The organism is Stenotrophomonas sepilia (assembly GCF_003244875.1).
Classification (GTDB): Bacteria; Pseudomonadota; Gammaproteobacteria; order Xanthomonadales; family Xanthomonadaceae; genus Stenotrophomonas; species Stenotrophomonas sepilia.
Genome location: NZ_LXXZ01000072.1, coordinates 1 through 53,346 on the forward strand (window position 1 = coordinate 1; position 53,346 = coordinate 53,346).

The window sequence follows — 53,346 nt, forward strand, 5'->3', positions numbered from 1 at the left end:
CCCCACTATTGTGGCCGAGCCGGCGCCGGGGCGCAAAGAAGTCTGTACAAAACGCCAGACCCGGCCAGATTTCCGCCGTCATTCAGGCAGTTGCGCCCGGGGGCCGGCTGGCCAGCGGTATCCATCCCAGGCCAAATGCGCGATCCGGGCCGCACCGGCGGGCGCCCGCCGGCGGCCCTATACTGGTCAGCCAGGGTGTGTAGCGTCGGGGGTGCTCGACGGCTTCCACCGCAAGCCACATCGAAGCGACGTACCGCCCGGCCTCAGGGGACGCCGGGCAGGCCCGCCGCAGATTCCAGACCCAGGCAGCCAGAAGGGGAGTTCCGGCGTGTCACCCAGTGCTTCATTGATCGACCGCATCGAATCGATTCCGCGGCGTGAGCTGTATTTCTTCGCGCTGTACCGGGTGCTGATCGCCTCGGTCATCGCCGCCCTGCTCTACAGCCCCCTGTCGGCCCTGGTCGGCGAAGCCCATCACCCGCGGCTGGCCGACACCGTCGCCGCCATCTACCTGGTGCTGTCGCTGCTGGCGCTGGTGATCGGCCGCAACGAACGCTGGCTGCGCCCGATCGTGGTCAGCGGCGTGCTGGTGGACATCGTCGCCGCCACCCTGTTGTCGCATGCCCTGCCCGGTGCCAGCGCCGGCATTTCGATGTCGCTGCTGTTCAACATCGCCGCTGCCGCCACCCTGCTGCCGCTCAGCCTGGGCCTAGGCCTGGCCCTGGCCGCCAGCCTCGCCACCGGCGTGGAATACACTTGGAAGCTGCTGGAAGGTGGCGACCCCACCCGTACCCTGGCCGAACTGGCGATGTTCGCCACCAGCTACCTGGCGCTGGCCTTCATCAGTTACCAGGTCGGCAGCCGCGCGCGCCGCAACCAGCAGCTGGCCAACCAGCGCGGCGATGAAGTGGCCAACCTGTTCCAGATCAACGAGCTGATCATCCGCCGCATGCGTACCGGCGTGCTGGTGGTCGACGCCGACAACCGCGTCACCCTGGCCAACGAGGCCGCCTCGATGCTGCTCGGTGACAGCGACGGCAGCGGCGAAAGCGGCCGCCTGGACCTGGCCAGCGCCGCCCCGGAACTCGCCCGTCGCCTGCAGCGCTGGCGCAACGGCTGGGCCCAGGACGAACTGCCGCTGCAGCTCAACCCCGACCAGCCCGAAGTGCAGCCCCGCTTTGCGCGCCTGCTGGCCGGCAGCGAGCTGGCCCTGGTGTTCCTGGACGACTCCAGCGTGGTCTCGCGCCGTGCCGAATCGCTCACCCTGTCAGCAATGGGGCGCTTCTCGGCCAGCCTCGCCCACGAGATCCGCAACCCGCTGGCCGCGATCAACTACGCGGTGCAGCTGCTGGAGGAAGGCACCGGCTTCAACGAAAGCGATCGCCGCCTGCTGCAGATCATCCGCCAGCAGTGCCAGCGCACCAACGGCATCGTCGAAAGCGTGCTGGGCCTGGCCCGGCGCGAGCGCGCCACGCCCGAAAACGTCGACCTGGCCGCCTTCGTGCGCCGCTTCGTGCTGGAGTACAAGCAGGGGCAGACGCTGGAAACCGACAGCATCGAGCCGATCATCAACGACACCTCGGTGCTGGCCCAGGTCGACAGCAAGCACCTCTACCAGGTGCTGACCGTGCTGGTGCACAACGCGCTCAAGTATGGCCGCATCGGCCAGCAACCGGCGCGGGTGCGCCTGCGCGTGGCGCAGCACGAGCGCAGTGCGGTCATCGACGTGATGGATCGTGGCCCCGGCATTCCCGAGAGCGTGGCCGCGCAGTTGTTCCGGCCGTTCTTCACCACGTCCGAGCACGGCACCGGGCTGGGTCTGTACATCGCCCGCGAGCTGTGCCGGGCCAACCAGGCACGGCTGGACTACATCCCGGTACCCGCCGGCGGCTCCTGCTTCCGCCTGGTGTTGCCCGGCCCGCATACGCTGTTGCCCACCTGATCTCGATTCTGTGCGTCAAACATTTGTCGCTTCCAGCCCCCTCGTTTATCTTTCACGCCCATGAACGAAACCCGCAGCGCCCTCGTCGTCGACGACGAACGCGACATCCGCGAACTGCTGGTACTGACGCTCGGCCGCATGGGGCTGCGCATCAGTACCGCAGCCAACCTTGCCGAAGCGCGCGAACTGCTGGCCAGCAATCCGTACGACCTGTGCATCACCGACATGCGCCTGCCGGACGGCAACGGCATCGAGCTGGTCAGCGAGATCGCCCAGCACTACCCGCGCACGCCGGTGGCGATGATCACTGCCTTTGGCAGCATGGACCTGGCGGTGGAAGCGCTGAAGGCCGGCGCCTTCGATTTCGTCAGCAAGCCGGTGGACATCGCCGTGCTGCGTGGCCTGGTCAAGCACGCGCTGGAACTCAACAACACCGAGCGGCCCGTGCCCGGCCCTGCCGCCGAACAAGGGGCGCGACTGCTCGGCGACTCGCCGGCCATGGACGTGCTGCGCACCACCATCGGCAAGGTCGCGCGCAGCCAGGCGCCGGTGTACATCCTCGGTGAATCCGGCGTGGGCAAGGAACTGGTCGCACGCACCATCCACGCCCAGGGCGCCCGCGCGGCCGGCCCGTTCGTACCGGTCAACTGCGGTGCCATTCCCGGCGAGCTGATGGAGAGCGAATTCTTCGGCCACCGCAAGGGCAGCTTCAGCGGCGCCCACGCCGACAAGCCCGGGCTGTTCCAGGCCGCGCATGGCGGCACCCTGTTCCTGGACGAAGTGGCCGAGCTGCCCCTGCAGATGCAGGTGAAGCTGCTGCGCGCGATCCAGGAAAAGTCGGTGCGCGCGGTCGGCGCCGCCAACGAAGAGCCGGTGGACGTGCGCATCCTCTCGGCCACCCACAAGGACCTGGCCGAGCTGGTCGAGGACGGGCGCTTCCGCCACGACCTCTACTACCGCATCAACGTGATTGAGCTGAGGGTGCCGCCGCTGCGCGAGCGTCGCCAGGACCTGCCGGAACTGGCCGCGTCGGTGCTGGCACGGCTGGCCCGCAGCCACGGCCGCCCGACGCCGTTGCTGGCGCCGTCGGCATTGGATGCACTGGCCCAGTACGCCTTCCCCGGCAACGTGCGCGAACTGGAGAACATCCTGGAACGCGCGCTGGCCCTGGCCGAAGAAGACCGCATCGGCGCCGACGACCTGCGCCTGCCGCAGCATGCCCCGCGCACGCCCGGCAGCGCAGCGCACGCCGAGGCCGTGGTGGACCTGCAGCCCGGCAGCGCCGCCCTGCCCTCGTACATCGAACAGCTCGAGCGCAGCGCCATCCAGCGCGCGCTGGAAGAAAACCGCTGGAACAAGACCCGCACCGCCGCGCAGCTCGGCATTACCTTCCGCGCGCTGCGTTACAAGCTGAAGAAGCTGGGGATGGAGTAAGCACAGGGCCCGACGCGGGCCCACCAACCTGGTAGTGCCGGCCGCTGGCCGGCAACCTCATGCATCGCGGCATCCACGCATGGCGTGGATCGACCTCAATCCTTGGTAACGCGGTTGATCTCGGCCAGGCTGGTGATGCCCGCAGCAGCCTTCTTCAACGCCGACTGGCGCAGATCGTTCACCCCGATCTGCTGTGCGGCCTCGGCAATCTGCAACGCATTGCCGCCAGCCAGCACGATCGTGGCGATCTCGTCGGTCATCGGCATCACCTGGTAGATACCGGTACGGCCCTTGTAGCCCTCGGTGCACTCATCACAGCCGACCGCTTCGTACAGTTCGATACCCGCGTCCAGCTGCGCCTGGGTGAAGCCTTCGGCCAGCAGCGCATGCTCGGGCAGATTGGCCGGGCGCTTGCAGTTGTTGCACAGCCGGCGCGCCAGGCGCTGGGCGATCACCAGCGTCACCGAGCTGGTGATGTTGTACGGCGCGATGCCCATGTTCATCAGGCGCGCGATGGTCTGCGGCGCATCGTTGGTGTGCAGCGTGGACAGCACCATGTGGCCGGTCTGCGCCGCCTTGATCGCGATCTCGGCCGTTTCCAGGTCGCGGATTTCGCCGACCATGATGATGTCCGGATCCTGTCGCAGGAACGAGCGCAGGGCCGCGGCGAAGGTCATGCCGCGCTTGTTGTTCTGCTGCACCTGGTTGACGCCGGGCAGGCGGATTTCCACCGGGTCTTCGGCGGTGGAGATGTTGCGCGTCTCGTCGTTGAGGATACCCAGCGCGGTGTACAGCGACACCGTCTTGCCCGAACCGGTTGGGCCGGTCACCAGCACCATGCCGTACGGCTTGTGGATGGCTTCCAGGAACAGCTTCTGCTGGTCCGGCTCGTAACCCAGCTTGTCGATGCCCAGCTTGGCAGCGCTGCCGTCCAGGATACGCAGCACCACCTTCTCGCCGAACAGGGTCGGCAGCGTACTCACGCGGAAGTCGATCTGCTTGGTCTTGGACAGATTGAGCTTGATGCGTCCGTCCTGCGGTACGCGCTTCTCGGCGATGTCCAGCTGCGCCATCACCTTCAGGCGTGCGGCGATGCGCTGGTTCAGCTTCACCGGCGCGCGCGCGACCATCTTCAGCAGGCCATCGATGCGCAAGCGCACGCGGTAGTCGTCTTCATAGGGCTCGAAGTGGATGTCCGAGGCGCCCTTGCGGATCGCGTCCACCAGCACCTTGTTGACGAACTTCACCACCGGGGTGTCATCGCCCTTGGCATCGATGCCGGCGTCGCCGCCCCCGGAAATGTCCTCGTCACCGCCGGACACATCCAGGTTACCAATGCCATCGTCGTCACCGCCCAGCGCGTCGCCCAGCGTGTCATGGCTGGCATGCCACTGCTCGAGCGTGCGGCGGATCTGGTCCTCATCCACCAGGATCGGTTCCACCACCAGGTTGGTGTGGAACTTGATCTCGTCCAGCGAATGGGTCGGGTTGCTGGTACCCACGAACAGCTTGCCGCCGCGCTTGAACAGCGGCAGCACGTTGTGCTTGCGCAGCAGCTCTTCGCTGACCAGGCTCATCGCGTTCTGGCTGGCGTCGAACGTGGACACGTCGAACAGCGGCATGCCGAACTCGACCGAATTCGCGGCGGCAAGCTGCGCAGCGCTAACCAGCTTGTTCTGAGCGAACCAGGTCGGCAGCGGCTGGCGAGCGGCTGCGGCCTTGGCCATGGCGTCGCGGGCGGCGGCCTCATCCAGGGCGCTGTCCTGGACGAGGCGGCGGGCCAGGCCGGTGATGCCGACGAGGTTGGCGGTGGTTACGGCATTCATGTATGTAGCTCCTACTCCCCCGCGCAGGTTACCGAAGGCGCGTTGCGCGGGGAAGCGCCAGCGCGGTCAACCGTATTCAGCGGACATCTGTCCGCTTGTGCGCCCATGCCAACAGCGCCCCCCCCCCGATCGCACACCGTCAACCAATTCACTACGTGCGGCAAACCGCTGGCACGTGCCGGCGGCTGCCCGCCTTGACCCTGCAGATCCAGACCAGCAATCCGTCTCCGTTGACGGACGGCACCAGATCGAGGGAAACGCCGCCTGCTGCTTCTGTCGTCCGAATACTCAGAACGCCGTCCCCCTCGCACTGAAGAGCAGCGACATTCCCGGTAGCCACATCCAAGGGCCGGACGTCTGCGCAAGCACGTGCGTCGAGTCTTCCATGGTCCACAATATTCTCCTCGACCGCGATCTTGAAGGGTGCCGTTAACAGGATGCCTTCAGATACCCGTGCCCTCACGGTGTAGTCGCGATAGGAGACCAGTGCAACAGCCGCCAGGATGGCAATGATCGATATCACAACCATGAGCTCGATCAACGAAAATCCGGTTTCCCGTTTCATCACTCCTCCTAGGCCCCCATTTCCTGAGAAGTAGTCCGAATCACACGCCTGCATAAAAAAGGCCCCGCGCAAGCGGGGCCTCATCAGCACTGCTCAGCCGGTGAAATTACGGCTTCTTAGCGGCCGTACGGCAGCTGGCCGGCACGTGCTTGGCTTCACCAGCCGACAGGTTGCAGGTCCAGGTGATCGGCGAATCCAGATCGGCCTGCGCCGGGGTCAGGGTCAAGATCGGCTGGACCTTCGCACCCGTAGCCTGGGTGGTCACAGTGATGACGCCATTGGCGATGCCAATGCTGGCAACATTCGTGGTCGCCTTGCTCACGTAACCGGCTGCAGCAGCATCGGCAACGGCCGTGGCGAGGATACCCTGGGACTGGGCGGTCTCAGCGACAGCCAGCTTGGCTGCGTCAGCCTGGACCAGGCCTTCCGACACCTTGGCGCGAATGGTGTAGTCCTGGTAGGCAGGCAGAGCGATGGCAGCCAGGATGGCAATGATCGCGACGACGATCATCAGTTCGATAAGGGTGAAGCCCTTCTGGTTCTTCATTTTGGTACATCCCCAAGATAGTGATGGTTGATTCAGCGGACAGGTTCGGTCCGGCCAGCGGTCGGTTGAGCGGTCCCTGTCCCCTGCGGGTGGATCAACGCAGGTTGCGTGCCAACCCCGGCACGCCTCCCCCTGGATTTCCCCGCGCCCATGATGGCAGCTATTTCACGGATGGGAACCCCCTGAATGCGAATCTGCGATGGACGCGGCAATGTGACGCAGTGCGTCACCTTTGGCCGGCGTCCGGCACGAAATCGCACATCCGGCCGCGCGCCAACTGCCCAGATGGCCCTGAACCGGCTACCATCGACGACTAGTTGCCCGCCTGGGGATGGCGGGTCTTGGGGAGCCAACATGTCCGTCAGTCGCAGTGCGATCAAGAAAGAACCCGTGGCGCGTAGCACCATGGAACTGCAGCCGTTTGTCTGGGAGGGGACCGACAAGCGGGGAGTGAAGATGAAAGGTGAGCAGTTGGCGAAGAACGCCAATCTCCTCAGGGCGGAACTACGCCGTCAAGGTATCAATCCCAGCCAGGTCAAGACCAAGCCCAAACCCTTGTTTGGTGCCGCAGGCAGCGCAGTAAAGCCCAAGGACATTGCCTTCTTCAGCCGTCAGATGGCCACCATGATGAAGTCCGGTGTGCCGATCGTCTCGGCGCTGGAAATCATCGGCAGCGGCCACAAGAATCCGCGCATGAAAAAGATGGTGGACACCATCCGGACGGACATCGAGGGAGGCTCTTCGCTGTACGAGTCCATCGGCAAGCATCCTGTGCAGTTCGACGAGCTGTACCGCAATCTGGTCCGCGCCGGCGAAGGCGCCGGCGTACTGGAAACAGTCCTTGATACGGTAGCGACGTACAAGGAGAACATGGAAGCCTTGAAGGGCAAGATCAAGAAGGCGATGTTCTACCCTGCCATGATCATCCTGGTGGCGTTTGTCGTTTCGGCCATTCTGCTGATGTTCGTGGTCCCCCAGTTCGAGGAGGTCTTCAAGAGCTTTGGCGCGGACCTGCCTGCATTCACGCAAATGATCGTCGCCGCATCGCGCTTCATGCTGTCTTGGTGGTGGGCGATCCTGATCATCCTCGTCGGCGGTGGAGTCGGCCTGTTCATGGCCTACAAGCGCTCGCCCGGCATGCAGCACACGTTTGACAGGCTGATCCTGAAAGTGCCGGTGATCGGGCAGATCATCAACAATAGCGCCATCGCACGTTTCGCTCGCACCACTGCGGTTACCTTCAGGGCGGGCGTGCCGCTGGTGGAGGCCCTGGGTATCGTGGCTGGCGCTACTGGCAACAAGGTCTACGAAGAGGCCGTACTGCGCATGCGCGACGACGTCTCGGTGGGCTACCCGGTCAATATGGCCATGAAGCAACGCAATCTGTTCCCGCACATGGTCATCCAGATGACCGGCATCGGCGAAGAGGCCGGCGCTCTCGACACCATGCTGTTCAAGGTTGCCGAGTATTATGAGCAGGAGGTCAACAATGCCGTGGATGCCTTGAGCAGCCTGCTCGAACCGATGATCATGGTCTTCATCGGTACCATCGTTGGCGGCATCGTCATCGGCATGTACCTTCCCATCTTCAAACTCGGCGCCGTCGTCGGATAACACATACATGGCATTTCTCGACCAGCATCCCGGCCTCGGCTACCCCGCCGCGGCCGCCCTGGGGCTGCTGCTGGGCAGTTTCCTCAACGTCGTCATCCTGCGCCTGCCCAAGCGGCTGGAGTGGCAGTGGAAGCGCGATGCGCGCGAGGTCCTGGAAGAACCGGACTTCTACGAGCCCCCGCCACCGGGGATCGTGGTCGAGCCCTCGCACTGCCCGCACTGCAAGCACAAGCTGAGCTGGTACGAGAACATCCCGCTGTTCAGCTGGATCATCCAGGGCGGCAAGTGCCGCCACTGCAAGGCGCCAATCTCGCTGCAGTACCCGCTGGTCGAGGCCCTGACTTCAGTGCTGGTTCTGGCCTGCGTCTGGCAGTTCGGCTTCGGCTGGCAGGGCTTCGGCGCCATCGTGCTGACCTGCTTCCTGATCGCCCTGTCCGGCATCGACCTGCGCACCCAGCTGCTGCCCGACCAGTTGACCCTGCCACTGATGTGGCTGGGCCTGATAGGCAACATCGACAACCTGTATATGCCGGCCAAGCCTGCCTTGGTCGGCGCGGCGGTGGGCTATCTGTCGCTGTGGATGGTCTGGTGGCTATTCAAGCAGCTGACCGGCAAGGAAGGCATGGGCCACGGCGATTTCAAGCTGCTGGCCGCCCTCGGCGCCTGGTGCGGGCTGAAGGGCATCCTGCCGATCATCCTGCTGTCGTCGGTGCTGGGCGCCATCATCGGTTCGATCTGGCTGTACACCCGGGGCCGTGACCGCGCCACGCCCATTCCGTTCGGCCCCTACCTGGCCATCGCAGGCTGGCTGTACTTCATGTGGGGCGCGCCCGTGGTCGAGCAGTACCTGGTGTTGAGCGGACTGCGCTGAGGGGAATCCCCATGAGCCGGTACGTGGTGGGCCTGACCGGCGGCATTGCCGCCGGCAAGAGCGAGGTGACCCGGCGCTTCGAGGCGCTGGGCATCGTGGTGGCCGACGCCGATCTGGCCGCCCGCGCGGTGGTTGCTGCCGGCAGCCCTGCCCTGGGCCGCATCGCCGAGCGCTTCGGCGCCCACATGCTGCAGGCGGATGGCAGCCTTGACCGGGCGCGCTTGCGTGCCCACGTATTCGCCGATCCGGCCGAACGGGCCGCACTGGAAGCGATCACCCACCCGGCCATCCGCCTGCTGATGCAACAGCAGTGCGCGCAGGCCGCCAGCCCCTATGCGATTGCCGCCATTCCGCTGCTGACCGAGGTCGGCGGGCGGCAGGCCTACCCGTGGCTGGACCGGGTATTGCTCGTGGATGCACCCGAAGCGGTGCAGCACGCCCGGCTGATGCAGCGCGACGGCATCGACGCCGCGCTGGCCGACAAGATGATCGCCGCCCAGGCCAGCCGCGCGCAGCGGTTGGCACTGGCCGATGATGTGGTGGTCAACGATGGCCACCCGGAAGACCTGCAGGCGCAGGTGGAAGCGCTGCATGAGCGGTATCTGGGGTTGGCTGGGAGTTGAGGCCGGGTTGCCGGCCAGCGGCCGGCACTACCAAAGCGAATCCACGCGTGGCGTGGATCTACTGGACGGCTCGATTGCCGGCCAGCGGCCGGCACTACCGAAGCGACTCCACGCACGGCGGTGATCTACCGGGCGCCAGCGTGGAACTGCTGTGGAGCCGAGCCCATGCTCGGCTGCGATCATCAAGCCGAGCATGGGCTCGGCTCTACAAAGTGTTCTGCATCCACGCATGGCGTGGGCCTACTCCAGCTGCAGGCGGGCATAACGGGCCAGTTCTCGTGCGCCAAGCAGCAATCCATCTACGACATCCGGGCTGAGCTGCTGATGGGCACCGCCCTGCTCGCGGGCGGCTTCGGCGGCGTGCAGCACCTGCATGAGTGCATTCAAGCCGGCCAGGGTGCGGCTGAGGCCGGCCATGGTGGCCGCCTGTGCCGGGCTCAGTCCCTCCGCTTCCAGCCGTCGACCGTCGGCTGCATCGCGCCCGTCCATGCGGGCCAGCAGCGCGGGCAGCAGATCCTTGGGATCATCGAGCAGGGTTTCGATGCGCTCGGCGACGTCGGCGGGCAGCAGGTCAGCGGCTTCGCCGATCAGGGCGTGCAGCTGGGGGAACAAGGGGCGTGCGGACATGGTGAATCTCCTCGCAGACGACGAGCCACCTGCGGATGCAAGGTGGCGGACGGTGCGGGTTGGCGTACCGGAGGTCCGACATTCAGCAAAAAGACTCCAGCGGATTCTGATGAATCCCCACGCACCGCCCGCCGAAGCAAGGCACGCGGTGCATTTTCGACGACTGACCGAGAGTCAGTTGAAGATTGCTGAATGTTGGATTTTTTTCAGGACGCCAATCCCGGCCAGGGCACCTGCCCCGGCCGACCCATCTGGCCATCACGCAGCGCTGTGATCTGTAAGGAAATTCTCAAGCCGCAGTTGAGGGTACGAATGCGTGCATGCGGACACGCACGCGGCGTGGCGGCGATCACGGTGATGTCGTGTTGGGCTTCTGGCGCATCACGACTGCGAAGTTAATTTGATGGCACAAGCGACACAGGGCGCAACACGAACCCGGTGTAGAGCCGAGCCAATGCTCGGCTCCGGGAAGCCACCGCAGCCGAGCGCGGGCTCGGCTCAGTGGAGCACCCACCAAAGTAAAGCTCCTTACAACGGCTTCGGCGAGAATGTCAGGGTGGCGATCACGCCGCGCTCGCCACCGGGGCGCACGCTCACCTGCCAGCCATACAGATCGCACAGGCGGCTGACGATCGACAGGCCGATGCCACCGCCCTGCGAATGGCCGGCATGCGTGCCGCGATAGCCCCGCTGGAACAGCTTGGCGGCATCCTCTTCGCTCAGCCCCGGTCCGCTGTCGGTCACCGACACCGAATTGCTGCCGACAAAGACGCGCACTTCGCCATCCTGCGAGTACTTCACCGCGTTGCCGATCAGGTTGCCCAGCGCCACCGACAACGCGGCTTCCGGCGCATCGATCACCAGGTTGCGCTCGCCTTCCAGTGCCAGTTCCAATGGCTTGCCGCCCAGCTGTGCACGGTGGGCGTCCAGCAGCTGTTCGGCTACGCGGGCGACGTTACTGGTGCCCTGCCCGCGTTCGTTGCGCGACAGCAGCAGCAGTGCGCCGATCAGGTCGCTGCACTGCTGTTCGGCGCGCTGGATGCGCTGCAGACGCTGCAGCACCTTCTCATCCAGGCCGGGCCGGGTCAGCAGCAGCTCGGTGGCGCCACGTATCACCGCCAGCGGCGTGCGCAGCTCGTGGCTGACGTCGGCATTGAACTCACGGTCGCGCTGCACCACTTCGGTCAGCCGCGACGAATAATCATCCAGCGCCTGCGCCAGCTGCCCCACTTCGTCATCGGGGAAACGTGGCGCCAGCGGCTCGGGCTCGCTCGTGCCGCCGCGATAGGCACGCAGCCGCGCGGCCAGGTCCGAGACCGGCTTCATCACCTTCGAGGCCGACCACCAGCCCAGCACCAGCGACAGCAGGCTGAACACCAGCACCGACAGTACCAGCGCGCGGTTGAGCTGCTGCCCACCGCGCACGCTGTCGGTCATGTCGTAGGCCAGGAACGCCCAGGCGTCGGGTGTTTTGCGCACGGCCAGCTTGTACGCATACGGTTGCCCGCGCTCGTCCACGCCAGAGATGTTGTGATTGCCATCGGGCAGCGCAGCCCAGTCCGGCTCTTCCTCGCGCAACGCCTCGAACTTGTCGGGTTTGACGAGGCGCGCACGCATCTGCTGCACGGGCAAGTCGGGGTTGCGATCCGGGCTCTCGTAGAACCGCCGCACGTACTCGTTGATGTTGCGGTTCATCACGTCTTCCACCAGCTGGTTTTCCACGCGCATGCGGGCCCAGTTGGTGGCGAACGCGAACAGTGTCGTCAGGCAGAAGCCCAACAACACGAACGAGACGATGATGCGGCTGCGCAGGCGCCGCCGATACGGCGAACGCCGGCGCTCCCCCTTGGTTGCCACGGAATCAGGCTTCCGGGGTGGCGATGCGGTATCCGATGCCATGGCGGGTCTGGATCAGCGGCACTTCAAACGGCTTGTCGACCACCGCACGCAGGCCGTGGATGTGGACACGCAGCGAATCCGAATCGGGCAGCTCTTCGCCCCAGACGCGGGTTTCCAGTTCCTGGCGGGTAACCACGGCCGGCGCGGCCTCCATCAGGGCCTGCAGGATCTTCAGCGCGGTCGGGTTGAGCTGCAGCAGCTTGCCCTGGCGGCGCACTTCCAGCGTGTCCAGGTTGTATTCCAGATCGCCGGTTTCCAGCACGCGGGTCTGCACGCCCTTGCCGCGGCGCGACAGCGCGTTCAAGCGCACTTCCACTTCCTGCAGCGCGAACGGCTTGATCAGGTAGTCGTCGGCGCCGGAATCGAAACCGGCCAGCTTGTTGTCCAGCGAGTCGCGGGCGGTCAGCATCAGTACGGGGGTCTGCTTGCGCGCTTCGTTGCGCAGCTTGCGGCAGACTTCAATGCCGTCCATGCCCGGCAGGTTCAGGTCCAGAACGATGGCGTCGAACTCGTGGACCACCGCCAGGTGCAAGCCGGTCACGCCGTCGGCGGCGAAGTCCACGGTGTGGCCACGATCCTCAAGGTAGTCGCCAAGGTTGGCGGCGATGTCGCTGTTGTCTTCGATTACGAGAATGCGCACTGGGACCTCTGGTTCTTGAAGGGTCGTCGGGGGGCCAGGCCCACCTGCTCAGGATGCCCCTGCGCGGGTGGACGCGACGTCTACCTGCTGAACGATACAGGTTCCATTCTTAACATTTCGTACCGACGGGGCGACACCGGGCAAGGCCCCTGCGGCGGCGGGTCAGCGGCTGATGCGCTGCTGGTCGGTCAACGCCTGGCGGCTGTCTTCCTGGGCCTTGCGACGCTGGGCCACGGTCAGGCAGACGCTGGTCGGCATGTTGCTGCCGGTCAGGCGCTCGCGGCGGCAGATCATGCGGCTGTCGGCCTGGGCGCGGGTCATGATGGTGTTGACGATCTCCTGCTCGTTGAACAGGTCGTTGCGCTCCTGCGGGACCAGCTCTTCCACCTTCTCGCGGCCATTCATCTTGATCCGGATCCGGTTCAGCGCCTGCTGCACGCGGCTCTTGTCCTCCAGCCCGATCACGCTGTAGTCCTCGCTGCCCATGGCCGTTTCAACGCGGCGGATCTGTTCGGATACCGGGGTGAAGGAATCCATCTGCACGGTGTCCTTCTGCGCCTTGGCCTGCACGGTGGCCACCAGGCCGAGCGACAGCATCAGGGCGAGCGTAGTGGCGCGGTACATGACGAGCTCCATGTTCGTCCATGAATAGGGTCTCGACTTTACGGTTGCGCCGATGCGTCCACAAGGGACGCACGGCAGGGTGACCGATGGCGGCCTGCGACCGGCCCAACCACGGTTACGGCTTGTAGTTGTTGAAGCGCTGGTTGTCGTTGAGCGTCTTGCGGCTGTCTTCCTGCGCCTTGCGGCGCTGGGCCACGGTCAGGCAGACGCTCTGCGGCATGTTGCTGCCGGTGGTGCGCTCGCGGCGGCAGACCATGCGACTGTCGGCGTGGGCGCGGGTCATGATCGTGTTGATCACTTCCTGGTCGTTGAAGATCTCGGTGCGGTCCTGTGGGCTCAACTGCTCCACCCGTTCGTGGTCGCCCATCTTGATCTTGATGCGGCCCAGCGCCTGCTGCACGCGGCTTTTGTCTTCCAGACCGATCTCGCTGTAGTCCTCGGTGTTGATCGCCGTTTCAACGTTGCGGATCTGTTCGGCCACCGGTGCGTTGGCGTCGAACCTCACCTGCCCTTTCTCGGGCTTGGCGTGCGCGGTGGTGGCCAGTGCCAGGCCCAGCATCAGGGCGAAGGGGGTCATGCGCTGCATTGTTACCTCCAGGTTCTTCCATGAGTGGAAAATCGGCCCTGCGGTGCCACCGATACGCCGTTACGGCACCCCGGTGGACCGAAAGGCGGTGCGGTCAACGCCCGGCGGGCGGTGGGCTGAGCGTGTTGTAGCTGCGCTGGTCGTTGATCAGCGCCTTGCCTTTCTCTTCGATCCGGCGCCGTTCGGCCACGGTCAGGCAGCGGCTCTTGGGCATGTTGCTGCCGGTGGTGCGTTGGTACCTGCAGATCTGCCGGCTGTCGTCATGGCCACGCGCCATCAGGGTGTTGATGCGTTCCTGCTCGTTGAAGACCTCGGCCTGCAACTGCGGCGGCAGCTCCTGCACGGTCTGGCGTTCGCCCATGTGCTGGCGGATACGCGACAGCGCCTGCTGCACCTGGCCGCGATCCTCGGCAGACAGTTCGGCATAGTCGGGGGCAGCCAGCGCGGTTTCCACCCGGCGCATCTGCTCGGCGACCGACCCCTGCCGGTCCATCTGTACAGCGACTTTCTCCGGCTTGGCGGCAACAGCGCCAGACAGGCCCAGCAGCAACGCGATCGTCATGATGCGGTACATCGCCAACCTCCCGATCCATCCCGGAACGAAGGGCCAACTCTACGACCGTCACGCGGCCTCCACAAGAGACCTTGGGCACAGAGCCGACATGCATAAAAAAGGCCCAGACGGTGCACCCGCCTGGGCCTGAAGTCGTATCCCGATACCGATCCTGCTGAGAGGCAGAGCTGCGGTTCGCTGAAGCCTACGCCGGGGCCGATTAAAGCCTCGTTAAAGCCCCGGATCATTTACCCATGAGAATCACAACCCCATGAATAATCAGGGTTTTTTGATCTTCTCTACGTGTTCGATGATGCGTGTGGCCACGTCGACCCCGCAGGCCGCTTCGATGCCTTCCAACCCGGGCGTGGAGTTGACCTCCAGCACCAGCGGGCCGCGCGCGGAGCGGATCAGGTCCACGCCGCACACCGACAGGCCCAGCGCCTTGGCCGAACGCACCGCCACCTGCTGCTCGGCGCGACTGGCCTTGGCCGCCACGGCGGTGCCGCCGGCGTGCAGGTTGGAGCGGAAGTCACCCTCCGGTGCCTGCCGCTGCATCGACGCCACCACCTGGTCGCCCACCACGAAGCAGCGCAGGTCGGCGCCCTTGGCCTCGCCGATGAATTCCTGCATCAGGAAGTTGGCGTACAGGCCGCGCAGCGCTTCGACGATGCCGCGCGAGGCACTGGCCTTTTCGGTCAGGATCACGCCGCGACCCTGGGTGCCTTCATTGAGCTTCACCACATGCGGCGGCGGGCCGAGCATGGACAGCAGATCGACGGTGTCATCGGGGTTGTCGCCGAACACGGTGACCGGCATGTCGATGCCCTTGGCCGCCAGCAGCTGGTGCGCGCGCAGCTTGTCGCGCGAACGCAGGATGGCATCGGACGGATTGGGCGTGCGCGCGCCCATCAGCTCGAACTGGCGCAGCACGGCGGTGCCGTAGCGGGTGATCGAGGCACCGATGCGCGGAATGACCATGTCCACGCCGGTCATCGGCCGGCCCTTGTAGTGCATGGAAAAGCCATCGGCGGCGATGCGCATGTAGCAGCGCAACGGGTCGAGGATGCGCACGGTATGGCCGCGCGCGCGCGCCGCCTCGACCAGCCGACGGGTGGAATACAGGGAGCTGTTGCGGGACAGGATGGCGAGCTTCATCGCGGAGGGATCGGTCGGCAGGCGCGCAGCATAGCGCGGGCGTGTGGCGGGCGGATGATGCCCGTCGCCGACGATCTCGAACGTTGTGGATGAAGCTTCAGCTGTCCCGTTCAGCACTGACCTGGAAGCCACGGGCCGCTTCGCCCAGCGCCGCCACGCAGGCCATCTGCAGGGCAGAATTGCTGAACGCCTGCTGGTAGATCTGCTCGAGCAGTTTCGCGGCCTTGGGACCACCGGCACGCCCGAGCGCGCGCACGGCCTCAAGCTGCTTGTTCGAGCCGACGCCGGCTGAAAGAAAGATCCGATGGATGCGCTCGACGACGTCGTTCCGGCAGTTCATGGAAGGCAGCTCCTGATCAGTATCCGCTCACGCTAGCTGCTCAGTGCCGGCCTGCCCATGGGAAAAGTTTGAAGCGTTACGCGCCCCTCCGCAGCGCCTCTAGGAGTTCTACGAAAATGTCGCTTTCGGCTGGAAGCAGGCGAGCGTGCCGATCACCATGGAAGCTCCTCCCAAAGCGGAAATCCCGATGTCGAAAATGGAGCGACTTGCACAGAAGCTGCAGCAATCCGCACACGCGGAGCAGGCCAGGGCCGCCGCCATCGAAAAGCAGTACCAGGACTGGATCCAATCGCTGCATGTGCTGTTCGACACCATCGAACTGTGGCTGCAACCGTTGGTGCAGGCGAAGGTGGCCACGCTACGTCGGGACACGGTCACCATCACCGAGAATCCGTCATCCGGGGAACTGAAAACCTACGCGGCCCCCGCACTGACCCTGAACGTCAATGGCAAGGCCGCCGCGATCAAGCCTCTGGCCCGCTTCTGCTTCGGCTGCCAGGGACGGGTGGATATTCTGGCCCGGGAAAACCAGTGGCACCTGACACGGCACTTGGAGCCGGACGAGGTCTGGTACCTGCACACGCATGATCGCGCCCAGGGACGCGTGCTGGACGCGGACGCGTTGGCCGCGGTGTTCGCGGCGTACTGAGGCGGTCTGAAGGAACCTGCGCGGCGGAAACGCGACGCGGTCTTGAAGGATGGAGCGGGCGATGGGAATCGAACCCACGTCAGTAGCTTGGGAAGCTCGTCATTAAAACATGTGTTTCAATGACTTATCACGGATTTCCGCTCCGCAATGTGCCTAGTTGCAGGTTCGTTTTTACCGAGAGAAGCGCAGTATTCGCAGCAATTGCGGAGCGCGCTCGGGCCTCTCAGACGCCGCGCCGCATCTGCTGCAGCCCTGCCCTCACCCACGCCTTAGTGCGGGCGTCCCTCGCTCGGGGTTTCGTCTCTGCCGGCGGCTTGCGCGGTTCGAGCGCTGCCTTGATCCGCTCGATTTCCCTCGCGCCGGCCTCGGCCAGACGCCGGGCCTGTTGCTGCTGCTCACGGGTCGGCGGCAGGCCGGGCGGTGGTGGTGCCGGCTGGATCGGCGTGGTGTCAGTCAGCCGGGCAACGGCCTCGCGCAGAGGCAGGTCGGGATACAGCCTGGCGGCGCACCAGCGCTCGGCATAGCGCCTGCCCTGAGACACGCTGGCGGCGAAAACCCTCTTGGTCTCGAAGATCTTTCGCGCATCCAGGTAAAGGCGGACGCCACGGCCGGGTGCCGGAGTGATGTTGGCGACTGAGCGCCCGTTCCACCAAAGATCCCACCGCTCCCCTGTCTGGAGCCAGCCAGATGGAATTGGCGCGGTGCGGAAGCCTTGGTAGGTCGAGGAGATCATGGCCGGCAGCATACGGCCGGCGGTCGCAGATCCTGCGAACGCGGCGGCGACCTGGATGAATCGTTCGGGGAAGGAGTTGTTAAGCGCTGCACCGGCGATTTGACGAAATCGTCAATTTGCACGAATTGCGGGTAGAGCCCGGCTCGACCCTGAGCCGGCGCGGCGCTGCTCACGCGCTTCCGGGTTGAGCTGCCTGCGGCCCCGGATCCGGCAGGGTCAGCATGCCCCTCCTTCCTATCCCGCGCCATCAGGCAACCGGTCGCCGCTGGATCGGAGGTTCCCTACGCCGCCAGGCGGTGCTCGTAGAACGGGGGCCGCTTGTCGTCGAAGATCCGATGGAACGCGACCAAACTGAAAAGACCTAGAAGGTGCAGCCCAGACCAGGCCCTGCATTATGAATGCCTCATGAATAATTCACCCGTATCACGTAGGGAAGTTGGGCCCTGACGACGTTTTAGATATCAATAGGCACGTCTCACAACCTAAGAAATCGATCATGAATCGGAAGAATGTGTCCATCACCGCCTTGGCCTTGCTAATAGCAACAACCGCAGCCATTGCCATCATGCTTGGCAATGACTCAAGTAGCGCGAAAAATGCAGCCACCGAAATCGCCAATGCAAATATAGACAGCGACGCGGGCGTGAAACCGACACCGTATGTACAACTCGCCGCCCAAAGAAAGATTGATTCGCGATACGTCACTGCAGCAAACGGAAGAGCTTTCACCTTACAACGACCGCCAATATTTCGCCCCCCGGGCGATGCCCTTGCGTTCGCCAATGGGCTCCTCGCGGCATCAAGGCGCGGCGACGCGACCTCTACGTATGAAATTTTTCTAACGGTTTCAGACTGCCAGAATGCAATGGAGGGCGCCCCTCCCATCGCCAGCAATGAGCCGGAGATGCGAGAATTTTCTCGCCAAGAGATTGATTACTTCAAAACAAAGCTAACTGAATGTGAGAGCCTGCTTGGCGACCCGTCATTCACCTCAAAAAACTGGCTAGATCTTGCCGCAGAGCAAGGATCAATCGAGGCCAAGATAATGTACTCGATCAATCCAGATCACATCCTAGGGAATGTAGACGATTATTCAATGAAGCCAGAAAAGGTTTCAGAATGGAAAGAGAAATCCATCCAGTACCTTGAAGAAGCATCAAAGCAAGGCAGCACCAACGCACTCTTTCAACTATCAAACATCTATGAAAACGGGATCGTGGCATCTGCCGACCCGATCAAGAGCCTGGCATATCAAATTGCCTATGACAACGCCAAATTGGGAAACCCCAACAACCAGAGGCAACTAGATCTAAGAAGATCACTGACACGAGAGCAACAGAACCGCGCCGAGCAATTAAGCAAGGAAATATTCAAAAGCTGCTGCACAAACTAATGGAAATTCCAAATGATTAAATCAGGAAGGGCAAAGGTAGCGTCCCTGTTAATAATTGCAGCAACAATCCCCCTCATGTACTGGGCATTCAATAGAGCGGAAGCCAGAGAGCCCCGCAGAATTGGTCCATATACTTGCGTATCCTGCAACAAGGATTATCCCGTTGCGACGGAGAACGACCTCAGGGAGATAAATTATCAGAATCACTTCCTAAAGACCGACTTCTTTGACGATTCCAAGGGCCCCGCTGATTCCCCTGGTGACGTCATAATTATCTGCAGCTCAATCTGTGTTGACTGGAAGATGACGACGTCCAGATCGTGGGAAGGAACCAATGCGCGCGCGCGGGGGAAATTACCTGGCGGCGCCGGCGGCGGCGGCAGTCGCGGTGGTGGCGGCACTGGTGGAGCTAATCCTGGTAGCGGTTGCTACGGAAACTGCGGCGGTGGCGGCAGCGGAGTCGTAACGATCAAGCCAATTATCCCTGTTCGTCCGAAGTAGCATTCGAAGCACGGACAAGTTCAGGCAAGCGGGAACAACACCTTCCGCTTGCAGTAACGTCAACGCTTAACGGAATGAAAGGAACGATGGCGAAGACGACTTGACCACTTTTGGTTCGCGTTGTCACCTCAAGATTGGCGTGCACAGCGAATTCCATAGGCTAGTGATCCTAGGTCATCCGTTCGAGCATGCTTCTCAAGCCTTCTCTCACTTTACGGCGATCATGTATGGAATTTGCGATCTTCTGTGTCGCTATCGCGTTCGCAACCGGCATCCTCGGCGCTTCGCCTGGAAAGGCGTTTCTGATGGGATTCAGCGTAGGGTTCGTTTCCGCACTAGTTGCGATCGCCATTGAGCGGAGGCTCAACGATTGGGCTGACCTCTACCCAATCTCCATCTTGGCCCTGCTGTTTGGTGTTGCTACTGCGACCATGGCCTTATCGGTGTCCAAGCTGAAGCGCTGAAGCTCCCTTCCACGCTTTTGGGTTTCTAAAAATTTTGCCCCCGCGATCAGGGGGCTTTTTTTTTGTCACCAAATCATGACGTCATCTGGGTGCGCCCATTGCGGCCGCGTGAGGGCTCCCCTCACCCAAACCCCAGCGGCACCTCCGTCAGGTCCACGATGAAGATCGTGGCGTTCTGAAACGCGGCGAGTTGGAAGAGTGGTGAACTCGCCGAGTGACAACGGAAAGGGCCCCCTGCAGCAGGTCTCTCAGAGAACAACGAACGGGCTCGCCGTCTCCAGCGGCAGCTCCGCCCTCTCCGGCCAGGCGAACGTCTCCGGCTGCGGCAACAGCGCGCGCACCTCGTCCCAGGTGTCGATCCCTTCCGGCGGATTCAGCACCAGCTGCTCCAGCGCCTGGTTCACAGCATCGCGCCAGGCCACCATCGCCCGCGCCTCCGCGTGGTATCGGGCCACGCCGCTGTTGTAGTAGCTGGCGCACGACTCGATGCTGTCGTAACCACGCTCTACCGCCTCGGCGCGCATCCATGCAAACGCCTGATCCCGGATGTAGCGGTAATGCGCGGGCGTGTGCAGCTCGAAGCCTGGGCCTGGCGATACCGCCGGTAGAGGCGTATTGGCCTCCAACCACTCGGTCGGCCACAGGTAGTGACCGCGCGGAATGAATGCGCCGGTTTCGACGCAGCGAATGACGTCTGGATCATCGGTAAGCTGATACATGATTAAAGCCCCGCGTCTGCTGTCCATTGAAACCAACCGCCCCATTGTCCGTTGGTGTTGTTCCAGCCGACATTGAAGGATGCGTCACCAATAGCCTCAACAACCGCTGTGATGTTCGAACCGTCGGCCTGCGATACAACTCCTGGAGTGCCAGACGGTGCGCCGTAGATGACAACCGAAGGTGGCGCACGCATCGGGTCGCCCATCAACACGCAGAACCGATTGATCTGATTGGTGTTTGCACCATTACCTGCTGTGAACCGTCCAGCATTGGTGTAAGTGCCGGGCGCGTCGCTTTGCAGGTAGCTTTTGCGGTAGTAGCGCCGACAAAGAACGAATTCCGTTGCATCTGGCCGGTGTTCGAAAGTGGTGGCCACAGTGCCCGCTTCCAGCTGCAACTGACTGAACCAGTATGTTCCAGACTTCTGCCCGATACCCCCGGCGTCGGGTGCTGCATCACTACCAGCACCTGCGTCAAGCCAGATGTTCAACCAAAGCGTATTGTTGGCCGCGATGGTCTTCCCAGCAACACTGGGAAGGTCAAAGGTCAACGTCGCATACGTCCACACCTGCGACGGCAAGTTAATTTTCTGCGCATTTACTTTGACAGTCGCCGACGCACCCGTGGATCCGAAAAGCTGATAGAAATTGACGGAAATTGTTCTCGCGGAGTCCGCCCACATCCATCCGCTGAACGTAACTTTGCCACCAGACAAAGTACGAACGTCTTCGATCCGTTGTTGCAAAAGCGCAAAATTGTTGGCGCCAGCCACACTCGCTACTGTCACTTGGAACGCGTTACGCGGCCTATTTTGCAGTGTGCCGGGAAGCGCAGTTCCGTCCGCCTTCTGTTGATTACCACCGATCTGAGAACCAGCACCCCATAAAAACCAACAGTCAAGCGAGTACCTTGCGGTAGCCGCAAGAGGAAAGCTGGTTCCGCGCTGAGGGATACGAAAATCGCCATTGATAAGTACGTTCCTCCCAATGAAGCGCGCACCAAGTGCAGTATCTGCGTTCTGGCGTGTAGTCACTTCTGCTTCGATTGCCTCCGATAGTGCGGTATCAGCATCAGTGCGCAGCTGCGTCTCCTGCTGCAAGCCCGTTTTCAGATCGGCCACGTCCTGGCCGATGTTCGATGACCCACCTTCCAACGCCGAGAGGCGCCCCTCGGCATCTTGGAAGTTGTCATTGCAGGTTGCGAACGCGGTGAACGCGTCGTCGCCTGGTCTGCCGTCCGGCTGGATGGTCGTTTGGTCAATGAGTTTCTGCGGCATGTGTGTTCTCTGCTTTTGATCGCCCACGGCAAAGCGGGCCGGACATGCCGGCCCGCGCCTTGTGCGGTTTCAGTTCTCGACCGAGATGATCGACAGGCTCTGCGTGATGGACTGCTGCTGGAAGGAACCGGAGGTGTGCGTCACGGTCTGCTCGGTGAAGCTGGTGATCACCGCGCGGTAGGTCATCGTCTGCGCACTGGTGCTGGTGTCGTTCACGGTGAATGATCCACCCCAGGTGGACGTGGCGTTGTCCGGGCCGTCCTGCTCGTTGAGGATCATCACCGAACCGCTGACGTTCAGTACATGCCAAAGCGATTCAGCCCCCTCCCCCACCCGCCGATAGATCTCAACGCGTGCCGTGTTCTGGCCCGCGCCCGCGACAAAGCCGTCGCTGCCATAGGTGGTCTTGGTCCGGATGTGCCGGCGGGAGAAGCTGACAGTGACGCTCCGCACGCGGCCATTGGTGGCGAACGGGCCGTTGACCAGCTCCACGCCGACTGTCTGCGTGGTCGTCGTCTGGACCGCGTTACGCAGGATGCCCGCCGACAGCTGGCCACCGAAGTAGGCACTGCCGTTGGCATCCATCCACATCACGGCGTTGGCCTTCGACGCAGCACCCGCACCGACGTTCGGCCCGAAGTAGTCGACCAGGTTGTCGCCGGCGGCACCGAAGTTGGTTCCGATGATGCGCTGAGCAGATCCTTTCCAGACGCGAAGGAAGCCTCCGCGCCACTCCATCCCCTCACTGGCTCCGGGCGAGATGACCTCAAACGTGTTGCTGGAAAAGCGGGTGTTGATGACCTGGCCGTTGTTCTCGATGACCATGCCGCCGATCAGCGGGCCGCTGCCGCTGTTGGCGATGACGTTCAGGAACGCCCGCGCCAACACCTGGGTCAGCCCGTTCTCGTTCTGCACGACGCGAGCCTCCATGCCCTGGACCACTTCGGCGCTGGCCTTGCTGTCCACCTCAGCCTTCACCGATTGCAGTTGGCCAGTGAATGCCTCGATGCCCTGCTCGGTCACGTCGACCCGGGCGCTGATCTCCTCGACGTAGTCCGCTGAGGCTTTCCCGTCCAGTTCGACGCCCAGGTGCTGGATCTGCACCGCCTGGGCGCTCTGCTCCGTGGCGATGACCTCGATGGACCGCGTGGCCGTGGCCTCGAACTCGCCCAGCTCTGCCCGGACCGATTCCACCTGCTTGGCGACGGCGCGGTCGCCTTGGGCGATCACGGACTGCCAGGTCTTCACGCCCGCGCGCACGTCACGGTCCCCGGCGTTCCAGTCCCGGTCACCCGCGTGCTTGTACGTCACCTGCGCTTCCAGCGACGACGTTCTGTCGCCGACTGCCCGGATGCCCTCCTCCGTTTCTTCCACACGGGTCGAGACGGCATCCAGTGCTTCCGCAGAGGCCATCTTGCCGTCGCCGGCGGGCATCCTCGCGGACACCCGCTCGATCGCCTCAGCGTTGGCGCTGTCGCCGTCTGCGCGCGCCTGGCGTTCCTCGGTGACGCTGGCCTCCGTAGCCACCGTCCCGTCGCCCGTCGGCATCCGCGCCTGGATCACATCGATGGCGCTGGCGTTGGCCTCATCAGCCGAGACTCGCGCATCGCGCTCAGCAGCAAAAAGGCCGCTTGGAACTTGGGACAGGTCGCTGCCCTCGTAGTCGCCCCGCAGCTGCACGGCCAGCGTCTCGCGCTTGCTGGCCTCGGCCACGTCCGCCGCTACACGGGCGCGGGCTTCCTCCTGGACCAGCGCAACGCCGGCACCGGGCGTCGGACGCCCGATGGCCACCCAGTCGGTCATGAAGTAGCTGGAGACGGTCTGGGTCGCCCCGAACTGCAGCCGGATGGCGTCGACCTCACCCGGCCACCTGGCGATATCGGCCACGTCGACCGTGCCGACGCCATTGTCGTCCCACCGCGGCTCCGGGATCGCCGCCCGCTTGTCCACGTCCCATGCCTGGTCGGCCAGCGTGATCCACTGCAGGAAGCCGTCCCACGTTGCATCGCCAACGCGCTTCACCCTCAGCTTGACGAAGCGGTAGGCGCTGCCGTCGATGCCCAGGGCTGCCGGCGATTGAATATACGGGTTCTCGGTGCCGTTGGCCGGCCGCAGCCAGCCATCGACCACCGTCGGTGGCGCACCGTTGCCGGTCCACTCCTCCACGGTGGTGTCGAAGTACCAGATGCGCAGGCTGTCGAACTGAGTCCCGCTGCCAGCCGCAACCTCGGACAGCGCGCGCGACAGCGATTCCACGTCGCTCTGCCGGGTTTGCGTCTCCAGCGTGATGGCAGCCTCGCGCTCGAGGCGTTCATTCAGCAGGCCGTCGACCCGGGTCTGCGCCTCCTGTGCGATCGCCTCCATTGCGTCGGACACCCCACGCTGCCGCAGATCCGCCTCAGCCAGAAGATCCCGCGCAGCGGCAGCCAGGCCATCGGCCCGCGCGGCCGCTTCTGCGGCATCTGCCTCCATTCGGTCTGCGATCTCCTTCGTGATCCGCTCCGTCTGCTTGATCAGCTCGGCCGTGGTAGGCGGTGGCGTAGCCTCCACGACTGAGCCCGAGCCCGGCCGGCCGCGCACGGTCGGCGTGATCTTGAACCACCACTTGGTGCCGGTGTTGTCGCTGTAGAAGTAGCGCGTGTCGGTGGTCCGATAGATCTCGGTCCATGGCCCCTCCGGAGAGGGGCCACGCTCGACCACGTACACGACGCCGGCCAGATCGACCGCCGGCCATTCCAGCAGCACACCGTCGGCCACCGGGTTGGGGGTCACCCCATCCACCGGTGGCACCTCGGGTGGCCGGTGCACGACCGGGAACCAGTTCGAGTAGCGCGACGCCGCCGGAGACGGCGACGGCAGCGCGCCCACGCCGATCTCCACCAGCGTGAGTTTCCTTGCTTGCATTGCGGATTACCTCGCGTTGAGTGCCTGACGCAGCGCGTTGCTGCTGGAGGCGCGGACGCCCTGGGTGGTGGTGGACAGCAGCTCGCGAAGCAACTGGTTCTGCTCGGTGAGCAGAGCATTGCTCTGCTGCACGGCCGCCGTGGTTTGGGACTGCGACTCGTTGTTCACCACCAGGTCGAACACCGCACGGCTGAAGTTGTCCGGCAGGGCCTCGATCGCGTCCGCCAGCTGTCCCATGCTGGTGCCGTCCTCGGTGTTCAGGTCGCCGACCTTCATACCGTCGATGAGAGCAGTCACCTGGTCGTACAGCCCGTTGTAGTCCTTGCCGCTGGCGTACAGGTTCCGGCCAAAGCCAAGGGCGGCCTGTGCCGCCGCTTGGGCTGCGCTGGTGTCTCCACCGGCCACGGCCCGCTCCAGCTCCTTCATGGCCTCGCCGAGCTTCTGCTGGTCCGTCAGCGGGGACAGATCGCTGATCGACAGGCCGTACTGCATGGCCTTCTTGTCCTTGTCGATCTGCGCCTGCAGCTTGCCCATGTTCATCGCGCGCAGCGCTTCGATCTTGGCCAGATCCTCGGCACGTGCGCCGGACAGGCCCAGGGCCTTGGCGTAGTCCTTGGCCGACTTCACCTGCTGCCGGTACGTCCGCTCGATGCTCAGGGCCTGCTGCTGGTAGCTGGACAGGTCGCCGGTCATAAGCTGCGTGGAAACGTCCGCCATCAGCGAGGCGTAGTTCCCAAGCAATCCGGTCACCTTCTCGACCTGGGTGGCCAGGTCCGTGCCGGCGACGCTGGCCAGGTCCTGGAAGTAATCCACCGCCTTGTTGACCTTGTCGACCTCCATCCCATTGAGGGCGCGGCCCAGCTCGTCGGCATTGCCCACCGCCAGTGCGATCGACGCACTCAGCGCGTTGAACACATCCGACGCCTCGAAGTAGCCGTCCAGCTGGCCTCCGAAGCCGGCAGCCTTCACCGCCTCGGTGAACAGCCGGTTGGTCATGTCACCGAGGTACGCCTCCAGCTGCGACTTGGCCTCGGCGGAGTCCGCCGACAGCTGCAGCTTGCCCAGGCTCACCCGCACGCCACCCAGCTGCTGGGTCAGGTCGACGCCCAACTGCTTGGCCAGGCCGGTTGCCGCCCCGCGAACCTGACGCGCGGCCATGTCGAACGTGCGATCAATCCCTGGATCAACCGCGCCGTACTGCGTCCACTTCTTGTCGGACCGGAAGAAGCCACCCTTCTGCTTGATATCGGCGTAGGTCTGGCCGTCGAAGCCTCCGAAGCCATACGAGCCGGTCAGGCCCTGGCCGGTGATCTTCGGCGCGCCGCGGCCGAACAGCTTGGCGTGGATGCTCGACCCGGACAGGATCGATGCGACCTTGTCGTTGAAACCCAGCCCACGGAACGTCTTGTCGGCGAGGCCCACCGCGCCGGCGGTGGCAATCTTGCCGGCCCAGCTCTCGCCGTTGGCGATGTTCCAGCCCTGATCGAACAGCTCGGCGTTCTTCATCATGCCGGCCACGATCCAGCCGATGATCGGGACCGCAGCAGCAGCAGATCCAGCCGCACCGGCACCAGCAGCAGCGGAAGAACCACCCGCTGCGGCTGCGCCGCCACCGGTAAGGGCGGCAACGTTGTTGCCGAAGCCGAGCAGACTGCCGGCGCTGGCGCCGCTGCTCGCCGCACCGGCGCCCGCACTGAACAGCCCCTGGCCCTTGGACAGCAGCCCGGCAATGGTCCCCAGGTTCTGACCGCCGCCGGCGGCGCCATTGCCACCGAACAGCCCCATGATGCTCTGCAGGCTCAGGCCACCGCCCTGGCCGTTCATTCCGTTGAGGATCTGCGTCTGGATCGGGATCACGATCTTCTGCTGCAGGAACTCGCGGGCCAGGTCACGCAGCCCGCGCTTGGCGGCATCCTTCAGGTCGTCCCACAGGTTGTCGAAGTCGCGCATGCCGCCGGCAACGAAGTCGGCCATGGCGTCGGCGGCATCGCCCACGCCGTTGACGACCACGCCGGCCCACGCTTCAACGTTGGCAGCGGCCTCCTCCACGCGCAGCGACAGATCGGCAGATGCTCGGGCGGCGTCCAGCATGGACTGCTCGTACTGCTCGTAGCTCGCTGCCCCCTTGGACAGCGCCAGCGCTTCCTTGCCGCCAGCTGCCTCCACCGCCTTCTGCAGCTCCTGCCGCATGTCCCGCTCGTTCATCATCTCGCGCCGCGAAAGCTCGCGCGCGCGGCCCACCTTGCCGAGCATGGCGACCTCGGCATCCATGGTCGCAAGCAGCGCCTCGGGACTGGCCAGGGCCTTCTTGATCTCCGCGCTGGACTGCTCCAACGCCTTCTGCGACTCCAGGACCAGCGTGTTGTACGCGGCCCGCTCGATGCGCCCTTCCTTCAGCGCTTCCTTCAGCTTGTCCTCGAGCTGCTTCTGTCGCTCGGTGGCCTCGGCCAGCGGCCCGGCCATCGTTGCCGCGGCCATTGCAGCCTGCTCGTTGTAGCGCTTGATCGCTTCCGCATCTGCCTTGCGATCCTTGGCGCCGGCGCGCTCAGCAGCTGCCGACGCCTTGCGCGACTCCGTGAAGTTTTTCTGCGCAGCGGCCAGCTCCGTCTGGAGCCGGATGTACTGTGCGCCCTGCTCGATGTACTGCTTGACCTTCGGGTCGTCGCGCTTGGAAAAGTCGACGCCGCTGGCCTGGGCCTCCTTGAACCAGTCATTTACGTCCAGCTTTGCGACCTCGGCTGCACTCTTGCCGACGCGGGCGAGCTGGCCCGGCAGCGACTGCATTGCCGACGCGATGCGCTTGCCCGCGGCGCCTGCCGAGTCGCCCAGAACGTTGAACGATCCCGACAGGGCGTCGGTTGCGCTCTTCGCCTGGCTACTGCTGCCCGTGAAGGCGTCGAGGATCGCCCGCTTACGATCGACCTCCCTGCCAGCAGTCGCCGCGGCAGCGGTCTCTTCCGTGAGGCTCTTCGCCACGGTGGCCGCCGCTGGCGAGCCAGCGATCATCGCCCGCCATGCTGCCTCCAAGCCACTGGAGAACTCATCGGCGCCAATCTTGCCGGCCTTGAAGGCAGCATCAAGCCGTTGGGTCTCCTGGATGAACTCGGACGCCTGGCTAGCGGTGGCGAAGTTCGTCGCCGCTGCGACCATCTCTGTGATCGAACCGGTGATGGTCCGGTAGTTCTCGTCGATCTCCTTCTGCAGTCGAAGGATCTCGCCGGCCTGCATCTGGGCGTTGAGGGTCTTGAACTTCTCGATGGCAGTGTCAGCCGCACCACCGAAATCGATCAGCGCAGCCGACGCAATCTTCGTGTTGTCGCGGAAGATCAACCAGCCCGCAGCGGCAGTGGCCAGCATGGTCACAATGCCCGCCGGACCTCCCAGCATGGCAAGCGTCGCTGATCCAGCACGCGCAAGCCAACCGGCGTTGGCCGCTGTTGCCTGGGTTTGCGCCTGAGCCAGCAGCAGCGTGGCCTGTCGATGCTCAAGGGTCGCTGCAGCGGCTTTGCTGCTCACCGAAACGCTACCGCCGATCGCAGCCGTGCGGCGCACCTCCGCTTCCGCATCGAGCATCGCTGCACGGGTCCGCAGCTCGAGCTGCTGCGCAGCGGCCAGGTTCTGAGCCGCTGCGGCCCGGTCTGCCGCCATACCAGCGTTGGCCGCAGCGACCCGCGCCAGTAGTCCTTTCAGCAGCGGTCCCGATGCTACTGCCGCTCCGGCGACAGCTACCATTTCGAGATTGCTGCCGAGGGCACCGATGCCGGCTGCAAGCGCCTTGGATGCGCCGGTTGCCTCGTCGGCACGGCCAATCATGACCTGCAAGTTGTTGTTGAACAGCGTCATTGCCTGCCCAACGGTGGAATCCATCTTGCCGAACGCCTCGTCCACAGCGCCGGCCTGGCTCTGCAACGCGCTGATCACTTGCTGTGACGACAACTTGCCCGCGGCGCCCAGTTCACGCAGTTTCCCGATCGGTACGTTCAGGCCCTTGGCGATGGCCTGGGCCAGGGCTGGCGCCTGCTCGAGTACCGAGTTCAGCTCTTCACCTCGAAGGGTGCCAGAGGCGAACGCCTGACCCAACTGCACGAGAGCGGCATCGGCACCCGCCGCGGAAGTGCCGCTGATCACCATCGTTTTGCTGATGGTCTCAACAACGCGTGCCAAGTCTCTCCCAGACAGACCGAGGGCCTCCTGGTTCATCGCGATTCGCTGGTACAGCTCCGCAGTCGCACCCAGCGGCTGTCGCGCTGCGCCGGCAATCCGGATCACGTCAGCCTGCGCTGCAGCGAACTGCGCCTGGCCCTGCGTGACCAGTCGCAGCCTGTTGTTGAGGTTCGTCCATTCGTCGGCCTTGCCAATTGCGGCTTTTACGGCCACCAAGGCTGATGTAAGACCCACCGCCTCAGTCGCTACCCGACGAAATCCGGCCGCGACCTCATCGGCGCCGCGACGCGCGGCGTCTGACATAGACGATTGGATCGTAGCCATGTCGCGCTGCACGACGCGCGCGGCCTTCCCGCTGTCACGCTCGAACGATCCCGACTTCAGCAGCAGGTCGACGGTAAGGGTGTAGAGGCTCATCGCGCTTCCAAAAAAAAAGCCCGCACATGGCGGGCTTGGGTCTGATGGGGAAAAGTTCTACGGAATCGGGATTTCCGACCCGTTGATGGTCATCTGTGTCACGGTTCCCTCAGCGTTCGTGACACACGACGCGGATGCAGGCTTCGTGGAACCGCCTGTTTCAGAAATGACCAGCCCGGCCCCGGCGGGCCAGGCGAAGTAGTGTTCGTTGGCGGATCCCATGTCCTTCACGTACGGCACCTTGGTGCGGTTCGGGTCCGCTGACGCCGCTTGAATCGCGCTCATGCAGTTCAGCAACCCGCGCTTGGCTCCATCGTCCTGTGCCGTCGAACAGCCAGCTGCCAGCGAGAGCAGCAGCACCGGCGCCAACTTGATTAGATGCTTCATAGAACCTCCCGATATCTGCGGGGATCATGCCAGCTACGTCGGGATTTCCTCAAATTCCATGTACCCGGTGAAGTACTGCCGGCTGATGTTCTCCGCCGATGGCAGCTGTGTCGGGTAGCCGTAGAGCGCCGACCGCGCCGCCAGCAGCGGGTCGAACGCCTTGCTGGCCATGTCCCGGTACTGCGGCACAACGCAGGAGCGCCGGCGTCCCGCGATCGCTGCCGCCACCGTCTCCCAATCGGTCCCGCCCAGTCCACCGCCGCGCACGGCAGCTGTCGCCCGGCCGGACAAGGTGCAGGTCAGCCGGCGGTACAGAGGCCCAGGAACCGTGTTGACCTGCCCACCCTTGGTGCGGGTGTGCACGCTGGTGTCGATCGTGGCCACCGCCCAGCCGTCGCTGATGCCCACCTCGACTGCGCGGAAGATCGCGATCTCGCCCACGTCCACGTTCGTGGCAGTTGTGGCGATCTCGACGGACACTGTCGAGACGAGGGCGCCGGCCTGCGGAAACAGCCACGCGCAGACACTACCGTCGGGCAGCCGCACCGTGGCGGTGCTGGCGCCGGCCACGCTCACCTGCACGCCGGGCGGGATGTTGAGGCCGAGAACCGCGATGATCCCCGGCACAACAGCCTCGGCCAGGGTGATCGTGATCGCCAACGAGCCGGTGCGCCGGATCCGCGACGAGCGCCCAGGCTTGCCATCGAAGAGCGCCGAGCCTTGGTCGGCCGACAGCCACGTTCCACCGGTGAGGGTGGCCGTCTCCACCGCCGGCATGCCATATCCAATCAACACGTCATCATCCCCACAGGGTAAGCACCACGTCCCCCGTGGCAGGGTTGCGCTCTACGCGCCGCACCAGCACCGGCTTGCCATCGGCCAGGCCGTAGCGGCTGTAGGTCAGCCGGCCGATCTGACCAGGGAGCGGGGCCATGTCCTGATCACCGCGAATGGCGACCTGGTAGAAGAACCGCTGCCGCTGATACATCGCCACGACGCGGTTGATCTCGGCCTGCGCGTCGGCCGCATGCCAGAACAGCGAAATGACCGGATCGGCGGCGTCGGCGCGGCGGTAGTGTGCGTCCAGTGCGCCCGCAGCGAACACCTGACCTCGGTAGAGGCCCGTCAGCTCGTCGCGGCGGCTCTGCGGAACATCCACCACGTCCGTGACCAGGTCGGAGGCGCCGAGGGCCTGCGCGTTCGGCCGGTAGGCCATGCGCCGGGTCAGGTTGGGCGCGTCGTCCGGGACGCCGACCAGGTCGCTGGCCATGTCGGCTTCCGAGATCTCAAACGCCGGCTGCCCTTGATAGGTCTCCGGCGCGACCACCTGGACGAAGCGCAGCACACCGGTAGGATCCTGGTAGCACCCGACACCGTAGCTGGGCAGCATCGCGTTCAAGGCATCCCTGCCCGTGATCGCCGCCCCGGCGTAGTAGCCGATACCGGCGTAGCCGGTTGCAGCGTCCACCGCTGCACAATCCGCCGCCGACCACGCCCCCGCCCCGAGACGAGCCATCACGTCGCCCACGGCCTGCTCCAGGCTCGCCGGGGCCATACCGGGGCCGATGCTCGAACCATCGACCACCACTGGAGTGACGGGCGGAGACTTCAGCAGCAGCTGCTGGCCGTCCGGCGCCATGCTGAAGGTGCCGTCTTCCATCAGGTCGCCGCGGTCCATCACAGCGTTTACGTGCACAGGGCTGTCGGCCAGGAACATCGCTGTCGCATCCGAATTGGCGCCGGCTGCCGGCACGCTGGCCACCGCCCCGATCACTACCGGCTGCGGCTTCCAGGCCAGTGAGGTGATGTTGGGCAGGAACACGCCCCGGTTGATGGTCTGGCCCAGGTAGTCGTGCGCATCGCGCAGATGCAGGGTCTTGCTGCCGTCGTCGCTCACCTCGATCTGATCGATGACGCAGCGAAACACCGGAGCGGCGTCGGCCAGCATACCGCCGTCGTCCACCTGCAGGATGCGCACCGCAGCGCCCGAGGCACCGGACAATGCCAGGCCATCCAGCAGCCCCTCGGCGTCGGCGACCACGCATTCCGCCGCTGCCGTCTGCGACACCGGATCTCCGCCCCACGGCCAGAAGCTCAGTTCCTGAACGAGGTTGACGCCCTCGGCGACCAGCCCTTCGTACCGGACATTGGCCGGGCTATCGCCTGGCGCGGAAAGCCAGTCATCGTCGGCCAGCCGCGTGGTCGGCGCTTGGGCCTGGTCCAGCTTCCAACCGGCAACAGCGGCATCGCTGCGGGCGCCCCACTGCCCAGCGTTCACGGCCAGGCACAGTCCACCGGCCTTCGTCGCAGCCAGTGCGGCGGCGAAGTGGAGCGGCCCGGCCAGCAGCAGGTCGCGCTGGTGGACCAGCGCGCCGTTTAGATACAGGTGGAGCCGGGAGGGACTGCCGAAGGAGACCCGCATCCCGACGATATCGCCCAACGCGACCACGGGCAGACCGGTTGCGATCGCGCCAACGCCCTGGATCAGGCGACCGGTGGCCAGTTCCCAGCCGATACCCTCCCCGTTCGCGCCCGGCGCTTGGCTGAGGGGCGCTGCTGCCGTGACAAAGCCCACGACCGCCGAGAGGTCGTCATCGCCCCACAACGCGAATTCGACGCCGACAACGCCGGCGCTGAGGGCAAAGTCGGACCGGGCGCAGCGGTTGAGGTCGGCTGCTGCGGTCGTGGCAAGAGTGAGCCCACCGTCGCGCGCAGCGAGCAGCGGGCCGATCGGGAGCGCGGCAAAGCGCCCATAGGTGTCGGTCATGGCTATCCCAGTCGATCGAACCAGTCCTGTGCCTCGTCCTCCTCGGAACGTGGTACGAGGGTTTCCAGGTACTCCTGAAAGGAGCGCTTGGTGCCGCCCTGGCTGTGTGAGGCGGTGATGTATGCGGCGAAGGCAGCGGGCTTGATGTGCAGGCTTACGGGGTCGATGGGGTTCCGCTTATGGAACTCCCACCATTCGAGGAACTCCCGACGCGACATGCTCGCCTGCAGCTCGGACACCGTGCGATGCAGGTGGCCGGCGAGGACCTTCCAGAACCAGTCCTCGCCGCGCTGCCTTAGCCGTTTCCCGCGTCGGCCTGGGCTTGGGCAGCATCCTCGCCGAAGCCGGAATGCTTCATGGCCACGCGCTGCAGCTCGGCGGCAACCAGCGGCTTGAGCTGGGCGGCCTGCTCCACGTTCATGACGGGCTTGCCGTCCTCGTCGCAGATGGTCGCTGCGATCAGCTTGGCGCGGTCGCCTTCGCCCCACAGCTTGCGGAACTCCGCATCCGGCAGCTCGCGAACATGGAACTGCGCCTTGGCACCGTTGGGCAAGGTGATCGTGTCGGCGCGAACGTCCTTGGAGGCGAACATGCCCAGGTTGGTGAACGATTGCAGGACGCTCAGAGGCTGCTGCGGCTGGGTTTGGGTGATGTCGCTGGTCTTGCTCATTGGCCGTTTCCTTGAATGGCGACAGGGCGCGCGGGCCGCGCACGGCTAACACGCGGAGGATCCGCGCGCCCTGTCAGAGAGATGGCCCGCCGGAGCGGGCCTGGGTGTGCGCCGTTGCCGCAGCCTTACGGCGTCGGGCGGTGCGTGGTGACGGCGCCGGAGCCGCGGATGGTGATCGTCGCCTTCCACACATCGTTGTCCTGGCTGGTCACGGCGAAGTTCTGCACGAAGCCGTCGAACTGCTTGGACAGCACGGTGTCCGGCGGGGTGATCTTTCCCGCAACGGCGGTCGGCTTGGCCACACCTTCGGTTTCCGACAGCGGCGCGGTCACCAGCCAATTCACGACGGCACCGGTCTCGTGCAGCTCTTCCAGCTTCTCGTGGTCGACGCTGTCGTAGATGATCTCGATGCTGGTGCTGCCGGTCTGCTTGCGGCCGGCGACGAACTGATCCCAGTCGTCGTCGTAGTCGGAGATATCGATCTCCGACGCCTGGCCATCGGGGAAGCCGACCGTACGCAGGCGGGTCACCTTGATGACCTCGGCCGCGGCGATGGCGACGAACAGCTGCGTGTGCTTCGACTTGATTACCTGTCCCATAGGGGTTTCCTTGTGTTGCGCCCGTCGCCGGGCATGAAAAAGGCCCCTTGCGGGGCCAGTGGGTTGCCGTTGTGTGGTTCAGCGCAGTTGCAGGAGCCTGGCGTCGAAGGAGATGCCAAAGGCGTCCGTGCCGTCGCTGCCAGGCGTCGGGTTGTAAGACTCGATGCTGCCCACGCGCTCGATCGCGTCGCGGATGGCGACGGCCGCGCCGTTGGCCTGCGTCATGGCTTTGCCCCACACGGTTAATCGGACTCGCCAGCCGTCGGCCGGCGGCGCATCGGACAGCATCGCGGTGGGCGATCCGCCGACCACCTCCCACGTCGCGTAGGGCAGTGCTGCATCCTGTGGCGCGGTTCCCGGCCACAACCGGATCGGGTCGCCCAGCACGTGCCGAACCGCTGCATCACCCTGCAGCAGGGACTGGATCAGGGGAACCATCATCGCCAGCCATCCTTCTTGAGCTGCTTGTCGAGCGCCGCCCAGGTTTCATTGATGATCACCTGCGCCGCCTCCGGCCCCTTGGCCTCGCCTGCCGGCGTGAGGAACGGCTCGGCCCTCATCTTCCTGGTGCCGAATTCCTTGAAGCGCCAGTAATAGGCCCAGCCCGCCTCCTCATAAACCTTCCCGACGCGGCCGCGGCGCCGGTTGCGCTTGGTGTTGGCGTACTTGCGCCGGCGACCGGTCTTAACCCCGACCGTGTAGTACTCGCCGCCCTGGCCTACACCTGCGCGCTGCCGGCTCTTGGTGTTGGCCCGGCGGGTGACGATCTGCGAGGCCATGAACCCCGATGCTCTCGGGGCGCGGCGGCGGGCGTCGTCACGGATGACGTTGCCACCTTTGCGCATACCGGCTTGCACGGCTCGCCCTTGAATCGCCTTGGGCGCCTCCCGCAGTGAGCGCAGGAGGCCGTCCAGGCCGTCGATCTTCACTTGCTCAGCCATCGGACACCCCGGCATCGACCATCAGCGTGATATGCCCGCGTGCTGTCGCATCTGGCAGCACCGCACGAATCGCGTACACCTGCCCGTCGAACACCACGCGCATGGTCGGCACTACCCCGGGCAGGTAAGGGATCTCGATGCGCGCAGTCACCTCTCCATGCTCGGCTGCGGCCGCGGTGAACTCCCGACCCGAGAGCGGAACCACCTCTGCCGGCACGTCAGCCCGCCATCTACGCCATTGCTTCACGTCCCCGCCGAGCGGATCACGCACCGGGCCGTAGTCCTGCAGCTCGATGCGATGCCGGTACTTGCCCGCCCGCCTCATGGCAGCACCCGCCGGTAGGGAAACATCAGCCGGTCCAGGGTTGGGTTCTCGGCCAACTGCGAGCCAGCCACCACCGCCTCGCGGTTGGCATACAGGTCACCCAGCAACAGCAGTACGGCCGCGCGCAACGGCCCCGGAAGCGGGCCAGGTGTCGTCGTGAACTTGACCGGATAGGCGCCTGGCTCGCTGTCGAGCGCCGCCGGCTCAATAGGCAGCGGAGAGCGGCCCTCGCCGACCGGGGTCCACTCATAGGTCGCTGCTGCCAACGCATACCCCGTGGTGCGCTCCACCGACTCACGCGCGGCGGTGATGAAGGCGCCGATCAGCGCGTCGTCGGCATCGTGGATAACTACCAGGTGCGCCTTCGCTTCGCTCAGCGACACGGGTTCCTCTGCCGCCGGGGTCAACGTGCGCAGCATGGGTCATTCCTCCGGCGTTGCCGACTTGATGGCATTGGGGTGGGGGTCGATCAGTCCGCCAAGGCGCAGCGCCTCAACGTGTGCCGCGTTGACCTGGATCACCTGGCCAACCTTCCCGAGGTGGTTGTTACTGAGCACCAGCGCCGGCACGGTTTCGCCCTCCGGCGGAGCCGGTTCTTTATCCGGTGGCGGCAGGTCGTTGTCCGCCTTCACGGTTTCGGGCCTCTGGCTGTCTCCGCCCTCGTCCGTCTCCGGCTCAACGGCGGCAGCCGCCGCGTCAGCCTCGGGGCTTTCGGCGTCCGCCTGCTCGCCCTGGCCAGCCGCTGCGTCCACTACCCCAGCGGGCCCTTCCTGCGCGTCGGCCGGACCGCTGGCCGCCTGCGCGGAGGTGTTCTTCTGCTTTGCCATGATCGTCTCCGAGGGACGCCCACGCTGGGGCGTCCCTCCGTTCTTGGGCCGAGGCGGTTAAGCCGCAGCGCCGTGCTTGAAGGTCTTCACCGCGCCGCCCACGTCGACCAGGTTGCCGCCGGAGCGCATCCAGGCCATGAAGCCCACCTGGCCCTTCTTCACGTAGGCCGAGTCGTTGAAGCGGAACAGGGTCACGGCCATCACGTCGCGGATCTTGTAGTAGCTGAAGTCGCCGAACGCGATCGAGGTGGCGCCCGCGGCCGGAGCCGGAGCGTGCTGGTTGATCTGGATATCGCGGTTCAGCAGACGATCCGGCGCACCGCCCGGATTGCCCTGCTCGTAACCCGGCACGAAGATCGGCCGGCCCTGGTCGTCCTTCACCTTGCGGATCAGCTTCAGCATGTCGTCGTGGAACATCCACTTGGCCAGCTGGCGATACGCCGGATCGACGCTGTGCTCCAGGTCGACCAGGTCGTCGTAGGTGACGATCGGCAGCGCCGAGACAGCGCCGATCTTGCCCACCGTCGCGGCAGTAAAGGCGCCCATCGGCTGCCCAACGCCGGTGCCGACGGAGTAGTGGCGGTTGGTGACGCGGCCCAGGCGGGTCTGCAAGCGCTTCTCGATGAAGCCGGCGATATCGGCCGTGCTGTCCTGCAGCAGCTCCCACGGCACGGTCACCACCTTGGAGCTGTACTTGTACACCTGCAGGCCCTTGGTGCCGAAGGCCACGTCCTGGTCGTTCGCCGACTGGTTTTCAGCGACCAGTTCGCCCTCTTCGGAGGTGCCATCGCTGGTCGGGTACTGCATCGGCTCGCCGCCGGCAGTGCTGAACACATCAGCCACCTGGCGCATGCCGCCGAATGCCTTCAGGGCATCCAGGATCTGCTCGGCCAGCGTAGTCGGAACGGTGTAGCCACCCTGCTCCGGGTTGACGGCCGGATTGCCCGACATGGCCGCGTTGACCTGCTTCCAGTCCTCGGCGCTCAGGGCGCTGTCACCGCCACGCGCCCAGCGGTCGAACAGGCGCTCCTCGTTGGAGAGGTCACGACCGCCGCGGTTGGCAGTGTCGTGCTCACGCACGCCCTGTTCGCGCAGCGCCTCGTCGGCCGTCAGGTCCATGACCTTCTGATGACGCTCGATCGCCGCGTCGATGCGCTCGATCTCGGCGATGTTGTTGTCGTACTTAGCCTGGTTCTCCGGCGTCCACTTGTTGCCGTCACCGGTGCTGGTGTCCAGCAGGTTGCGGGTTTCCTTTGCCAGCGCGGTGCGGCGCTCCCGCTCGGCCTGAATGTTGAAGGGCATTGGTGATTTCCTCGTGTCGAAAAAAAACCGCCTTTCGGCGGTCGGGATGAACTGCGGGCGGGAGTCGCTTACGCAGCGGAGCGTTCCAGCAGCGCCAGACGGCGCGACAGGTTGGCCTTGTGGGCGGCGGCGGCGCCGTCGTCGGGTTCGGGGGTACGGTTGGCCAGTGCGGCAGGTGCGTTGTCGTAGGCGGACAGATCCCAGGTGTTGGATGCCTTCTTCTTGCCGACGACCTCCACCACGCGATCAGCGAAACCGTGTTCCTTGGCTTCGTCGGCCGTGAACCAGGTCTCTTCATCCATCCACTGGACGATCTGCGCTTCATCCTTGCCAGTGCGGCGCGTGTAGTCGCCGGCCAGGCCGGTATCGATCTTCGCCAGCAGTTCACCGGTCTTGGTCATGTCTGCCTTGTTGCCGATAGCGACCGTCCAGGCGTTGTGGATCATGAAACCGGCGCCCTGGCTGATCTCAACCTCATCGCAGGCCATGCAGATGCCGGTGGCAGCCGAGGCCGCCAGTCCATCCACGTGGGCGATCACGGTCGCCTTGTGCTGTGCGATGGCCGTCATCATCGATCGGGCCGCAAACACGTCACCGCCGGGCGAATCGATGCGCAGATGGATCACGTCCGCGTCGATGCCGGCCATAGCCTGGGCAAACATCGTCTCGTCAATGTCGCCCCACCACCCGCCGATGACCCCGTGCAGGTAGATCGTGGCCTCCTTGCCTTCGGTCTCCGCCCGGATGGGCTTGGACTGGCCGGCGTTGTTCTTGGCCAGCTGCAGCAGCTTAGGAATTGGCATCTTCGGGGTTCCTTTCAGGGTCGTCGCCGTCCGGCTTCGCCGGTCGCGCTGGGTCTGTCGGTTGGTAAAGCTCGTCGCCGCCCTCGATGGGAGGCAGATTCTTGAGGCGGCGGACCTCGTTCGGAACCATCCATCCCCTTGTGCCAGGCCCACCGAGCGCCTTGCTGAAGTACTCAGCTTGTGTCTTGGAGTCGCCGGCCATGAACATGTCCACGTTGTGCTCAACGAAGTAGCGCGGCGTGCGGAACAGCTTGCGGTTCAACTCGTCCTTGATCCGCTTCAGGTGCGGGCCCAGCGTGTACTTCACGAAGCCGATGCCCATGCTCTCGATGCCGGTTCCCCAGCTGGTGGCCTTGCTGGTCTCGCCGATCATGTGCGGCGGGACGCCGAACGCGCGGGCCACATCGATCACCTGCCACTGCCGGGACTCCAGCAGCTGCTGGTCGACCGCCGACATGGTCAGCTCGTGCACCTCCAACCCTTCGGTCAGAACCAGCGGAATGCGACGGTTTCCCTGTACCCCGCCGTACTTCTTGACCCAGGCATCGCGGAAATCGTCCTGCTGCTCCTTGGTCATTTTGTTGGGCGTTCGGATGGCCACTTCGGGCTTGCCGCCTTCACTGAAGAACTTGCCCGCGTGCTCGTCACCTTGGATGGCGATGCCGATGCCGTTCCGCGCGCCCCACTGGATCACCGACATGCCGTGCACGCCGTTGAAGCCGAAGCCGGGGAAATGGAGCACATCGTCCTGGTCGACGGTGAAGTACCCGTCCGCGTCGTGGAACGTGTACTGCAGGCGGGTCGGTTCCCGCGGGCTGGTCTTCTCCTGCTTGAGGATCATCACTCTGTCGCGAGGCCAGGGAATCAGCCCGGTCGCCACGCCGGCGCGGTTGCGTGTCACGTACACCACGCCATCACCGCGCAGCAGCATCTGGCCGACGATGAACTCCCAGCCGGTGGCGCTCGACCAGCCAGAGGAGAACTGCTCGTTCAGCAGCCACCAGTAGTCATGCTCCGCCCGCTTGCGATGGCCGTCCACCCGCTCGAACACAGGCAGCGGCAGCTGGGCGATCGCGCCGGCCAGCAACGAAACGGCAGCGAACACCGCCGAAACCCGCATCGCCGATTCCGGGCTGACCACGGCTCCGGAGGCCGTCGTAGGGTTCCCGAACACCTCGAACATGCGCATGTCGGAGGACTGGATCACCTCGCCGTCGACCAGGTTGCTGATCGTCGGCTCGATACGGTCGCGGGCGTCGGCCCGCCGGTTCTTCTCGAATAGTCCGAACATCAGTCGATCACCACGAAGCCTTGTTGGGTTGTGCCGGTGTCCCGCGCCTGCATGGCGCGGCCCATGGCCATGATTAGCGCCACCGCGCCGTCGATCTTGCTTTCCATCTTTTCCTTGCGGGGATAGACGTGTTCCTTGGCATCCACGCGCGCCACGACGTTGCCCATCATCCAGGTCATGGCCGCGTTGCCGTCGTGCCACAGGCGCCGCGACAGGACCAGCGCCTCCACTTCTTTCATGGGCTCGGAGAGATTGCGCACTGACTGCGCCATCTCCACGGTCGGCAGTCCTTCCTGTTCAAGGCGTGTCATCAGGTACGCCGCTTGCGCCGGGTCAAAGGCTATGTCCCGCACGTCGACGCCCTGTGCCGCAAGCTCTTTCAGCTCCTCTTCGATGAACGCGTAGTCCGTCATGTTCCCGGGCGTGGACACGATCAGCTCGTCCAGCAGGAACTGCTGGTACTTCTCGTTTTCCTCCACGGCCGACTCCGGCACGTAGAACCTGGGAATGACGTAGTAGCTATCGCCTTTCTCGAACAGCAGCACCACGGCAGCCACGTCCAGCTTGGATGCCAGATCGACGCCCACCCAGCACGGACAGCCCGCAAAGTCCGACACCTCAAACCGCCGTTTCTGCCGCTGCCAGGCCAGCATGTTCATCCATGCCAGCTTGGCGCCGACCCAGTCATTCAGGTGCTTGGTACGGAACGCACTTTGCTTGCTGGCCGACCGCTTTGCCTTGGCGAGCTGGTCGAGCAGGAACTGCTCGAACACGGAAACGCCGTAGTTCGGGTTGGCCTTGCGCAGGCTCGCCGGATCGTCCCAGCGGTCGCCCTCGTCAATGCAGTAGATTGCCGCGAACACAGTTTCGTCGGTCACCTCGCCGCGCAGGATGCGGATGGCATCGCCCCGCATCTCGAAGCACGGGCCGGACAGGTTCGTGCCTGCCGTGGTGATGATCGACAGCAGGGGTTGCTCGCGCGCGCCCATGCCGGTTTCCATGGCGTCGACCATGTGGTCATCGTCATGTTCGTGGTACTCGTCCACCAGCGCCGCGTGCGGGCTAGAGCCGTCGCCGGGCTTGCCGATCATCGTCTCGAACTTGGACATGTCCTCCATGACGAACAGCGGCCCCGGGTTCTTCGGGTTGCCCGCCTGTTCGATACCGAAGCGGGCGCGCAGCGCCGGCAGCTTCTGGACCATCTGCCAGGCCGGGCGGAACACCTCGTACGCCTGTTTCTCGCTGGTAGCGCCCGAGTAGACCTCCGCGCCCGCCTCGCCGTCAGCGCAGAACAGGTACAAGCCACGGGCAGCCAGTCGCAACGACTTGCCGTTCTTGCGCGGGATCTCCTCGTATGCGCGGCGGAAGCGCCGGTGGCCGGTCTTCTTGTGGACCCAGCCGAACAGGTTGCACTCGATGAAGTGCTGCCAGGGCTCCAGCACCAGCAGGCGCTTCTGCGCCGCCCACTTACCTTTCGTGTGCGGCATCTTCTCCATGAAGCGCACCGCGCGGTCCGCCTTCTCGGCGTCGTACTTGTAGGGCCAGTCGGCCCCCTTGCGCTTCAGGTCATCCAGGAACCGTTGGCACGCCAGACGGATGAACTCGCCGGCCGCGATCTTTCCTGACGTGACGCCCTTGGCGTATGCCTTGGCTGATTCGCTCGGCGTCATGGATCAGAACTCGTCGAATGGGTTGCCCTCCGGGGTCTTTTCGGTCCCCAGCTTCTGACGATCAGCCGGGGTCAGGCCCAGGCGCGCCAGGCAGCCGATCAGGTGGGAGTACTTGGCCGCAACGAACTCGCCGCGGTTGGCACGGAACTCGGAAAGCAGCGATGACGCCACCTCCATGATGAAACGGTCGGCGCTGGTCAGGACGCCAGGTAGGGCGCACTTCTCCAGCTCTTTCCAGACCACCGCGACCTCGGTCGGAAGGTGTGCCGGCGCCTTGCCCAATGGCGAATTCGTCTTGGGCGCTTCGTTCTTGTAGCGCTGCGGATCCTTCTTGGTCGCGCCCTTCAGCTCGGCCAGTTCCCTCGGCTGTCGATGGCGAGCCATCGGACCTCCCATTTCTGAAATTCAAATTCTGCGGACGCGAGAAGAAAGGGGGGCGCGCGTATCGGGCGAGGAAGGCCCTCAACTTTGACCCTCCCCCCTCCCATTTTGTTCAGCTTTCGGTGGATAACTCGCCGCTCGTCCAGCTCCGCCGTGTGGGCGGGCATCCCTGCCGAACCCGCCGTTCTCCCGCGCCGTCTTGGCGCTATGGCACGGTCGGCACAGCGGCTGCAGGTTGCTGTCGGCGTTGTTGCTGTCGTCTCCGTCGATGTGGTCGACCTCGGTGGCCGGCCGCACCCTGCCCTGCCCAGCGCAGCATCTGCACAGCGGTTCACGAGCCAGCACCACCGCACGGAGCCGGCGCCACAGCGAGCAGTTGGTGGGCAGCGCGCGGCGCGCCTGCCTCTTGCGGACCTGGGCGGTGGTCTCTTTGTAGGGGCGCCAGCCGGCCGCACGGTGCTGGGGTGGCCGGGTTGGCATCAGTAAGGCTTCCCGTCCAGGTCGACTCGCTCCGGCTCGGCACCTTCGTCATGCACCGGCGTTCCGGCCTCCTCGCCCAGCAGCTGCGCCACGGCCTGCACCAGCAGGCCAACGTGCATCGCCAGCTCGGCGATCTGCTTGCCCTGCTGCTCGATGATCCCGACCAGTCGGTCGATACGGCTGTCGGCGCTGCTCTCAATCAGCCCCGCCAGGGCCGTGACAGCCGCAGCGCGCGCCACCTCTTCAATCCGTGCAGCGTCCATCACCAACCCTCGTCGTTCGCAGCACCAGGCCGCGGCGTATCCACCACTCGACCCGATCCCAGTCCGGTTCCATGCCCGTGGCCCGGGCAAACCACACCACGGCAGCCAGATACCACCGCAGCCACCAGCGCAAGCGGACCGATGCAGTCACTGTCGCGAGCATCAGAACTCCTCCACTTCCCAGCCACCGCCGTCGCGCTTGGGCCTGACCTTCACCGCAATGAAGCGGAACGGGTACATGGCCGCGGCAATCTTGATCTTGGCCCTGGCATCGTCCTGCCAGTGCCCCTTCACCTCGTGGCACTCCATGACGCCATCGGCAGCCATGACCGCAAAGTCCGGGGTGTAGAACGTGTTGTCGGCCAGGCGCAGCTTCATGCCCTCGAACCGGTGCCACTGGACCTCGCCCGCAGCCTGCAGCGCACGCAGCCGCGCGGCATACGCAGCCTCGGTCTTGTTCATCTCGCCGGTCTTCAGCCGGCCAAGCGCCAGCATGCGGCGCTCCACCCCGTTAATTCGTCCCATCGACGAAGCACCTCGGAATCTGTCACCTGCATTGCTGAGGCGCTTGGACACGCCAAGAAGTAGATGCCCGGCCAGCGCTTTCGCTGGCCGGGCCTGGCCTTAGTTCGTCAGCACGATCAGCTGGAACTTGGCATTCACGCCCCACGAGCCGCCACCGCCCCCCGAAGCGCCCAGGCTCAGGCTGAAGCTGCTGCCACCACCAAAGGACGAGCCGCCGGAGAACTGGATTCCCATGCCACCGCCGAACTCCTGTCGGACGCTTCCGGACCAACCACCGCCGAAGTCATACGTGATGCCGGCACTTGCAGGGGAGATGTCGATCGCGGTGTTCTTGAACTGGACCTTGGCGGAGCCAGACAGCTTGCCGTTGCTGTCGAAGGTGCCGGTCAGTCGGGCCTCTTCGTTACCCACGCCGTAGCCGACCGTACCAGTGACGCGTTCGTTCTGGTACTTCAGATTCAGGAACGAGTCGTTCTCGCCCACCTTGACCTGCGCATTGCCCGTCTTTACCTCACCGCTGACGGCGGTGCCGTCGATGTTGCCGGTGAAGCTCGCACCCACGGGGCGCCCATTTTCGTTCACGACGCTGCCGCTGACCTGCCAGCCACTATCGTCCATCGGCTGATCGATCGTGCCACCGCCTGCGCGCTGCATCATGTAGTCGTCCTTGTGTTCGTTCTTGCTCATTGAATTGCTCCTTAGTTGTTGCCTTTGCGGCGGTAGTCGGTGCAACGGCCTATCCGAGGCACCAAAACGGCAGAGGGCCGCTCAAGGCGGCCCTCAGATAAAAGTTGACTCCAGATTTCGGTCAGTGCTGATCGCGATCCACCCGGATCACTGCTTGGCATGCTCGGAGCTGGTCGTCGGCGTCGGTGACGATCTGAACAGCAGCTCCGACAACCTCTGGACGTAATTCGGCTCGCGCATCACGTTCGGCGGCGCCGGCGGCAGCTTCGGACAGGCGAGCGGTGTGGCAGGTGGCGAGGTCGTCGCGCAACTGGAGACGCCCAGCGCGCAGGTCAGCCACAACAGCAGCGGGGACGGTCGCGGCCGCAGTACGGTCTTCTTCATGCTTAGCTCCAATGTCGGCCAGCTGCAGAGCCTTGCTCTGCTCAGTGGCACGGGTCTGGTTCACCTGGTCGGCGACTGCCGATGCGCCGGCGGCGCGCAGGGTGGCGTCGCTGGCATCGGCCCGGTCGCCACGCCACGCCCAGCCAGCACCGAACATTGCGCCTGACCACAGGACGAAGGCAGCAACCGCGATGGTGATCCGGTTCATTCGGACTCTCCTGCCCTGATGGTGTCGCTGTCCGGGTCAAACGGCGGCGGCTCCAAGCCGGCCGCGCGCATCAACCCTTCCAGCCGGTAGATGTGGCGGATCAGGCGCAGTTCCCTGGCCTCCATGCGGCCAACCCTTTCGCCCAGCCGGGTCACTTCCTCGCGCATCAGCTGGATCACGTTGACCTCGGCCCCGTCTCTGGCTGTCTCTACGAACTGCTTGCGCCACCACAGCGCCACACCGCCCGCCCCAACCATCAGGCCGCCGACGGCGGTGCCGATTGCCTGCCAATCCACGTCGACCCCGATCATGGCGCCACCGTCCCGCCGGCCTTGCGGTACACGGCCAACAGGTCGGCAAGCTTGTGTTCGTGCTGGCCGTAGCCCGCGCCGGGCAAGCTCGCCCAGATCTTGCGGACGGCCTTGATGGCTTCCTCGATCTTGCCCGCCTGGATCAGCGGCAGCGCGCGGCGCTCCCGGATCTGCTGCAGCGCAATCAGGTCCTGGCTCAGAGGCGAGAAGTCCGTCAGGCCGAGCGTCTTCCTGTAGGCGTCGTAGTAGCGGCGCAGCAGCTGGTAGCGGCCGGCTGCAGTGGACTGGATACCCAGCTTAGGCAGTGCCACCAGGACTCGCGGATGATCGGCGTAGCCCTTGAACAGCTGACCGCTGACGATCACGTCGTAGCCACGGTCTTTAGTCGGCTGCTTGCCGTTGTCGGTCCCTTCGGACCACGCCAGCATGTCGAGGAAGGCCACGACGTTCACGCCGCCAGCCTGTTGGGGAGTGATTTGCGCCATAGCTTCTCCGGAAAGAAAAAGCCCCGGCTGGACCGGGGCTACAAGTTGGGTCTAGCTCCAGATCTGAACAGCAAGTCTGGATGCCGATTTCAATCAGCCGCTTTATGCTTGGGGGAGCAACCCGAGGAGCCATGGAAATGAGTAACAGGTACGTTGCGCCAGACTTTACTGCTACCGCATTCAACTGCCCCCACTGCAATGCCTACGCAAAGCAGAATAGATATCAGCTCTATTATTCGGAAAATATCGGATACAAGGCTTCATCCGCTTTCATAGTTCGGTGTGATCACTGTGATCGTGTTTCCTACTGGCTGAATACCGACGGTCGACCAAGGATCGTTCACCCCCAAGCTTCAACGGCGGCACCACCGCATGCGGATATGCCGCAAGAGGTGGCGGCTATCTACCGAGAGGCTGCAGAGATTGCTAGCAGCTCATACCGAGCTGCCGCTGCTCTCTTACGCTTAGCGCTACAGAAGCTAATGCCCTTCTTGGGAGAGAGAGGTTCGAACATTAACGCTGACATCGCCAGCCTTGTGTCGAAAGGACTCCCGGTGCGAATCCAGCAAGCGCTCGATCTCTGCCGAGTGGTGGGCAACGAATCCGTGCATCCTGGTGAGATCTCAGATGAGGATGGACCTGAACTGGTGAACTCGCTGTTCTCCATGCTCAATCTGATCGTTGAGGATCGGATCACTCGCCCCAAGGAGATTGAGGCTCTTTACCTCAAACTCCCTGAGAATAAACGCAAGGGCGTCGAAGTCAGGGATAGCGCCAAGGGCGCGCATCCATCGACAGAAGCCTGAGACTCCCGTGACCCGTCCTAACGGCGACTACCTAGCAAGAAAGTGATCAGGCGGGAGCAGTGTCGGTAGAAAGCTGCCAGCAAGGAAAGCCCCGGCTGGGCCGGGGCTTGCGATTGGATGATGGCAAGAATGCCGCCTTTTTCGATGACCTAGGAAGTCATCGTTAGGCCGTCATCGTGAGTGCCTTGCTGAACTGTCTTGCAGCGCGCGCCTCGGCCGCGCGGAAGTTGGCAAGCATCCACTCATAGACCGGCCGCCAGAACCGGCTATATGCCGACCAATCCGCACCGATGGCGCCAGCTCGCTTTCGGCCACTGAGAGGTTCGCAGCCACTTCCGCCGCAATCTCCGCAGTTCACTACACCTGCGCCTGCCGGATCTGGAACAACCCTCCTGCCGCCGCATCGATCGCACTCGCATGCACCGACCATCTCCGCGATCACCGCCCCAGCTAGAACCCCAAGCTGCTCCATCGTGTTGTTCGGCCATGCCGCAGCGCGCGCGTCATCCAGCGCAGCCTCCGCGCGGCGCAGCTCGCGTCGCTGTGCATCGGTGACCATCCCGCCGCACCAGCCTATGCTGGCCTTGGCGATGCCGAACTCGGTGCGGGCGTCGGCCAGGGCATGCATCTGGCGGGTGAACTCCGGTGCCACCAAAGCGATTACGGCCTGGCGCAGCTGCTCGCGCCTCCGCTGACCACTCTCCGGCCACCACAGGGCCTCCAGTAGTTCGCGACCAAGGCCGGCCGGCACGTACGCCAAGGCGGCCAAGATTTCCTCAGTGCTCGGTCCACCGATGCTTCCGTCGAAGCTCAATGCCCTCGGCCCCGTCCGGCTCGACAGCAGTTCGCGTGCCTCGTTCATTCCCATGCGCCTTCCCCTTGGTGGTTTGCTCGTACAGCGCGCGATCGCGCTTGGTTGTCTTCCATTGCGGCACCTGTCACGCCGCACGGTCCCAGCTGGCCGTCAGGCGCTGCACCTGCCCGCCGCGTGCCTCGAACTGCTCCACCGTCTCGGCCGGGCCATCGGCGAGCACACGTGCCTTGGCTCGCTTGGGCCGGGACACCGTGTTGTGGTCCATCCGCCGCTCGCGGGCCGCACGCTGGGGGTTGATCCTCGGCGCGACGGCCTTCGTCTTCTTCATGCTGCCGCCCTCAGTTCGTTGATGTAGGTCTGGTTTGCAATCAGCTCGTCGTCGGAGCCGTACGTCTCGTGGAAGGTCCGCGAGCCATCCATCAGGCTCGGGCCGTAGATCTGGCGCATCGTCGCGAATGTGTTCCCCTCCATCGGGTAGCGCTGGTGGTGCCATTTGCAGAGCGCGTAGCCGAACATGTGACCGCGCCGCAGGTTTCCGCTCTTGGCGTGGTTGTAGTCGCAGCCGTAAACCACCAGCTCCGGCTCCAGTAGCTGCTGCATCTGCAGCGCCAGGCAGGCCATGCACGGTCCCGTCTTGGCCAGCTTGATCCGGGCCGCTTCTTCCCTGGTCGGCGGCGGTGCGTTCGACCACATCAGCGCAGCTCCGGGATCGGGCCCGCATAGCGGGTGATCGGGATCCGCCGCACGCCGTCGCGCCAGACAGTCATCCCGCGCGTCGCGTAGACCACCAGCGGCTTGATCCCGTAGCCGTAGGCCAGATACCAGCCCGCCTCGGCCACCGGCTCGCTCACAGGGCGCACTTCGACGTTGAAGTGGTCGGGGCTCATGCGGCTTTGCCCTCCAGCAGCGCCACGATCTCGGCCAGGTGCGCACGGGTTCGGTCGTCCGCTGTCGGCGATGCCTCAACCGTTCCGGTCAGCAGCGCCACCGGGTCGAAGGCCGGGGTGGCGGGCGGAAGGGCCAGGTACTCCTCCACCTGTTCCTTCGACAGCTGGCCAGCGGCCACCGCTTCCCGCAGTACGCTGTCCCGACCGGACACGTCGCCGCCGAGGGACAGCTGGTAGGTGGCCGTGCGGTGTGCAGCGCGCGCTTCCTTCACCAACCGGGTGTAGACCTCCAGGAATGCCGGCCGGGCAGCGATCTTGTCGCCCGCCTGCACCAGCGGCAGCGCCGCCGCCCACGCATCGCGGGTCTGCTCAGTCCACACAACGGTCGCACCTTCGTCTGCGGCGCGGATCGCGTTGGCCCATGCTTCATTCGGTGCCGGGTGGCCGTCCTCGATGCGTTCAAGGATCGCCGCCAGCGAAAGCCGCGCCTTCAGCTCCCGGCGGCACGACGCCAGCGCGCGCTCCAGCATCGGCAGCGGGTACTGCGCCAGATCCGAAACCATGTAGGCGGCGGCGTTCGGGCTGAGCTGGTCGCCAATCACCTCGGCGGTCGCCACCAGCAGATCGACCAGCCGATCCTGCTCCTGATTACCCAGCATGTGCCGCCCTCCGCTGTGCCAGCAGAGCCTTGGCCGCGTCGGCGGCGCTCAGATTGGTCTGCGTCTTGTCGGTCTGCCGCGCGGCCTCCTCGGTCACCTGCCGACCGGTGGCCCACTGCGTGCGGTATGCCTCGCACTTCGCCAGCAGCGCGCCCAGGTCGTGCATGTTCTGCACCACGTAGCGCTCGTTGACGGTCAGGAACCACGCGGCCACCAGCGGGGCCTCGCTGTGGCCGAGGCGCTGCACGATTTGCCGGACGTTGCTGTTCACCTTGGCGTTGCGCACCGGTGCCACACCGTGGCGGTCACGGTAGGCGCTGGCGTAAGCCGCCCAGGTGGCACGGCACGCTGCCTGCAGGTCGGCTTCGGAATCCACCGCCAGCGGCGCGGCCGGCAGGCCCGCCGGAAATGACGGTTCTCCTGACGGTTCATTGAGGGTTATATGACGGTTAGGCGGCACGGGGCGCACCCCTAGACCTGCGCCCGGTGCATCCCCCCCTGCATGGGGCGCATCCCCTCCTGCAGCGGGCGCACCCCCTGCATGGGGCGCAGCCCCTGCGCCCGGTGCAGTACCGGCTTTTCCTGACTTGCGGCCAGCCTTCGACGGCGCAGCGGCCTTGTCGAAGTTGGCCGGGGTGACCTTGTAGACCGTGCTGCTGTTGAACCGGCGGTCACGGGTCAGCAGGCCGACGGCCTCCAGATGATCCATTGCCGTACGCACAGCGCGCGCCGACATGCAGCAGCGCGCGGCGATGGTGCCCACCGCCGGCCAGCACACGCCGTCGTCGTTCGCCTGATCAGCCAGCGAGATCAACACAGCCTTCTGCGTGACGCTCAGGCCCTGCAGCGGCCAGCACTGCGACATGATGATGGTCGACATGTCAGAGCCCCAGCGTCAGGTTCTCGCCCGGCGCAACCGGCCACCAGGTGCATGCGGGCTTGCCGGTGGTGGCGCACGGCGCGGTCGGGCCGCGCCAAATGCGGCCCTCGCGGGCCAACTCAGGCAGTCGGCGACCCAACATGTGGCGGTCAAGGCCAGTCAGCGTCGACAGGTGCAGGCTGCTCTGGCCAGGGTGGCGGATCACCGCAGCCTCGGTCTTGGCGTGCTGGAAACGCAGCGCGCCGCTTTCAGCGAGCGCGGCGGCGGCGATGTGACTGGACTGTGGATCGGTGGAGCGGGCCGGGTGGTTCATCGACGCGCCCTCCCCTTTGCTGCAGCGCGCGACACGTTGCGGATCAGCCGGTGCGCCATGGTGATCAGCGAGTTGGCCTCTTCCACCATCAGCTTGGCTTCGTCGCTGTCGATATGTCGGTCGGCCATCGCATCCACCGCAGTGCCCGACAGGCGTCCCACCCGCGTGGTGATCTCCAGCAGCTTCGTCTGAATGGCGCCGATCTCGTCCGACCAACCACCCTCCGGTGGCGGCGGAACCGTGGCGACGGCCATGCCGAACTGCCCGGCCAGCGCCTGCATCCAGTCCAGGGCGTAATCGCTGCCGCCTGCCTTCTCCTGCATCCACTCGGTCAGCAGTTCGGCAATCTCCATCGTCACCGACTCACCCTCCAACCCGCGCAACTTCGCGCGCAGAGTCTCCGGGTGCATGGATTTGCCGCGGCGGTCGGCCAGGAAAGCGGCCGCGTCCACGACACCACCCGGCGTCTTGCGCACGGAGTTGTAGAGAACGTCGAGCCAGTTGAGAGCGGATGTGCGGCAGGTCATGGGTCACCTTGGGGAAGGCTGTGTTTCAAGGTTTCGGGCTGGGCCCGGGTGGCGCACGATGGGCGCCATGGAGATCAACAAGTCAGGGACGACGGCCAGGGACGGCCTTTCAAGCGGTGTCGACCGGGGCGATGCGATTCGCGTCGGGATCCTCGTTCGCGGGCTCAGCAGCGGCCTGTGTCTCAACACCGAGCAGACGCTGGATCTGCGGCAGCGCGGGCAGGACGCCCTCTTCCGGCCACGCCTCTACCTCTTCCACGGGAAGCTGCAGCAGGGTGGCCAGGTGCTTGTCGCTATCCATACCGAGCTTGGCGCGCAGCGCGCGCTTGCTCATGCGGCTATCGATTTCTGCGCGCAGCTGCGCGACTGCTTCGGTCTGGGATTCCGCAGGATCTGGCCCAAAGACGTCAGGGCGGAGCTGGTGGCGGGAGACGCCAGTGGCCAGCTCGATTGCGATGCAACGTTCTGCGGGAACGCGACAGCGGTCGTACCAGCCGGATACCGACGGCGGTTTGATGCCGAGAAGCTGAGCAAGAGCCTGCTGGCTCCCTGCCGACTGAACTGCTCTATCGAGGGCTGACATGTCCATGGCATCTATTAGTCCACAGCTAACGGCTTATTGCAAGCTGGCAGCTGCACGAATTCGATTAGTTACCAGCTAACCTGCCGCGATGGACATTCGAGAGATCCGCAGCCGCAACTTTCGCCACCTGATCGAGGCCCTTGAAATGAAGGGGATCAAGGGACGCCGGGACCAAGGCGCGCAGTTGGGCGGGTTCTTGTCTGCGTCCTACGTCTCCCAGCTGCTCGGCGGGAAGTACATCGGCGACGATGTGGCCAAGAAGATCAGCACCGCATTAGGGAAGGACCACGGCTGGATGGACCGGCCCCAGTGGAGTGAGGACGGAGAGGTTTCTGTCTCACCAATCCCGGAGAATGAGACGCCCCCCGGCTATGTTCGCTTCGACTTGTTTGAAGGGGGTGCGGGAATGGGCGCAGGGATGGTCAACCAGGACTACCCAGAGGTGGTGAAGACCATCGAGGTCGCAGAATGGGAAGTCCGTAGGAAGCTCGGTTACCTACCCAAGCCAGGCCGGATCCAGATCATCACCGGCCGTGGGCCGTCGATGAAACCCAAGCTCGAAGACGGCGACATTGTCTGGATCGACACGAGCTGCGACTACTTCGACGGCGATGACTACTACCTGATCAACATCGGTGGCGAGACGCAGATCAAGATGCTGCAGAAGCGCGGCGACGGTCTCTACGTCGTAAGCGTCAACACCGACTTCCCGGCCTATAGGCCGGATCCTGGCGATGTGAGCATCCTGGGGAAGGCGCTGATCCACGCAGGGCTGCGGAAGTTCTAAGCAGCGGGAGCGTTCTCACTACCGTCCCAATTTGGGACACAACGAAAAAAGCCCCGCTATAGCGGGGCTTTTTTCTAGAACAACTATCAACCAACTGCCAAGTGAGAGATATATCCAGATCTCGACTCGCCGGCTTCTTTAGCCTTGGCATCGATTCTCATCAGAACTCTCTTCGGAATGCTGATGTTGACCCTCTCAATGGTGTCGTCTAAAAGTGCAGGATCGATCGTTACACAGCTAACCATCCAGCCACTGAAATCTCCTTTGTCCAAAGCATCTTGAACAGATGAGGGACGAGGTATGACTCTACCTGCATCTAAAGCCGCATCTATCCATGCTGCTGCAGCTTCTTCTGCAGCAGCCATTGCTTCGTCCAACGTATCACCAGCCGAATAGCAGCCAGGAAGATCCGGAACAACAACGCTCCAAGCGGTGTTCTCGTTTCCAGCTTCAATCATGATGGGATAACGCATATACCTTCTCCTACCTTCTCATCCATACAACGCGAAACATCCAGTCCTACTATTTCAATCCAGCAAGCTTCTTCAGGTTGTTCACCAAACCAACTCCAAGATCTTTCTTGGGATGGGGAACAGTGATGATGTTCGGATTGAGTCCATGCACATAAACATGATGCGAGCCACGGCTTCGACTTTTCGTCCATCCGTTGGCTTCAAGTAGTTTGATTAGGTCCGCGCTCTTCATGTGGTGAACTATACACACGATACACACTACGGTCAAGCATTCGATAGGCTCCGTCAGCTGACAGTTACGTAGCCATTACGAACAAGTGCCTAGAACACTAGTGTCCTAGCCTTGCTCAGCCGTATCAGGGGTGGTCGCACGCGAACCAGCCCCGTTCATAAAATTGTTAGCTGATAGCTGTTGACTAACGATTAGTGCGCAGCTAACGTTGCCTCCAGTCGCCCAACACCACCCCATCCCGGGGCCGGGCGCAGGAGATCACGCATGGCCACCCTTTCCTTGGGCTGCCGATCGGCAGAGATAAAAGTCACCGCTGACCACGTCAGCGAACGCGTCATCGCAGACATGGGCGCTGCCCGCCTGCACCTCACCGCCGACGAAGCGGAACAGCACGCTCATCAGCTGCAGGCGGCAGCCAAGCAGCTCCGCGCTGCGCTCCAGGGCGAAGCCGCATGAGCGCCGCCCTCGCCCACCACTCCAACGCTCAGCGCGCCGCTGCAGCCGCCGGCATCGTCGCCCGCGCCGGGCGCCGCTGGGGCCTCCTCCCCTACCAGGTCGTCATCGCCTCCAGCATCGCCGCCAATGCCGTCCTGCGGCAGGGCAAGAGCGCAGCCGGGGCTGTCGCTGCGGCTCGCCGCGCAGCGCGCGCACAAAGCGGAGCAGCCTAATGCGCCACCTGGCCCTGCCCTTCTACTGCGCCGTCGTCGTCGGCCTGCTGCTGGCGCTGCTCGCGCGCGCCATCTACACCGGTGCCGGCTCCCTCCTCCCACCCTTTGGTGCTGGCGTTGTCTTCTTCACCTGGTGCGGCGTGCGCGACCTGCGGCGCAACTGGCCCGCGTTCCGCGACGAGATGCGCCAGCGCGCGGCAGAGAGAGCGCCCACACCGCTGCCCGCCGACGACACCCACTGACCCCCTGCCCTGCGCTCTCCCCCTGTAGCGCAGGGAACCCGCGCCGGCCGGGTTCCAGCAGCCGGCAACCCATTCCAGGAGTCCAGCGTGCGTAACCAGCTCGACATCTTCGATCACGACCCAGCCCGCATGGCAGCGGCCAACCGCGCCGCAGCAGAGCGTGCACTGCACGACGTGCAGTTCACCGCCACCGTCAGGCAGGAACGCCACGCGTACTACGTGGGCGAAGCGGAACGCTGGGAACACCTCGCCGCGCACAGCTCAGCCCCTGCGCGCGCCCAGGAGACGCGACTGTGAGCGGCCGATCGCCGTGCGGTGTGGCCAGTTCGGATGTAGCCGCGCCGAACAAAGCGCTGGCCGGGACTTGCGCCTCCGGGACCGCTCGCGACGCACTTCTACGATTTGACTTGCAAATCCACGAAAGTGCGGGCGGCGGCCGCCCACGCGTCTACCAGGTTCGAGACTCGATCTGGGTGGTCTTTGGGCGGTTGGCCAATGATGTGACCTGCTGCGCGCCGAAAATCGTCAAGCGAGTCCATGACCTTTTTGAGACTTTTGGCCATGGTGAGGGTCTCACTTCCCAGCGTTGCCGTAGCAGCGGACTCGGGCGTTGCCGATATGAGACGTGTGTTTCGTTGAATGGTGACAATTGCAATCGTAATCAGTTCGACGATTTCAGGTGGCAGCGCATCGAAGTACGGGAGCGCTTCCTTAAATGGCTCTGCGTCCATTCGCTCAGCGAACTTCCTCGCATGGTTAAAGCCTGCACCGATGACGTCACTCCTGCTCAGATATGCGACGGAGCAGCTGACGTAGAACGACTGTTCCGTCGCCTCCGCAACCAAGAGCTTCAAGACACTATCTGCGATTTTCTGACGTGCTTTTGCCGACTGCCGAGACGGAAGCAAGCCGACATAGAGCGCAACGAAAGCGGCTCCGGTTGTCGCAACTGCGGACGCCCAGCCAGCTGCCTCCGCCGTCCAGAGCCTTGGCACCCCGAGCACAAGCATTACCAAACCTGCACCAATGCCTGCCGAAACGATGCTCACTAGAACGCGGCTTCTCAGAAGGTCCATTTGGATTCCTGGTCCACAAATTT

The 53,346-nt window shown here is 64.4% G+C and carries 65 protein-coding genes; 14 read left to right on the plus strand and 51 right to left on the minus strand.

The features are described 5' to 3' along the window. The first annotated feature begins 328 nt into the window (after nt 1-328). Together A7X97_RS14800 and A7X97_RS14805 are read left to right on the plus strand one after the other, a co-directional pair. Nucleotides 329-1,942: a sensor histidine kinase gene (locus A7X97_RS14800; protein WP_065185261.1), complete on the plus strand. Its 1,614-nt coding sequence runs from the start codon at nt 329-331 to the stop codon at nt 1,940-1,942. A gap of 60 nt (nt 1,943-2,002) precedes the next feature. Further along, nucleotides 2,003-3,376 carry a sigma-54-dependent transcriptional regulator gene (locus tag A7X97_RS14805; protein ID WP_072167645.1) on the plus strand — a complete coding sequence of 458 codons (1,374 nt, stop codon included), beginning with the start codon at nt 2,003-2,005 and terminating at the stop codon, nt 3,374-3,376. A 95-nt stretch (nt 3,377-3,471) separates the two neighbouring features. Here A7X97_RS14805 and pilB read toward each other — a convergent pair whose 3' ends face one another. The 3 genes from pilB to A7X97_RS14820 form a co-directional block, all read right to left on the minus strand. Continuing rightward, nucleotides 3,472-5,202: a type IV-A pilus assembly ATPase PilB gene (gene pilB / locus A7X97_RS14810; RefSeq protein WP_111008103.1), complete on the minus strand. Its 1,731-nt coding sequence runs from the start codon at nt 5,200-5,202 to the stop codon at nt 3,472-3,474. Between the two features lie 151 nt (nt 5,203-5,353). Then, nucleotides 5,354-5,767 (minus strand): pilin, encoded by a 414-nt coding sequence (locus tag A7X97_RS14815; RefSeq protein WP_065200572.1) that lies wholly within the window; start codon nt 5,765-5,767, stop codon nt 5,354-5,356. A 106-nt stretch (nt 5,768-5,873) separates the two neighbouring features. Further along, complete coding sequence (locus A7X97_RS14820; RefSeq protein WP_111008104.1) at nt 5,874-6,314, minus strand: pilin; 441 nt, start codon at nt 6,312-6,314, stop codon at nt 5,874-5,876. A gap of 354 nt (nt 6,315-6,668) precedes the next feature. Between A7X97_RS14820 and A7X97_RS14825 the strand changes: the two genes are divergently transcribed. The 3 genes from A7X97_RS14825 to coaE are packed head-to-tail and all read left to right on the plus strand — an operon-like array spanning nt 6,669 to nt 9,422. Next, a complete protein-coding gene (locus A7X97_RS14825) occupies nt 6,669-7,928 on the plus strand; it encodes a type II secretion system F family protein (protein ID WP_111008105.1) in 1,260 nt (419 codons plus the stop codon). Between the two features lie 7 nt (nt 7,929-7,935). Next, nucleotides 7,936-8,799 carry a prepilin peptidase gene (locus A7X97_RS14830; protein ID WP_005418626.1) on the plus strand — a complete coding sequence of 288 codons (864 nt, stop codon included), beginning with the start codon at nt 7,936-7,938 and terminating at the stop codon, nt 8,797-8,799. Between the two features lie 11 nt (nt 8,800-8,810). Continuing rightward, complete coding sequence (coaE, locus tag A7X97_RS14835) at nt 8,811-9,422, plus strand: dephospho-CoA kinase (RefSeq protein WP_111008106.1); 612 nt, start codon at nt 8,811-8,813, stop codon at nt 9,420-9,422. Nucleotides 9,423-9,662: 240 nt separating this feature from the next. On the opposite strand, the gene A7X97_RS14840 is transcribed toward coaE, so the two are convergent. From A7X97_RS14840 to A7X97_RS14875, 8 genes are all read right to left on the minus strand, one after another. Then, nucleotides 9,663-10,049 carry a hypothetical protein gene (locus A7X97_RS14840; protein WP_072167640.1) on the minus strand — a complete coding sequence of 129 codons (387 nt, stop codon included), beginning with the start codon at nt 10,047-10,049 and terminating at the stop codon, nt 9,663-9,665. A 528-nt stretch (nt 10,050-10,577) separates the two neighbouring features. After that, nucleotides 10,578-11,948, minus strand: a complete 1,371-nt coding sequence (locus tag A7X97_RS14845; RefSeq protein WP_061479297.1) for a sensor histidine kinase — start codon at nt 11,946-11,948, stop codon at nt 10,578-10,580. Continuing rightward, the gene (locus A7X97_RS14850; protein WP_005410804.1) at nt 11,911-12,588 is read right to left on the minus strand and encodes a response regulator transcription factor; all 678 of its coding nucleotides are present in this window, start codon (nt 12,586-12,588) and stop codon (nt 11,911-11,913) included. Before A7X97_RS14850 ends, A7X97_RS14845 begins: the two co-directional genes overlap by 38 nt. A gap of 162 nt (nt 12,589-12,750) precedes the next feature. Continuing rightward, complete coding sequence (locus A7X97_RS14855; protein WP_111008107.1) at nt 12,751-13,212, minus strand: hypothetical protein; 462 nt, start codon at nt 13,210-13,212, stop codon at nt 12,751-12,753. A gap of 115 nt (nt 13,213-13,327) precedes the next feature. After that, nucleotides 13,328-13,798: a hypothetical protein gene (locus A7X97_RS14860; RefSeq protein ID WP_111008108.1), complete on the minus strand. Its 471-nt coding sequence runs from the start codon at nt 13,796-13,798 to the stop codon at nt 13,328-13,330. A 94-nt stretch (nt 13,799-13,892) separates the two neighbouring features. Further along, nucleotides 13,893-14,372: a hypothetical protein gene (locus tag A7X97_RS14865; protein ID WP_111008109.1), complete on the minus strand. Its 480-nt coding sequence runs from the start codon at nt 14,370-14,372 to the stop codon at nt 13,893-13,895. A 258-nt stretch (nt 14,373-14,630) separates the two neighbouring features. Continuing rightward, nucleotides 14,631-15,509 carry a 30S ribosomal protein S6--L-glutamate ligase gene (gene rimK, locus A7X97_RS14870; protein WP_005418651.1) on the minus strand — a complete coding sequence of 293 codons (879 nt, stop codon included), beginning with the start codon at nt 15,507-15,509 and terminating at the stop codon, nt 14,631-14,633. Nucleotides 15,510-15,606: 97 nt separating this feature from the next. Then, nucleotides 15,607-15,849, minus strand: coding sequence for a hypothetical protein (locus A7X97_RS14875; protein ID WP_111008110.1), 243 nt, complete (start codon nt 15,847-15,849; stop codon nt 15,607-15,609). A 145-nt stretch (nt 15,850-15,994) separates the two neighbouring features. Here A7X97_RS14875 and A7X97_RS14880 point away from each other — a divergent pair, with 145 nt between their 5' ends. After that, nucleotides 15,995-16,498, plus strand: coding sequence for a hypothetical protein (locus tag A7X97_RS14880; protein WP_146260250.1), 504 nt, complete (start codon nt 15,995-15,997; stop codon nt 16,496-16,498). Nucleotides 16,499-16,721: 223 nt separating this feature from the next. Here A7X97_RS14880 and A7X97_RS14885 read toward each other — a convergent pair whose 3' ends face one another. Continuing rightward, nucleotides 16,722-17,243, minus strand: a complete 522-nt coding sequence (locus A7X97_RS14885; RefSeq protein WP_065185276.1) for a hypothetical protein — start codon at nt 17,241-17,243, stop codon at nt 16,722-16,724. Nucleotides 17,244-17,727: 484 nt separating this feature from the next. Here A7X97_RS14885 and A7X97_RS21730 point away from each other — a divergent pair, with 484 nt between their 5' ends. Together A7X97_RS21730 and A7X97_RS14890 are read left to right on the plus strand one after the other, a co-directional pair. Continuing rightward, nucleotides 17,728-18,624, plus strand: coding sequence for an SEL1-like repeat protein (locus tag A7X97_RS21730; RefSeq protein WP_146260251.1), 897 nt, complete (start codon nt 17,728-17,730; stop codon nt 18,622-18,624). Between the two features lie 728 nt (nt 18,625-19,352). After that, nucleotides 19,353-19,589, plus strand: coding sequence for a hypothetical protein (locus tag A7X97_RS14890; protein WP_065185277.1), 237 nt, complete (start codon nt 19,353-19,355; stop codon nt 19,587-19,589). A gap of 248 nt (nt 19,590-19,837) precedes the next feature. Here the strand turns inward: A7X97_RS14890 and A7X97_RS14895 are convergent, their stop codons facing one another. The 27 genes from A7X97_RS14895 to A7X97_RS15030 form a co-directional block, all read right to left on the minus strand. Then, on the minus strand, nt 19,838-20,335 hold the full coding sequence (locus tag A7X97_RS14895; RefSeq protein WP_146260252.1) for a hypothetical protein: 498 nt from the start codon (nt 20,333-20,335) through the stop codon (nt 19,838-19,840). After that, nucleotides 20,311-21,585 carry a hypothetical protein gene (locus A7X97_RS14900; protein ID WP_111008113.1) on the minus strand — a complete coding sequence of 425 codons (1,275 nt, stop codon included), beginning with the start codon at nt 21,583-21,585 and terminating at the stop codon, nt 20,311-20,313. The genes A7X97_RS14895 and A7X97_RS14900 overlap by 25 nt, the downstream gene beginning before the upstream one ends. A gap of 69 nt (nt 21,586-21,654) precedes the next feature. Beyond that, nucleotides 21,655-24,489 (minus strand): hypothetical protein, encoded by a 2,835-nt coding sequence (locus A7X97_RS14905; RefSeq protein ID WP_146260253.1) that lies wholly within the window; start codon nt 24,487-24,489, stop codon nt 21,655-21,657. Nucleotides 24,490-24,495: 6 nt separating this feature from the next. Beyond that, on the minus strand, nt 24,496-29,070 hold the full coding sequence (locus A7X97_RS14910) for a tape measure protein (RefSeq protein ID WP_111008115.1): 4,575 nt from the start codon (nt 29,068-29,070) through the stop codon (nt 24,496-24,498). A 57-nt stretch (nt 29,071-29,127) separates the two neighbouring features. Further along, nucleotides 29,128-29,457 (minus strand): hypothetical protein, encoded by a 330-nt coding sequence (locus A7X97_RS14915; RefSeq protein WP_111008116.1) that lies wholly within the window; start codon nt 29,455-29,457, stop codon nt 29,128-29,130. A 33-nt stretch (nt 29,458-29,490) separates the two neighbouring features. Continuing rightward, the gene (locus A7X97_RS14920) at nt 29,491-30,252 is read right to left on the minus strand and encodes a hypothetical protein (protein WP_245885021.1); all 762 of its coding nucleotides are present in this window, start codon (nt 30,250-30,252) and stop codon (nt 29,491-29,493) included. 4 nt (nt 30,253-30,256) lie between these two features. Beyond that, entirely contained in the window at nt 30,257-32,224 is a 1,968-nt protein-coding gene (locus A7X97_RS14925; RefSeq protein ID WP_111008118.1) for a hypothetical protein, read from the minus strand. A 2-nt stretch (nt 32,225-32,226) separates the two neighbouring features. Then, a complete protein-coding gene (locus A7X97_RS14930) occupies nt 32,227-32,463 on the minus strand; it encodes a hypothetical protein (RefSeq protein ID WP_231109155.1) in 237 nt (78 codons plus the stop codon). Nucleotides 32,464-32,519: 56 nt separating this feature from the next. Beyond that, the gene (locus A7X97_RS14935) at nt 32,520-32,894 is read right to left on the minus strand and encodes a hypothetical protein (protein WP_111008119.1); all 375 of its coding nucleotides are present in this window, start codon (nt 32,892-32,894) and stop codon (nt 32,520-32,522) included. Nucleotides 32,895-33,019: 125 nt separating this feature from the next. After that, nucleotides 33,020-33,493, minus strand: a complete 474-nt coding sequence (locus tag A7X97_RS14940) for a phage tail tube protein (protein WP_049450663.1) — start codon at nt 33,491-33,493, stop codon at nt 33,020-33,022. A gap of 78 nt (nt 33,494-33,571) precedes the next feature. Continuing rightward, nucleotides 33,572-33,934 (minus strand): tail completion protein gp17, encoded by a 363-nt coding sequence (gp17, locus tag A7X97_RS14945; RefSeq protein ID WP_111008120.1) that lies wholly within the window; start codon nt 33,932-33,934, stop codon nt 33,572-33,574. Beyond that, the gene (locus A7X97_RS14950; RefSeq protein WP_111008121.1) at nt 33,931-34,434 is read right to left on the minus strand and encodes an HK97-gp10 family putative phage morphogenesis protein; all 504 of its coding nucleotides are present in this window, start codon (nt 34,432-34,434) and stop codon (nt 33,931-33,933) included. Before A7X97_RS14950 ends, gp17 begins: the two co-directional genes overlap by 4 nt. Beyond that, the gene (locus A7X97_RS14955) at nt 34,427-34,759 is read right to left on the minus strand and encodes a phage head closure protein (protein ID WP_111008122.1); all 333 of its coding nucleotides are present in this window, start codon (nt 34,757-34,759) and stop codon (nt 34,427-34,429) included. Before A7X97_RS14955 ends, A7X97_RS14950 begins: the two co-directional genes overlap by 8 nt. Next, the gene (locus A7X97_RS14960; RefSeq protein WP_049450655.1) at nt 34,756-35,178 is read right to left on the minus strand and encodes a head-tail connector protein; all 423 of its coding nucleotides are present in this window, start codon (nt 35,176-35,178) and stop codon (nt 34,756-34,758) included. The genes A7X97_RS14955 and A7X97_RS14960 overlap by 4 nt, the downstream gene beginning before the upstream one ends. Nucleotides 35,179-35,181: 3 nt before the next feature. Then, nucleotides 35,182-35,586 carry a hypothetical protein gene (locus tag A7X97_RS14965; RefSeq protein WP_111008123.1) on the minus strand — a complete coding sequence of 135 codons (405 nt, stop codon included), beginning with the start codon at nt 35,584-35,586 and terminating at the stop codon, nt 35,182-35,184. 57 nt (nt 35,587-35,643) lie between these two features. Beyond that, nucleotides 35,644-36,888, minus strand: a complete 1,245-nt coding sequence (locus tag A7X97_RS14970; protein ID WP_099605632.1) for a phage major capsid protein — start codon at nt 36,886-36,888, stop codon at nt 35,644-35,646. 68 nt (nt 36,889-36,956) lie between these two features. Further along, nucleotides 36,957-37,691 (minus strand): head maturation protease, ClpP-related, encoded by a 735-nt coding sequence (locus A7X97_RS14975; RefSeq protein ID WP_111008124.1) that lies wholly within the window; start codon nt 37,689-37,691, stop codon nt 36,957-36,959. Then, complete coding sequence (locus tag A7X97_RS14980) at nt 37,678-38,874, minus strand: phage portal protein (RefSeq protein ID WP_245885023.1); 1,197 nt, start codon at nt 38,872-38,874, stop codon at nt 37,678-37,680. The genes A7X97_RS14975 and A7X97_RS14980 overlap by 14 nt, the downstream gene beginning before the upstream one ends. Before the next feature lie 107 nt (nt 38,875-38,981). Then, the gene (locus tag A7X97_RS14985; RefSeq protein ID WP_111008126.1) at nt 38,982-40,652 is read right to left on the minus strand and encodes a terminase large subunit; all 1,671 of its coding nucleotides are present in this window, start codon (nt 40,650-40,652) and stop codon (nt 38,982-38,984) included. 3 nt (nt 40,653-40,655) lie between these two features. Then, the gene (locus tag A7X97_RS14990; RefSeq protein WP_053497194.1) at nt 40,656-41,036 is read right to left on the minus strand and encodes a hypothetical protein; all 381 of its coding nucleotides are present in this window, start codon (nt 41,034-41,036) and stop codon (nt 40,656-40,658) included. A gap of 78 nt (nt 41,037-41,114) precedes the next feature. Continuing rightward, nucleotides 41,115-41,513 (minus strand): HNH endonuclease signature motif containing protein, encoded by a 399-nt coding sequence (locus A7X97_RS14995; protein ID WP_111008127.1) that lies wholly within the window; start codon nt 41,511-41,513, stop codon nt 41,115-41,117. Beyond that, nucleotides 41,513-41,776 carry a hypothetical protein gene (locus A7X97_RS15000; RefSeq protein WP_099494843.1) on the minus strand — a complete coding sequence of 88 codons (264 nt, stop codon included), beginning with the start codon at nt 41,774-41,776 and terminating at the stop codon, nt 41,513-41,515. Before A7X97_RS15000 ends, A7X97_RS14995 begins: the two co-directional genes overlap by 1 nt. Nucleotides 41,777-41,938: 162 nt before the next feature. After that, complete coding sequence (locus A7X97_RS15010) at nt 41,939-42,301, minus strand: DUF1064 domain-containing protein (protein WP_229765986.1); 363 nt, start codon at nt 42,299-42,301, stop codon at nt 41,939-41,941. A gap of 99 nt (nt 42,302-42,400) precedes the next feature. After that, complete coding sequence (locus A7X97_RS15015) at nt 42,401-42,988, minus strand: hypothetical protein (RefSeq protein ID WP_053497189.1); 588 nt, start codon at nt 42,986-42,988, stop codon at nt 42,401-42,403. 121 nt (nt 42,989-43,109) lie between these two features. Continuing rightward, the gene (locus A7X97_RS15020) at nt 43,110-43,580 is read right to left on the minus strand and encodes a lysis system i-spanin subunit Rz (protein ID WP_053497188.1); all 471 of its coding nucleotides are present in this window, start codon (nt 43,578-43,580) and stop codon (nt 43,110-43,112) included. Then, nucleotides 43,577-43,891, minus strand: a complete 315-nt coding sequence (locus tag A7X97_RS15025) for a hypothetical protein (protein WP_111008128.1) — start codon at nt 43,889-43,891, stop codon at nt 43,577-43,579. Before A7X97_RS15025 ends, A7X97_RS15020 begins: the two co-directional genes overlap by 4 nt. Further along, nucleotides 43,888-44,376: a glycoside hydrolase family 24 protein gene (locus A7X97_RS15030; RefSeq protein WP_111008129.1), complete on the minus strand. Its 489-nt coding sequence runs from the start codon at nt 44,374-44,376 to the stop codon at nt 43,888-43,890. Before A7X97_RS15030 ends, A7X97_RS15025 begins: the two co-directional genes overlap by 4 nt. Before the next feature lie 380 nt (nt 44,377-44,756). Between A7X97_RS15030 and A7X97_RS22145 the strand changes: the two genes are divergently transcribed. After that, the gene (locus tag A7X97_RS22145; RefSeq protein WP_245885029.1) at nt 44,757-45,182 is read left to right on the plus strand and encodes a DUF4145 domain-containing protein; all 426 of its coding nucleotides are present in this window, start codon (nt 44,757-44,759) and stop codon (nt 45,180-45,182) included. Between the two features lie 163 nt (nt 45,183-45,345). Here the strand turns inward: A7X97_RS22145 and A7X97_RS15040 are convergent, their stop codons facing one another. The 9 genes from A7X97_RS15040 to A7X97_RS15080 all read right to left on the minus strand — a co-directional run bounded on the left by A7X97_RS15040 (nt 45,346) and on the right by A7X97_RS15080 (nt 49,851). Beyond that, nucleotides 45,346-46,044: a hypothetical protein gene (locus A7X97_RS15040; RefSeq protein WP_241887162.1), complete on the minus strand. Its 699-nt coding sequence runs from the start codon at nt 46,042-46,044 to the stop codon at nt 45,346-45,348. Nucleotides 46,045-46,120: 76 nt separating this feature from the next. Beyond that, on the minus strand, nt 46,121-46,324 hold the full coding sequence (locus A7X97_RS15045; RefSeq protein WP_111008132.1) for a hypothetical protein: 204 nt from the start codon (nt 46,322-46,324) through the stop codon (nt 46,121-46,123). Further along, a complete protein-coding gene (locus tag A7X97_RS15050) occupies nt 46,321-46,689 on the minus strand; it encodes a Ref family recombination enhancement nuclease (protein WP_111008133.1) in 369 nt (122 codons plus the stop codon). Before A7X97_RS15050 ends, A7X97_RS15045 begins: the two co-directional genes overlap by 4 nt. Beyond that, nucleotides 46,689-46,883 carry a hypothetical protein gene (locus A7X97_RS15055; RefSeq protein WP_111008134.1) on the minus strand — a complete coding sequence of 65 codons (195 nt, stop codon included), beginning with the start codon at nt 46,881-46,883 and terminating at the stop codon, nt 46,689-46,691. The genes A7X97_RS15050 and A7X97_RS15055 overlap by 1 nt, the downstream gene beginning before the upstream one ends. Next, nucleotides 46,880-47,542 (minus strand): hypothetical protein, encoded by a 663-nt coding sequence (locus A7X97_RS15060; protein WP_111008135.1) that lies wholly within the window; start codon nt 47,540-47,542, stop codon nt 46,880-46,882. The genes A7X97_RS15055 and A7X97_RS15060 overlap by 4 nt, the downstream gene beginning before the upstream one ends. After that, entirely contained in the window at nt 47,532-48,422 is an 891-nt protein-coding gene (locus A7X97_RS15065; protein WP_111008136.1) for a helix-turn-helix domain-containing protein, read from the minus strand. The genes A7X97_RS15060 and A7X97_RS15065 overlap by 11 nt, the downstream gene beginning before the upstream one ends. A 1-nt stretch (nt 48,423) precedes the next feature. Further along, entirely contained in the window at nt 48,424-48,735 is a 312-nt protein-coding gene (locus A7X97_RS15070; protein WP_111008137.1) for a winged helix-turn-helix domain-containing protein, read from the minus strand. After that, nucleotides 48,732-49,262 (minus strand): phage regulatory CII family protein, encoded by a 531-nt coding sequence (locus A7X97_RS15075; RefSeq protein ID WP_111008138.1) that lies wholly within the window; start codon nt 49,260-49,262, stop codon nt 48,732-48,734. The genes A7X97_RS15070 and A7X97_RS15075 overlap by 4 nt, the downstream gene beginning before the upstream one ends. A 109-nt stretch (nt 49,263-49,371) precedes the next feature. Then, entirely contained in the window at nt 49,372-49,851 is a 480-nt protein-coding gene (locus A7X97_RS15080; RefSeq protein ID WP_111008139.1) for a YdaS family helix-turn-helix protein, read from the minus strand. 82 nt (nt 49,852-49,933) lie between these two features. Here A7X97_RS15080 and A7X97_RS15085 point away from each other — a divergent pair, with 82 nt between their 5' ends. Then, entirely contained in the window at nt 49,934-50,632 is a 699-nt protein-coding gene (locus A7X97_RS15085) for a S24 family peptidase (protein ID WP_111008140.1), read from the plus strand. Between the two features lie 86 nt (nt 50,633-50,718). Here A7X97_RS15085 and A7X97_RS15090 read toward each other — a convergent pair whose 3' ends face one another. Together A7X97_RS15090 and A7X97_RS15095 are read right to left on the minus strand one after the other, a co-directional pair. Then, entirely contained in the window at nt 50,719-51,105 is a 387-nt protein-coding gene (locus A7X97_RS15090; RefSeq protein ID WP_111008141.1) for a type II toxin-antitoxin system HicB family antitoxin, read from the minus strand. A gap of 49 nt (nt 51,106-51,154) precedes the next feature. Then, a complete protein-coding gene (locus A7X97_RS15095; RefSeq protein ID WP_111008142.1) occupies nt 51,155-51,337 on the minus strand; it encodes a type II toxin-antitoxin system HicA family toxin in 183 nt (60 codons plus the stop codon). 264 nt (nt 51,338-51,601) lie between these two features. Between A7X97_RS15095 and A7X97_RS15100 the strand changes: the two genes are divergently transcribed. The 4 genes from A7X97_RS15100 to A7X97_RS15115 all read left to right on the plus strand — a co-directional run bounded on the left by A7X97_RS15100 (nt 51,602) and on the right by A7X97_RS15115 (nt 52,544). Further along, nucleotides 51,602-51,793 carry a hypothetical protein gene (locus tag A7X97_RS15100; protein WP_111008143.1) on the plus strand — a complete coding sequence of 64 codons (192 nt, stop codon included), beginning with the start codon at nt 51,602-51,604 and terminating at the stop codon, nt 51,791-51,793. Continuing rightward, nucleotides 51,790-52,005, plus strand: a complete 216-nt coding sequence (locus tag A7X97_RS15105) for a hypothetical protein (protein ID WP_111008144.1) — start codon at nt 51,790-51,792, stop codon at nt 52,003-52,005. Before A7X97_RS15100 ends, A7X97_RS15105 begins: the two co-directional genes overlap by 4 nt. Further along, on the plus strand, nt 52,005-52,247 hold the full coding sequence (locus A7X97_RS15110) for a hypothetical protein (protein ID WP_111008145.1): 243 nt from the start codon (nt 52,005-52,007) through the stop codon (nt 52,245-52,247). The genes A7X97_RS15105 and A7X97_RS15110 overlap by 1 nt, the downstream gene beginning before the upstream one ends. Before the next feature lie 87 nt (nt 52,248-52,334). Further along, entirely contained in the window at nt 52,335-52,544 is a 210-nt protein-coding gene (locus A7X97_RS15115) for a hypothetical protein (RefSeq protein ID WP_065185287.1), read from the plus strand. Nucleotides 52,545-52,642: 98 nt separating this feature from the next. On the opposite strand, the gene A7X97_RS15120 is transcribed toward A7X97_RS15115, so the two are convergent. After that, entirely contained in the window at nt 52,643-53,296 is a 654-nt protein-coding gene (locus A7X97_RS15120; RefSeq protein WP_146260254.1) for a hypothetical protein, read from the minus strand. Nucleotides 53,297-53,346: the final 50 nt, after the last annotated feature.

Coding starts and splice junctions, on each gene's coding strand:
- rimK (WP_005418651.1), bottom strand. CDS start 15,509: ATGAAGCTCGCCATCCTGTCCCGCAACAGCTCCCTGTATTCCACCCGT.
- A7X97_RS15045 (WP_111008132.1), bottom strand. CDS start 46,324: ATGAAGAAGACGAAGGCCGTCGCGCCGAGGATCAACCCCCAGCGTGCG.
- A7X97_RS15030 (WP_111008129.1), bottom strand. CDS start 44,376: ATGGCGCAAATCACTCCCCAACAGGCTGGCGGCGTGAACGTCGTGGCC.
- A7X97_RS15100 (WP_111008143.1), top strand. CDS start 51,602: ATGGCCACCCTTTCCTTGGGCTGCCGATCGGCAGAGATAAAAGTCACC.
- A7X97_RS14865 (WP_111008109.1), bottom strand. CDS start 14,372: ATGTACCGCATCATGACGATCGCGTTGCTGCTGGGCCTGTCTGGCGCT.
- A7X97_RS15050 (WP_111008133.1), bottom strand. CDS start 46,689: ATGTGGTCGAACGCACCGCCGCCGACCAGGGAAGAAGCGGCCCGGATC.
- A7X97_RS15090 (WP_111008141.1), bottom strand. CDS start 51,105: ATGCGTTATCCCATCATGATTGAAGCTGGAAACGAGAACACCGCTTGG.
- A7X97_RS15105 (WP_111008144.1), top strand. CDS start 51,790: ATGAGCGCCGCCCTCGCCCACCACTCCAACGCTCAGCGCGCCGCTGCA.
- A7X97_RS14940 (WP_049450663.1), bottom strand. CDS start 33,493: ATGGGACAGGTAATCAAGTCGAAGCACACGCAGCTGTTCGTCGCCATC.
- A7X97_RS15010 (WP_229765986.1), bottom strand. CDS start 42,301: ATGGGACGAATTAACGGGGTGGAGCGCCGCATGCTGGCGCTTGGCCGG.
- A7X97_RS14820 (WP_111008104.1), bottom strand. CDS start 6,314: ATGAAGAACCAGAAGGGCTTCACCCTTATCGAACTGATGATCGTCGTC.
- A7X97_RS15085 (WP_111008140.1), top strand. CDS start 49,934: ATGGACATTCGAGAGATCCGCAGCCGCAACTTTCGCCACCTGATCGAG.
- A7X97_RS15015 (WP_053497189.1), bottom strand. CDS start 42,988: ATGAGCAAGAACGAACACAAGGACGACTACATGATGCAGCGCGCAGGC.
- A7X97_RS15095 (WP_111008142.1), bottom strand. CDS start 51,337: ATGAAGAGCGCGGACCTAATCAAACTACTTGAAGCCAACGGATGGACG.
- A7X97_RS14925 (WP_111008118.1), bottom strand. CDS start 32,224: ATGACCGACACCTATGGGCGCTTTGCCGCGCTCCCGATCGGCCCGCTG.
- A7X97_RS14825 (WP_111008105.1), top strand. CDS start 6,669: ATGTCCGTCAGTCGCAGTGCGATCAAGAAAGAACCCGTGGCGCGTAGC.
- A7X97_RS15025 (WP_111008128.1), bottom strand. CDS start 43,891: ATGATCGGGGTCGACGTGGATTGGCAGGCAATCGGCACCGCCGTCGGC.
- A7X97_RS14960 (WP_049450655.1), bottom strand. CDS start 35,178: ATGCTGCGCACGTTGACCCCGGCGGCAGAGGAACCCGTGTCGCTGAGC.
- A7X97_RS14970 (WP_099605632.1), bottom strand. CDS start 36,888: ATGCCCTTCAACATTCAGGCCGAGCGGGAGCGCCGCACCGCGCTGGCA.
- A7X97_RS14915 (WP_111008116.1), bottom strand. CDS start 29,457: ATGAAGCATCTAATCAAGTTGGCGCCGGTGCTGCTGCTCTCGCTGGCA.
- A7X97_RS14815 (WP_065200572.1), bottom strand. CDS start 5,767: ATGAAACGGGAAACCGGATTTTCGTTGATCGAGCTCATGGTTGTGATA.
- A7X97_RS15040 (WP_241887162.1), bottom strand. CDS start 46,044: ATGAACGAGGCACGCGAACTGCTGTCGAGCCGGACGGGGCCGAGGGCA.
- gp17 (WP_111008120.1), bottom strand. CDS start 33,934: ATGATGGTTCCCCTGATCCAGTCCCTGCTGCAGGGTGATGCAGCGGTT.
- pilB (WP_111008103.1), bottom strand. CDS start 5,202: ATGAATGCCGTAACCACCGCCAACCTCGTCGGCATCACCGGCCTGGCC.
- A7X97_RS14985 (WP_111008126.1), bottom strand. CDS start 40,652: ATGACGCCGAGCGAATCAGCCAAGGCATACGCCAAGGGCGTCACGTCA.
- A7X97_RS14890 (WP_065185277.1), top strand. CDS start 19,353: ATGGAATTTGCGATCTTCTGTGTCGCTATCGCGTTCGCAACCGGCATC.
- A7X97_RS21730 (WP_146260251.1), top strand. CDS start 17,728: ATGAATCGGAAGAATGTGTCCATCACCGCCTTGGCCTTGCTAATAGCA.
- A7X97_RS15075 (WP_111008138.1), bottom strand. CDS start 49,262: ATGACCTGCCGCACATCCGCTCTCAACTGGCTCGACGTTCTCTACAAC.
- A7X97_RS14965 (WP_111008123.1), bottom strand. CDS start 35,586: ATGGCAAAGCAGAAGAACACCTCCGCGCAGGCGGCCAGCGGTCCGGCC.
- A7X97_RS14955 (WP_111008122.1), bottom strand. CDS start 34,759: ATGAGGCGGGCGGGCAAGTACCGGCATCGCATCGAGCTGCAGGACTAC.
- A7X97_RS14855 (WP_111008107.1), bottom strand. CDS start 13,212: ATGTACCGCGCCACTACGCTCGCCCTGATGCTGTCGCTCGGCCTGGTG.
- A7X97_RS15070 (WP_111008137.1), bottom strand. CDS start 48,735: ATGAACCACCCGGCCCGCTCCACCGATCCACAGTCCAGTCACATCGCC.
- A7X97_RS14895 (WP_146260252.1), bottom strand. CDS start 20,335: ATGGACAGCAGACGCGGGGCTTTAATCATGTATCAGCTTACCGATGAT.
- A7X97_RS22145 (WP_245885029.1), top strand. CDS start 44,757: ATGCCGCAAGAGGTGGCGGCTATCTACCGAGAGGCTGCAGAGATTGCT.
- A7X97_RS14910 (WP_111008115.1), bottom strand. CDS start 29,070: ATGAGCCTCTACACCCTTACCGTCGACCTGCTGCTGAAGTCGGGATCG.
- A7X97_RS14885 (WP_065185276.1), bottom strand. CDS start 17,243: ATGCTGCCGGCCATGATCTCCTCGACCTACCAAGGCTTCCGCACCGCG.
- A7X97_RS15000 (WP_099494843.1), bottom strand. CDS start 41,776: ATGGACGCTGCACGGATTGAAGAGGTGGCGCGCGCTGCGGCTGTCACG.
- A7X97_RS14875 (WP_111008110.1), bottom strand. CDS start 15,849: ATGAACTGCCGGAACGACGTCGTCGAGCGCATCCATCGGATCTTTCTT.
- A7X97_RS14995 (WP_111008127.1), bottom strand. CDS start 41,513: ATGCCAACCCGGCCACCCCAGCACCGTGCGGCCGGCTGGCGCCCCTAC.
- A7X97_RS15020 (WP_053497188.1), bottom strand. CDS start 43,580: ATGAACCGGATCACCATCGCGGTTGCTGCCTTCGTCCTGTGGTCAGGC.
- A7X97_RS15055 (WP_111008134.1), bottom strand. CDS start 46,883: ATGAGCCCCGACCACTTCAACGTCGAAGTGCGCCCTGTGAGCGAGCCG.
- A7X97_RS15080 (WP_111008139.1), bottom strand. CDS start 49,851: ATGGACATGTCAGCCCTCGATAGAGCAGTTCAGTCGGCAGGGAGCCAG.
- A7X97_RS14900 (WP_111008113.1), bottom strand. CDS start 21,585: ATGCCGCAGAAACTCATTGACCAAACGACCATCCAGCCGGACGGCAGA.
- A7X97_RS14990 (WP_053497194.1), bottom strand. CDS start 41,036: ATGGCTCGCCATCGACAGCCGAGGGAACTGGCCGAGCTGAAGGGCGCG.
- A7X97_RS14950 (WP_111008121.1), bottom strand. CDS start 34,434: ATGGCTGAGCAAGTGAAGATCGACGGCCTGGACGGCCTCCTGCGCTCA.
- A7X97_RS14830 (WP_005418626.1), top strand. CDS start 7,936: ATGGCATTTCTCGACCAGCATCCCGGCCTCGGCTACCCCGCCGCGGCC.
- A7X97_RS15060 (WP_111008135.1), bottom strand. CDS start 47,542: ATGCTGGGTAATCAGGAGCAGGATCGGCTGGTCGATCTGCTGGTGGCG.
- A7X97_RS14975 (WP_111008124.1), bottom strand. CDS start 37,691: ATGCCAATTCCTAAGCTGCTGCAGCTGGCCAAGAACAACGCCGGCCAG.
- A7X97_RS15065 (WP_111008136.1), bottom strand. CDS start 48,422: ATGTCGACCATCATCATGTCGCAGTGCTGGCCGCTGCAGGGCCTGAGC.
- A7X97_RS15110 (WP_111008145.1), top strand. CDS start 52,005: ATGCGCCACCTGGCCCTGCCCTTCTACTGCGCCGTCGTCGTCGGCCTG.
- A7X97_RS14845 (WP_061479297.1), bottom strand. CDS start 11,948: ATGGCATCGGATACCGCATCGCCACCCCGGAAGCCTGATTCCGTGGCA.
- A7X97_RS14905 (WP_146260253.1), bottom strand. CDS start 24,489: ATGCAAGCAAGGAAACTCACGCTGGTGGAGATCGGCGTGGGCGCGCTG.
- A7X97_RS14860 (WP_111008108.1), bottom strand. CDS start 13,798: ATGCAGCGCATGACCCCCTTCGCCCTGATGCTGGGCCTGGCACTGGCC.
- A7X97_RS14980 (WP_245885023.1), bottom strand. CDS start 38,874: ATGTTCGAGGTGTTCGGGAACCCTACGACGGCCTCCGGAGCCGTGGTC.
- coaE (WP_111008106.1), top strand. CDS start 8,811: ATGAGCCGGTACGTGGTGGGCCTGACCGGCGGCATTGCCGCCGGCAAG.
- A7X97_RS14935 (WP_111008119.1), bottom strand. CDS start 32,894: ATGAGCAAGACCAGCGACATCACCCAAACCCAGCCGCAGCAGCCTCTG.
- A7X97_RS14840 (WP_072167640.1), bottom strand. CDS start 10,049: ATGTCCGCACGCCCCTTGTTCCCCCAGCTGCACGCCCTGATCGGCGAA.
- A7X97_RS14805 (WP_072167645.1), top strand. CDS start 2,003: ATGAACGAAACCCGCAGCGCCCTCGTCGTCGACGACGAACGCGACATC.